48 protein-coding genes and 1 tRNA gene (1 of these 49 running past the window's edge) are annotated in these 57671 nt (G+C 62.1%); 20 read left to right on the top strand and 29 right to left on the bottom strand.

Annotation, left to right across the window (positions count from 1 at the left end):
* Window positions 1-310: the 5' portion of an ATP-dependent zinc metalloprotease FtsH gene (ftsH, locus tag G533_RS0113935; protein WP_027950485.1), read on the bottom strand. It extends 1616 nt beyond the left edge of the window; 310 of the gene's 1926 nt are visible here — the first part of the coding sequence; its start codon is at window positions 308-310; the stop codon falls past the left edge of the window.
* Window positions 311-477: 167 nt separating this feature from the next.
* Window positions 478-1110: a 23S rRNA (uridine(2552)-2'-O)-methyltransferase RlmE gene (gene rlmE, locus G533_RS0113930; RefSeq protein WP_027950484.1), complete on the bottom strand. Its 633-nt coding sequence runs from the start codon at window positions 1108-1110 to the stop codon at window positions 478-480.
* Window positions 1111-1261: 151 nt separating this feature from the next.
* Between rlmE and G533_RS0113925 the strand changes: the two genes are divergently transcribed.
* Window positions 1262-1579, top strand: a complete 318-nt coding sequence (locus G533_RS0113925) for a YhbY family RNA-binding protein (protein ID WP_027950483.1) — start codon at window positions 1262-1264, stop codon at window positions 1577-1579.
* A 59-nt stretch (window positions 1580-1638) separates the two neighbouring features.
* Here G533_RS0113925 and greA read toward each other — a convergent pair whose 3' ends face one another.
* The 4 genes from greA to G533_RS0113905 form a co-directional block, all read right to left on the bottom strand.
* Window positions 1639-2115, bottom strand: a complete 477-nt coding sequence (gene greA / locus G533_RS0113920) for a transcription elongation factor GreA (RefSeq protein ID WP_027950482.1) — start codon at window positions 2113-2115, stop codon at window positions 1639-1641.
* Window positions 2112-5333, bottom strand: a complete 3222-nt coding sequence (carB, locus tag G533_RS0113915) for a carbamoyl-phosphate synthase large subunit (RefSeq protein WP_027950481.1) — start codon at window positions 5331-5333, stop codon at window positions 2112-2114. Before carB ends, greA begins: the two co-directional genes overlap by 4 nt.
* A gap of 6 nt (window positions 5334-5339) precedes the next feature.
* Window positions 5340-6482 carry a glutamine-hydrolyzing carbamoyl-phosphate synthase small subunit gene (gene carA / locus G533_RS0113910; protein ID WP_027950480.1) on the bottom strand — a complete coding sequence of 381 codons (1143 nt, stop codon included), beginning with the start codon at window positions 6480-6482 and terminating at the stop codon, window positions 5340-5342.
* A gap of 237 nt (window positions 6483-6719) precedes the next feature.
* Window positions 6720-7904 (bottom strand): Bcr/CflA family efflux MFS transporter, encoded by a 1185-nt coding sequence (locus G533_RS0113905; protein WP_027950479.1) that lies wholly within the window; start codon window positions 7902-7904, stop codon window positions 6720-6722.
* A 180-nt stretch (window positions 7905-8084) separates the two neighbouring features.
* Between G533_RS0113905 and G533_RS0113900 the strand changes: the two genes are divergently transcribed.
* Window positions 8085-8906, top strand: coding sequence for an SDR family NAD(P)-dependent oxidoreductase (locus G533_RS0113900; protein WP_027950478.1), 822 nt, complete (start codon window positions 8085-8087; stop codon window positions 8904-8906).
* 25 nt (window positions 8907-8931) lie between these two features.
* Window positions 8932-10125, top strand: a complete 1194-nt coding sequence (locus G533_RS0113895; protein ID WP_051230371.1) for an MFS transporter — start codon at window positions 8932-8934, stop codon at window positions 10123-10125.
* Between the two features lie 8 nt (window positions 10126-10133).
* Here the strand turns inward: G533_RS0113895 and G533_RS0113890 are convergent, their stop codons facing one another.
* From G533_RS0113890 to G533_RS22090, 3 genes are read right to left on the bottom strand one after another with little or no spacing between them, the layout of a single operon-like run.
* Entirely contained in the window at window positions 10134-10973 is an 840-nt protein-coding gene (locus G533_RS0113890; protein ID WP_027950476.1) for an SDR family NAD(P)-dependent oxidoreductase, read from the bottom strand.
* A 39-nt stretch (window positions 10974-11012) separates the two neighbouring features.
* Window positions 11013-12395 carry a hypothetical protein gene (locus G533_RS0113885; RefSeq protein WP_035528264.1) on the bottom strand — a complete coding sequence of 461 codons (1383 nt, stop codon included), beginning with the start codon at window positions 12393-12395 and terminating at the stop codon, window positions 11013-11015.
* A 43-nt stretch (window positions 12396-12438) separates the two neighbouring features.
* On the bottom strand, window positions 12439-13620 hold the full coding sequence (locus G533_RS22090) for a sulfotransferase family protein (RefSeq protein ID WP_051230369.1): 1182 nt from the start codon (window positions 13618-13620) through the stop codon (window positions 12439-12441).
* Window positions 13621-13793: 173 nt separating this feature from the next.
* Between G533_RS22090 and G533_RS23605 the strand changes: the two genes are divergently transcribed.
* Window positions 13794-14438: a TetR/AcrR family transcriptional regulator gene (locus tag G533_RS23605; protein WP_051230367.1), complete on the top strand. Its 645-nt coding sequence runs from the start codon at window positions 13794-13796 to the stop codon at window positions 14436-14438.
* A gap of 6 nt (window positions 14439-14444) precedes the next feature.
* Here the strand turns inward: G533_RS23605 and G533_RS0113870 are convergent, their stop codons facing one another.
* The 12 genes from G533_RS0113870 to G533_RS0113815 form a co-directional block, all read right to left on the bottom strand.
* Complete coding sequence (locus G533_RS0113870) at window positions 14445-14876, bottom strand: acyl-CoA thioesterase (protein WP_027950474.1); 432 nt, start codon at window positions 14874-14876, stop codon at window positions 14445-14447.
* Complete coding sequence (locus G533_RS0113865) at window positions 14873-16036, bottom strand: iron-containing alcohol dehydrogenase (protein WP_027950473.1); 1164 nt, start codon at window positions 16034-16036, stop codon at window positions 14873-14875. Before G533_RS0113865 ends, G533_RS0113870 begins: the two co-directional genes overlap by 4 nt.
* Window positions 16037-16045: 9 nt before the next feature.
* A complete protein-coding gene (locus G533_RS0113860) occupies window positions 16046-17023 on the bottom strand; it encodes an NADPH:quinone oxidoreductase family protein (protein ID WP_027950472.1) in 978 nt (325 codons plus the stop codon).
* Between the two features lies 1 nt (window position 17024).
* Entirely contained in the window at window positions 17025-18203 is a 1179-nt protein-coding gene (locus G533_RS0113855) for an acetyl-CoA C-acyltransferase (protein WP_027950471.1), read from the bottom strand.
* A 40-nt stretch (window positions 18204-18243) separates the two neighbouring features.
* On the bottom strand, window positions 18244-19164 hold the full coding sequence (locus G533_RS0113850) for an SDR family NAD(P)-dependent oxidoreductase (protein ID WP_027950470.1): 921 nt from the start codon (window positions 19162-19164) through the stop codon (window positions 18244-18246).
* 52 nt (window positions 19165-19216) lie between these two features.
* Window positions 19217-19681 carry a MaoC family dehydratase gene (locus G533_RS0113845; protein ID WP_027950469.1) on the bottom strand — a complete coding sequence of 155 codons (465 nt, stop codon included), beginning with the start codon at window positions 19679-19681 and terminating at the stop codon, window positions 19217-19219.
* A gap of 54 nt (window positions 19682-19735) precedes the next feature.
* On the bottom strand, window positions 19736-20986 hold the full coding sequence (locus tag G533_RS0113840) for an acyl-CoA dehydrogenase family protein (protein WP_027950468.1): 1251 nt from the start codon (window positions 20984-20986) through the stop codon (window positions 19736-19738).
* Window positions 20987-21028: 42 nt separating this feature from the next.
* Window positions 21029-22738, bottom strand: a complete 1710-nt coding sequence (locus G533_RS0113835; protein WP_027950467.1) for a class I adenylate-forming enzyme family protein — start codon at window positions 22736-22738, stop codon at window positions 21029-21031.
* 32 nt (window positions 22739-22770) lie between these two features.
* Window positions 22771-23910, bottom strand: a complete 1140-nt coding sequence (locus G533_RS0113830; RefSeq protein WP_027950466.1) for an acyl-CoA dehydrogenase family protein — start codon at window positions 23908-23910, stop codon at window positions 22771-22773.
* Window positions 23911-23928: 18 nt separating this feature from the next.
* A complete protein-coding gene (locus tag G533_RS0113825) occupies window positions 23929-25107 on the bottom strand; it encodes an acyl-CoA dehydrogenase family protein (RefSeq protein WP_027950465.1) in 1179 nt (392 codons plus the stop codon).
* A 363-nt stretch (window positions 25108-25470) separates the two neighbouring features.
* Window positions 25471-26265 carry an SDR family oxidoreductase gene (locus tag G533_RS0113820; protein WP_027950464.1) on the bottom strand — a complete coding sequence of 265 codons (795 nt, stop codon included), beginning with the start codon at window positions 26263-26265 and terminating at the stop codon, window positions 25471-25473.
* Between the two features lie 22 nt (window positions 26266-26287).
* The gene (locus G533_RS0113815) at window positions 26288-27532 is read right to left on the bottom strand and encodes an NADH:flavin oxidoreductase (RefSeq protein WP_027950463.1); all 1245 of its coding nucleotides are present in this window, start codon (window positions 27530-27532) and stop codon (window positions 26288-26290) included.
* 136 nt (window positions 27533-27668) lie between these two features.
* Between G533_RS0113815 and G533_RS22080 the strand changes: the two genes are divergently transcribed.
* The 3 genes from G533_RS22080 (at window position 27669) to G533_RS0113800 (ending at window position 29603) form a co-directional block, all read left to right on the top strand.
* Complete coding sequence (locus G533_RS22080) at window positions 27669-28496, top strand: DUF429 domain-containing protein (RefSeq protein WP_035528260.1); 828 nt, start codon at window positions 27669-27671, stop codon at window positions 28494-28496.
* Between the two features lie 68 nt (window positions 28497-28564).
* Window positions 28565-29479: a cation diffusion facilitator family transporter gene (locus tag G533_RS0113805; protein WP_144079886.1), complete on the top strand. Its 915-nt coding sequence runs from the start codon at window positions 28565-28567 to the stop codon at window positions 29477-29479.
* A 50-nt stretch (window positions 29480-29529) separates the two neighbouring features.
* A tRNA-Gly gene (locus G533_RS0113800) sits at window positions 29530-29603 on the top strand.
* A gap of 37 nt (window positions 29604-29640) precedes the next feature.
* On the opposite strand, the gene G533_RS0113795 is transcribed toward G533_RS0113800, so the two are convergent.
* The gene (locus G533_RS0113795; protein ID WP_027950461.1) at window positions 29641-30936 is read right to left on the bottom strand and encodes an NADH:flavin oxidoreductase/NADH oxidase family protein; all 1296 of its coding nucleotides are present in this window, start codon (window positions 30934-30936) and stop codon (window positions 29641-29643) included.
* A gap of 141 nt (window positions 30937-31077) precedes the next feature.
* On the opposite strand from G533_RS0113795, the gene G533_RS22075 reads away from it, so the two are divergent.
* The 9 genes from G533_RS22075 to G533_RS0113750 all read left to right on the top strand — a co-directional run bounded on the left by G533_RS22075 (window position 31078) and on the right by G533_RS0113750 (window position 42479).
* Complete coding sequence (locus G533_RS22075) at window positions 31078-32175, top strand: AI-2E family transporter (protein WP_051230365.1); 1098 nt, start codon at window positions 31078-31080, stop codon at window positions 32173-32175.
* 9 nt (window positions 32176-32184) lie between these two features.
* Window positions 32185-33705 carry an efflux transporter outer membrane subunit gene (locus tag G533_RS0113785; RefSeq protein WP_027950460.1) on the top strand — a complete coding sequence of 507 codons (1521 nt, stop codon included), beginning with the start codon at window positions 32185-32187 and terminating at the stop codon, window positions 33703-33705.
* On the top strand, window positions 33702-34847 hold the full coding sequence (locus tag G533_RS0113780; protein WP_027950459.1) for an HlyD family secretion protein: 1146 nt from the start codon (window positions 33702-33704) through the stop codon (window positions 34845-34847). The genes G533_RS0113785 and G533_RS0113780 overlap by 4 nt, the downstream gene beginning before the upstream one ends.
* Window positions 34847-35905 (top strand): DUF2955 domain-containing protein, encoded by a 1059-nt coding sequence (locus G533_RS0113775; RefSeq protein WP_084639006.1) that lies wholly within the window; start codon window positions 34847-34849, stop codon window positions 35903-35905. Before G533_RS0113780 ends, G533_RS0113775 begins: the two co-directional genes overlap by 1 nt.
* On the top strand, window positions 35905-36336 hold the full coding sequence (locus G533_RS0113770; RefSeq protein ID WP_027950457.1) for a potassium channel family protein: 432 nt from the start codon (window positions 35905-35907) through the stop codon (window positions 36334-36336). Before G533_RS0113775 ends, G533_RS0113770 begins: the two co-directional genes overlap by 1 nt.
* A 112-nt stretch (window positions 36337-36448) precedes the next feature.
* Window positions 36449-37999 carry an arylsulfatase gene (locus G533_RS0113765; RefSeq protein WP_035528254.1) on the top strand — a complete coding sequence of 517 codons (1551 nt, stop codon included), beginning with the start codon at window positions 36449-36451 and terminating at the stop codon, window positions 37997-37999.
* 18 nt (window positions 38000-38017) lie between these two features.
* Window positions 38018-38677: an EthD domain-containing protein gene (locus tag G533_RS0113760; protein WP_027950455.1), complete on the top strand. Its 660-nt coding sequence runs from the start codon at window positions 38018-38020 to the stop codon at window positions 38675-38677.
* Window positions 38678-38802: 125 nt separating this feature from the next.
* Window positions 38803-41109, top strand: coding sequence for an arylsulfatase (locus G533_RS22070; RefSeq protein ID WP_084639005.1), 2307 nt, complete (start codon window positions 38803-38805; stop codon window positions 41107-41109).
* 158 nt (window positions 41110-41267) lie between these two features.
* Complete coding sequence (locus G533_RS0113750) at window positions 41268-42479, top strand: EAL and HDOD domain-containing protein (RefSeq protein ID WP_027950454.1); 1212 nt, start codon at window positions 41268-41270, stop codon at window positions 42477-42479.
* Window positions 42480-42481: 2 nt separating this feature from the next.
* On the opposite strand, the gene G533_RS0113745 is transcribed toward G533_RS0113750, so the two are convergent.
* Window positions 42482-42817 (bottom strand): YegP family protein, encoded by a 336-nt coding sequence (locus G533_RS0113745; protein ID WP_027950453.1) that lies wholly within the window; start codon window positions 42815-42817, stop codon window positions 42482-42484.
* A 156-nt stretch (window positions 42818-42973) separates the two neighbouring features.
* Between G533_RS0113745 and G533_RS0113740 the strand changes: the two genes are divergently transcribed.
* A complete protein-coding gene (locus G533_RS0113740) occupies window positions 42974-43390 on the top strand; it encodes a YidB family protein (RefSeq protein WP_027950452.1) in 417 nt (138 codons plus the stop codon).
* On the opposite strand, the gene G533_RS0113735 is transcribed toward G533_RS0113740, so the two are convergent.
* Window positions 43387-44262, bottom strand: a complete 876-nt coding sequence (locus G533_RS0113735; RefSeq protein WP_205622626.1) for an oxidoreductase — start codon at window positions 44260-44262, stop codon at window positions 43387-43389. The two genes, G533_RS0113740 and G533_RS0113735, sit on opposite strands and share 4 nt — an antisense overlap.
* A gap of 172 nt (window positions 44263-44434) precedes the next feature.
* Here G533_RS0113735 and G533_RS0113730 point away from each other — a divergent pair, with 172 nt between their 5' ends.
* Entirely contained in the window at window positions 44435-46588 is a 2154-nt protein-coding gene (locus G533_RS0113730) for a TonB-dependent receptor (RefSeq protein ID WP_205622625.1), read from the top strand.
* Here G533_RS0113730 and G533_RS0113725 read toward each other — a convergent pair.
* From G533_RS0113725 to G533_RS0113715, 3 genes are all read right to left on the bottom strand, one after another.
* On the bottom strand, window positions 46582-47601 hold the full coding sequence (locus G533_RS0113725) for a hypothetical protein (protein ID WP_027950449.1): 1020 nt from the start codon (window positions 47599-47601) through the stop codon (window positions 46582-46584). The two genes, G533_RS0113730 and G533_RS0113725, sit on opposite strands and share 7 nt — an antisense overlap.
* Before the next feature lie 272 nt (window positions 47602-47873).
* The gene (locus G533_RS0113720; protein ID WP_035528286.1) at window positions 47874-48398 is read right to left on the bottom strand and encodes a fasciclin domain-containing protein; all 525 of its coding nucleotides are present in this window, start codon (window positions 48396-48398) and stop codon (window positions 47874-47876) included.
* 552 nt (window positions 48399-48950) lie between these two features.
* On the bottom strand, window positions 48951-49733 hold the full coding sequence (locus tag G533_RS0113715) for an SDR family NAD(P)-dependent oxidoreductase (protein WP_027950447.1): 783 nt from the start codon (window positions 49731-49733) through the stop codon (window positions 48951-48953).
* A 194-nt stretch (window positions 49734-49927) separates the two neighbouring features.
* Here G533_RS0113715 and G533_RS0113710 point away from each other — a divergent pair, with 194 nt between their 5' ends.
* The gene (locus G533_RS0113710; RefSeq protein ID WP_205622624.1) at window positions 49928-52285 is read left to right on the top strand and encodes a membrane-bound PQQ-dependent dehydrogenase, glucose/quinate/shikimate family; all 2358 of its coding nucleotides are present in this window, start codon (window positions 49928-49930) and stop codon (window positions 52283-52285) included.
* A gap of 509 nt (window positions 52286-52794) precedes the next feature.
* On the opposite strand, the gene G533_RS0113705 is transcribed toward G533_RS0113710, so the two are convergent.
* Window positions 52795-54681 carry a winged helix-turn-helix domain-containing protein gene (locus G533_RS0113705; RefSeq protein WP_027950445.1) on the bottom strand — a complete coding sequence of 629 codons (1887 nt, stop codon included), beginning with the start codon at window positions 54679-54681 and terminating at the stop codon, window positions 52795-52797.
* A 153-nt stretch (window positions 54682-54834) separates the two neighbouring features.
* Between G533_RS0113705 and G533_RS0113700 the strand changes: the two genes are divergently transcribed.
* A complete protein-coding gene (locus G533_RS0113700) occupies window positions 54835-55572 on the top strand; it encodes a hypothetical protein (RefSeq protein ID WP_027950444.1) in 738 nt (245 codons plus the stop codon).
* A 143-nt stretch (window positions 55573-55715) separates the two neighbouring features.
* Here the strand turns inward: G533_RS0113700 and G533_RS0113695 are convergent, their stop codons facing one another.
* The gene (locus G533_RS0113695; RefSeq protein ID WP_027950443.1) at window positions 55716-57287 is read right to left on the bottom strand and encodes a hypothetical protein; all 1572 of its coding nucleotides are present in this window, start codon (window positions 57285-57287) and stop codon (window positions 55716-55718) included.
* Between the last annotated feature and the right edge of the window lie 384 nt (window positions 57288-57671).

Genomic DNA, 57671 nt, shown 5'->3' with positions numbered 1-57671 from the left:
CCAGCAGTTGCGTCCATACGCTCTGCTGCTCGGGCTTGCGACCGATCACCTCAACATTGTGCTGCAGGAGGTCGTCAATCAGCTTGGGATCCTCCACCATGGGGCGGATGGTTTCGAAACGGCTGCCATCGAAGCGTTCGCCGTTGATGGTCAGGCCATCAACGACCACCTTCTTGATGCGCTCGTTCTGGATCTCCTCAATGAACTCGGAGTAACCCACCTGTTGCGTCGGGCTCTCCATATTGAAGTTGTTGAACACCGACAGCAGCACCGCGGCAATCACCAGCCATAAAAGTAAATTTTTCGCCATATCGTTCAACGCTGTTTCCTCATGAATGACCCATCCGGCACGGATGGACGAGACAGCCAGATTCTCCCTGATTATAGCCGGTTATACGCCACTACCCCGAAAAGGGCTCAATGCCAGCGCAAAGACAGACACCCAATGTACAGGACATGGGGCCACGGCTCCATGTTTCAACCCTCAGCGGCGCGAAACTGGGTGGCCACAAGATACACCTCGCGCGAGCGCGGCCGCGATGCCTTGGGCTTGCGCGTCACCACCTTGCCGAAGGCACCGCGAATATCGCGGTAAAGTTCGTCAAAGCCTTCACCCTGGAACACTTTGGCCACAAAAGACCCACCCGGAGCCAGCACCTGCTGCGCCATGTCCAGCGCGAGCTCTACCAGATACATGGACCGCGGCTGGTCGACAGCGTTCACTCCGCTCATGTTCGGCGCCATATCGGAGATCACCACATCGGCCGGCGAGTCACCCAGCGCCGCGAGAATCTGCTCGAACACGCTGTCTGCCGTGAAGTCTCCCTCGATGAATTCGACCCCGGCCAGGCTGTCCATCGGCAAAATGTCCGACGCCAGTACGCGCCCCTTGTGCCCCACCAGCTGCGCCGCCACCTGGGACCAGCCGCCGGGTGCGCTGCCCAAATCCAGCACCGTCATGCCGGGCTTGATCAGGCGATCCCGTTCCTGGATTTCCAGCAGCTTGTAACAGGCGCGGGACCGGTAACCCTCGCGCTGCGCCTGTTGCACATAGGGGTCGTCCCGGTGCTCCTTGAGCCACGCCTTGCTTGATGATTTTTTCTTGGCCATGCCTTTTCCTACCGCAACATCCGCGGCCATACTCCACTGAATTGGCCCCACTGAATTGGCCCGACGAACTGGCCCCACCAAACTAGGCGCGGCGCCGGCGCTTGTGTAGACTGAGCGCCCTCTTTACCCGGCATTGTAGCGCGGAAACCTCATGAGCAAGAAAGCGACCCTGGATCACAAACAACTGCGCGCCATCGGCCACAAACTGAAACCGGTGGTCACGGTGGCGGGTAACGGCCTCAGCGACAACGTACTGCAGGAAATCGAGCGCGCCCTGGGCGACCACGAGCTGATCAAAATCAAGGTTTCCGTGGGAGACCGCGACGCGCGCGACAGGCTGATAGAGGACATGTGCAGCAAAACCGGGGCCACGCTTGTACAGAGCATTGGCAATACGGCCCTGCTACTGAAACGCTGCGCGAAGCCTGACCCCAAGCTTTCGAACCTGATTCGAACGCTGGCCCAGTAGCGACTGCGCGTCAGCACTCACCCGCGACGGGACGGGCGCCGGTGCGCCCCGAGCCAGAATCAGATATGCCGCACTTGATCAATCTCGTACTCGATATCGCCCGCGGGAGCACGCACAACCACAATATCCCCCTCTTCCTTGCCGATCAGGGCACGCGCAATCGGTGAGCTGACCGAAATGAGGTTGTTCTTCACGTCGGCTTCATCATCACCCACGATGCGATAGGTGACCGTTGCATCGGTATCGACATTCACCAGGTCAACCGTCACCCCGAAAATCACCTTGCCCGATTTGGCGATGGTCGTGACATCAATGACCTGCGCGTTGGAGAGCTTGCTCTCGATATCCTGAATACGCCCTTCCGCGAAGCTCTGTTGCTCGCGCGCCGCATGATATTCCGCGTTCTCTTTCAGGTCACCGTGCTCGCGGGCCTCGGCTATCGCCGCCACGATGCGCGGACGCTCAACCCGCTTGAGCCGGTCAAGCTCCTCCCGCAACAGGCGTTCGCCGCTGACTGTCATGGGTACTTTGCTCATTGCCCGATGCTCCTGTGCAGGTCCTGCAACCTGCGTACCGTCTTGTCCGTTTCCAGCTTGAGCGACATGGTCATGGCTTCCGCCGCGGCCAGCGTGGTGGTGTAAAACACCCGATGCTGCTCGGCGCTGGCGCGAATGGGGGCCGAATCCGTGGTTGCCCGGCGCCCTTCCGTCGTATTGATGATCAGGTCGGCTTCGTCGTTCTTGATCATATCGACAATATGCGGCCGACCTTCCAGCACCTTGTTCACGCGGCGCACCTCCAGGCCAGCTTCTTCCAGCGCCTTGGCCGTACCGCTGGTGGCCGCCAGGCTGAAGCCCAGTGCTACCAGTTCGCGCGCCACGCGCACCGCGCCCGGCTTGTCGACATCGCGTACGCTCATCAGCGCCATGCCGCTGCGCGGCGGCGGCTCGCCAGCACCCAGCTGGGCCTTGGCGAAAGCCCCGGCAAAGGTATCGCCGGTGCCCATCACTTCGCCCGTGGAGCGCATTTCCGGCCCGAGGATCGGGTCTACACCCGGGAATTTGTTGAACGGCAGAACCGCCTCTTTCACCGAGAAGAAGGGCGGCACGATTTCGCGGGTAAAATTCTGTGCGGCCAGGCTCTGGCCGGCCATGCAGCGTGCCGCCACCTTGGCCAGGGACACGCCGATGCACTTGGACACAAAAGGCACCGTGCGGGAGGCGCGCGGGTTTACCTCAATCACGTAGATCTCGTCGTCCTGCCAGGCCAGCTGCACATTCATCAGGCCTTTTACACCCAGCTCCAGCGCCATCTGCCGCACCTGCTCGCGCATGGCGTCCTGCACCTCGGGCGCGAGGTTATAGGGCGGGAGCGAGCACGCAGAGTCACCGGAGTGCACACCCGCCTGCTCGATGTGTTGCATGATGGCTCCGATAACCACCTGCTCGCCGTCGCTCACGGCATCGATATCGACTTCGATGGCCGCACTCAGGAACGAATCCAGCAGCACCGGCGCGTCGTTGGATACCTGTACCGCATCGCGCATGTAACGCAGCAGGTCTTCCTCGCGGTAGACAATCTCCATGGCCCGGCCACCCAGCACATAGGAGGGGCGCACCACCAGCGGATAGCCGATGCGCGAAGCCGCCTCCAGCGCCTCTTCCACGCTGCGTACGGTGGTGTTGGCGGGCTGGCGCAAGCCCAACTTCTGGATCATCTTCTGGAACCGCTCGCGGTCCTCGGCGCGGTCGATGGCGTCCGGGGTGGTGCCAATGATCGGCACGCCGTGCGCTTCGAGGTCGCGCGCCAGTTTCAGCGGAGTCTGACCGCCGAACTGCACGATCACGCCTTTGGGCTGCTCAAGATCGATAATCTCCAGCACATCCTCCAGCGTCACTGGCTCGAAATACAGGCGGTCGGAGGTATCGTAGTCGGTGGAAACCGTCTCCGGGTTACAGTTCACCATGATGGCTTCATAGCCATCCTCACGCATGGCGAGTGCCGCGTGCACGCAGCAGTAGTCGAATTCGATACCCTGACCAATACGGTTCGGGCCGCCCCCGAGCACCAGGATCTTGTCGCGCCCGGTGGGTGCCGCCTCGCACTCCTCCTCGTAGGTGGAATACATGTAGGCCGTGGCTGAGGTGAACTCGGCGGCACAGGTATCCACTCGCTTGTACACCGGGCGAATACCCAGCGCGTGACGGTGCTTGCGCAGCTCCCGCTCGCTCACGCCCAACAGCACAGCGAGGCGCGCATCGGAAAAGCCCTTGCGCTTGAGGCGAAACATGCGGTCGCGGTCGATATCCAGCAAGGCCACCGGCTTCAGGGCATCCTCGGTGGCAATGATGTCTTCGATCTGCACCAGGAACCAGGGGTCCACGCCGGTGTACTGGTACACCTGGTCCACCGTCATGCCGGCGCGGAAGGCGTCGCCGATATACCAGATACGGTCAGCACCCGGGTTGGTCAACTCCGACACCAGCTCTTCGCGCAGGTCCGGGTTATCCACGTCGATCTTGTGTTCAAAACCGGCCGAGCCCACTTCCAGCCCGCGCAGGGCTTTCTGCAGCGATTCCTGGAAGGTGCGGCCAATCGCCATGACCTCGCCCACAGACTTCATCTGGGTGGTCAGGCGCGGGTCTGCGGCACCGAATTTCTCGAAGGCAAAGCGCGGGATTTTAGTCACCACGTAATCGATGGCGGGCTCAAACGAGGCCGGCGTAACGCCCCCGGTAATATCGTTCTGCAACTCGTCCAGCGTGTAGCCGATCGCCAGCTTGGCCGCCACTTTGGCGATCGGGAAACCGGTCGCCTTGGAGGCCAGCGCGGAGGAGCGCGACACCCGCGGGTTCATCTCGATAATGACCATGCGCCCGGTTTTGGGGTCGATACCGAACTGCACGTTGGAGCCGCCTGTCTCCACGCCGATCTCACGCAGCACCGCCAGCGAGGCGTTGCGCATGATCTGGTATTCCTTGTCGGTGAGGGTTTGTGCCGGAGCAACCGTGATGGAGTCGCCCGTATGCACGCCCATGGCGTCGAAGTTCTCGATGGAACAGACGATGATGCAGTTGTCGTTTTTGTCGCGCACCACCTCCATCTCGTACTCTTTCCAGCCGATCAGGGACTCATCGATCAACAGCTCCTTGGTCGGCGACAGATCAAGGCCGCGCGTACAGATCTGCTCGAACTCGTCGCGGTTATAGGCAATGCCGCCGCCGGAACCGCCCATGGTAAAAGAGGGACGAATAATGCAGGGAAAGCCGATCTGGTCCAGCACCTGGAAGGCCTCTTCCATGCTGTGGGCCAGGGCCGCGCGCGGCGTTTCCAGACCGATGCGCTTCATCGCCATACCAAACAGCTGGCGGTCCTCGGCCTTGTCGATGGCTTCCTTGGTGGCGCCGATCATTTCCACGCCGAATTTCTCCAGCACGCCCTCACGCGCCAGGTCCAGCGCACAGTTCAGCGCCGTCTGCCCACCCATGGTCGGCAGCACGGCATCCGGGCGCTCCTCCTCGATTATCCGCGCCACCGTCTGCCAGACGATGGGCTCGATGTAGGTCGCGTCGGCCATCGAGGGGTCAGTCATGATGGTGGCCGGGTTGGAGTTCACCAGGATCACCCGGTAGCCCTCCTCACGCAGCGCCTTGCAGGCCTGGGCGCCGGAGTAATCGAACTCGCAGGCCTGGCCGATGACAATAGGGCCTGCGCCGAGGATCAAAATGCTCTTAATGTCGGTTCTCTTGGGCATGGCGGTTTAGCGGCTCCCTGCTCTGGCGATCATCAATTCGATGAAATGGTCAAACAGTGGGGCGGCATCATGTGGGCCCGGGCTGGCCTCCGGGTGCCCCTGGAAACTGAATGCCGCCTTGTCGGTGCGGTGGATACCCTGCAGGGTACCGTCGAACAGCGACTTGTGCGTCACCCGCAGAGTGTCCGGCAGGCCCGCTTCATCCACTGCAAAGCCGTGGTTCTGGCTGGTGATCAGCACCGTGCGGTCATCGAGATTCTGCACCGGGTGGTTGGCACCGTGGTGCCCGTGGCCCATTTTCAGGGTGCGGGCGCCGCTCGCCAGTGCCAGCAACTGATGCCCGAGACAAATGCCGAACACGGGAATATCGGTGTCGAGAATGGTGCGTATGGCGCTGATAGCGTAGTCGCAGGGCTCAGGATCTCCCGGGCCGTTGGAGAGGAACACACCGTCCGGCTGCAGGGCGAGCACCTCGCTGGCCGGGGTTTGCGCGGGCACCACGGTAAGGCGGCAGCCGCGATCCACCAGCATACGCAGGATGTTGCGCTTCACGCCGTAATCGTAGGCCACGACATGCCAGGGCAAATCCGCATCCGGCCGCTCGCTGTAACCTGTGCCCAGCACCCAACTGCCTTCGCGCCATGCGTAGGACGCGTCCACGCTAACTTCCTTCGCCAGGTCCATACCCTTGAGGCCGGCAAAATCGCGCGCCTGGGCCAGCGCCGCAGCCTCATCAACCCGCTCACCAGCGACAATACAGCCGTTTTGGGCTCCTTTGTCGCGCAGTATGCGCGTCAGGCGACGGGTGTCGATATCCGCTATGGCGACGATGTTGCGCCGGCGCAGGTAGCTCTGCAGGTCTTCCTGGTTGCGGTAGTTGCTGGCCAGCAGCGGCAGATCGCGAATGACCAGGCCGGCTGCCCAGATGTTCGCCGACTCCTCGTCCTCGGTATTGGTGCCGGTGTTGCCGATGTGGGGATAGGTCAGGGTGACAATCTGGCGCGCGTAGGAGGGATCAGTGAGAATTTCCTGATACCCGGTCATGGCCGTATTGAAGACCACTTCACCGACGGAGGCACCGTCTGCTCCTATCGCCACACCTCTGAAAACGGTGCCATCTTCAAGGGCCAAAAGGGCTGGGCTGGACAAGAACACCTCCAAGATTCAGCGGCGGACCTTTGCTGCGCGCGCTGAAAAAAAGCGAGATGGGGGCCACCGCATCTCGCTTTTTCTCATAGAATCAGCTCTGGTTACTCGCAGGTACAAACGACGTCCGGGGCGCAATCCGGACATATGAAATCTGGGACAGAATTGTAGGGGATACCCCCGGCCCTGTCCAGCGAGCAGCGCGCAGAAGCGCGGCACAAATACCGCTCGCGGGGAAACCTAGAGGCTGGCGCTGCGGCGCGACCACCGCATGCAGGCCAGGCTGGCGAAGGCGCAGGCCGCGATACAGGCGACGACACTGAGCAGCGCCTCAGGCAGCAGATTGCTGAACGCACTCGCCGCTCCCCCCAGCCCGAACTGGACCGCACCCATCACGGCGGCCGCCGAGGCGGCGCTGCTGGGGAACGATTCGAGATAGCACGCCTGTATATTGGGGCTGATGGCACCCAGCATGCCCGCGTAGAGCATCATGGCCGGCAGGAAAGCCTGCACCGGTCCGTCGAACAACACCACCAGCAACAGCGTGAGGCCACTGACTGCCTGCAGCCAGGTGGCGGCAAACATGATCTGGCGTGGTTCGAAACGATTCAAGAGAACCCGGTTGAGCAGGTTGCAGGCGAAAATCGCGACGATATTGCAGGCAAACAGTCCCGTGAACGCGGCCCGGGACTGGGCAAAATGCTCCATGTATATATACGAGGCGTAGGTGACAAATATGATAAGGCCGCCGAACGCTGCCGCCTGCCAGAAAATGTAGGGTCGCGCACTGCGGGTCTTCAGTACACCCAGGTAGCGTGCCAGGAAACTCAGGCCGTCGGCACCCCCGGGTGGCTTGCGCGGCCCGCGGAACACCGTCGCCTGGAGGAGCGGGAAAAGGCACAGGGCATAGCCTCCCAGGCACACAAACACCAGGCGCCAGCCACCCACTTCCAGCAGCAGGGCGCCAATCGCGGGGGCGATGGCAGGCGCCACGATAGCTACCATCCCGATCATTGAAAACAGCTTTGCGGCCTGCACGCCCTGCACCCGGTCGCGCACCAGCGCGGGCACCGATACGCCGATCCAGCCACCACCGACAGATTGCAACAAGCGGCCCCACAGCAGCGCCTCCAGCGACTGCACCTGTGCCAGGCCGAAGCTGGCCAGCGCGAACACGGCCAGCCCGGTCGCCAGCACGCGCCGGCGCCCATAGCGGTCCGACAGCGCGCCGCCGGTGAGTTGGCCCAGCGCAAACCCCATCATGTACACGGAGATACTCAGGGACACATCGTGCAGGGTGACACCCAGTGCCGCGGCAATCAGCGGGAAGGCAGGCAGGTAGGTGTCGATGGCGAAAGGCCCCAACATCATGGTGAAGCCGAGGGCGAATATCACTGAAGGAGAAATGCCTGATGCGTGATTCATGACGGATCGCCGGAAGGGTCAGGGTGTTTGATGCTGCGCGGGGCACCCAGTGTAACGCACCCGGGGCGCCAACGTGCAGCAAAGCGGTGTTCGGCGCCCGGCACTGGAGAAAACAGTTGCGCTACACCCCCGGTTTTCTATGATGGGCCGATAACCGTAAACAACAGGGTATCTCCAGACATGACCTACAGTTCAGGTAAAACAGCGGTAATCACCGGCGCCGGCTCAGGCATTGGCCGCGCGCTTGCGAGGCAACTCAACCGCGAGGGCTGCGCACTGTTCCTGAGCGACGTGGATGCCACCGGTTTGGATGAAACCGTAGCAGGCCTGGAGCGCGCTGATGTCGCTACCCGGCAGCAGTGCGTGGACGTGGCAGACAAGGCCGCCATGGACGCCTGGGCCGAGGCCATCGCCGCACAGCAGTCGTCAGTCGACATCGTGATCAATAATGCCGGCGTGGGCTACAGCGACCGTGTCGATGCCTGTGACTACGCCAACGTGCAGTGGCTGATGGGCATCAACTTCTGGGGCGTAGTCCACGGTACCATGGCCTTCCTGCCCCTGCTGCGACGTGCCCCGCAGGGGCACCTGGTCAATATATCGTCGATTTTCGGCATGATTGGCGTGCCCACGCAATCCGCTTACAACGCCTCCAAGTTTGCCGTGCGCGGCTACACCGAAGCATTGCGGATGGAAATGCAGGGCAGCAATGTCCACGTGTGTTGCGTGCACCCCGGTGGTGTTGGCACCAATATCGCGCGCCGCAGCCGAGGCGGCGGTGTCGCCATCAGTGAAGACGAGAAGGCCGCACTGTTCGAGCAGCACGTGCGCACCACGGCGGAATCGGCCGCGGCACAGATCATCCGCGCCGTGGAAAAAAAGCAGCAGCGCCTGTTGGTCGGCAACGATGCCAAGCTCATCAACCTGCTGGCGCGCCTGTTTCCGGTCAGCTACCCCCGCTTCATGCCGGGACTGGGCCAGATCGGCAAGGCCGACGCGTGATCACTCCCCCCCGGCGCAGGCATCCGTGACCACGACCAGGCTTTCTGCCGGGCAGCTGACCGTACTGATCCTCGCCCTCATGGCAACGGGCATGGGGCAATCGCTGGTGTTTGCGATCCTCGCGCCGCTGGGCCGCGAAGTGGCGCTGGGAGAGCTGCAGATCACGTCGATCATCGCCATCTCCGCCCTGGTGTTCGCCCTCGCCTCGCCTCACTGGGGTCGACTCAGCGACCGTGTCGGGCGCAAGCCTATTATCATAACCGGCCTGCTCGGCTATACCGTGGGCACCCTGGTGTTCACCAGCGTGTTTTCCATCGGGCTGGCCGGTGTCCTCAGCGGCACCCTGCTCTACGCTGCGGCACTGCTGGCGCGCTGCGGTCAGTCGGTCGTGATGTCCGCCACCAACCCCTCCACCACCGCCTATGCCGCAGACAACAGCGCCGCCGAACACCGCACCCGCACCATGGCGCGCCTGGGCACGGCCAACAGCATGGGCACCATACTCGGCCCCGCGGTGAGTGGCGCCCTGGCGACCTTCGGCCTGCTGGCGCCCCTGTACTTTGCGGCAACCCTGGCAGCTTCGGCGGCGCTGCTGGTGTGGCGCCAGCTGCCTAAAACACCTCGCCGCGAGCGGGTACCCCGCCACCTGCGCATACGGCTGCGTTTCACCGACCGCCGAGTGCGCCACCTGCTCGCCACCGCCGTGGGATTGTTCGTCGGCTTCTCCGGCATCCAGCAAACTCTGGGCTTCACCCTGCAGGACAAACTTGAGTTGAACGGCATCCAGACCGCCCAGATGACCGGGGCGGCGCTGATGGTGTCGGCCCTGTTCACGTTCCTGGTACAGATTACCGTAATGCAGCGGCTCAAGCTGGAGCCCGGGCAGTTCATTCGCCTGGGCCTGCTGGCGATGCTGTTTGGCGCAACGATCCTGGCCAGCGCTGATCACTTCCCGCTGCTGGCGGTGGGCATGGGGTTCCTGGGCACAGGCCTGGGTCTGACCATGCCGTCGATTTCCGCCGGCGCGTCGCTTGCGGTATCAGCAGACGAACAGGGTTCGGTCGCCGGCCTGGTCGCCGCCTGCCCCGCCATCGGGTTCGTCGCCGGCCCGCTGTGCGCCGGCGCCCTGTACCAGGTCCATCCGTCGCTGGCGCCCCTGTTCAGCGCCAGTGTGTTCTTCCTGGTGCTCGTGCTGCTGGTGCTGCGCGAGCGACGCTAGCCCAGCGACTACACGGCGGCCGGCAGAAACGCATCCCCCAGCACCGTCTTGCCGTCCAGGCTGCGCACCGCGCGGCCCTGCGCGTGGAGCCACTGGCGACTGTAGGCCACCCGCGCCACGTGCGTTCCGCTACAGAGTGACAGCGCGGCTTCGGCCATCATCTCCACCGGTTCCGCCCAGTCCGGGAACCGCTGGGCGATTTCGCGCACGTATTCGGCGCCCGGGGTCAGCACAATGCTCTCCGGTGCCAGCGTGTTGACGTATATCTGCTCTGGCGCCAGCTCGTGTGCCAGGCCCTCGCTGTAGCGGTTGAGTGCCGCCTTGGAGGCGCCGTAGGCGGCAATCACCAGTGCTGCCTCACGGGTGTGGCGATACGGCGCCACCGGCTGCAGGGCTGTCGCACTGCTTATGTTCAGAATCCACCCGGCACCGCGTTGTCGCATACCCGGCAAGGCCTGCGCGGCCAACTCCATGGGCACATTCACATTAAGGTCAAACATCTGGTTGCGATGATCGGTACTCACCCGGCTCGGCATGTCTGCACGCTGCATGGCGGCGTTGTTGACCAGAATGTCGATAGGCCCGAAATGCACCGCGGCGCGTTCGACCAGATCGGCGCGCGCCGCGACATCGAGCAGGCTGCACACTTCAGCAGCGGCACGCCCGCCCGCGGCGTTGATCTCTGCCACGGCGTCCTCGAGGGTCCCCGGCAGATTACCGTGCGCACCCAGGCGTGATGCCACCAGCACCACCGCCGCACCCTCCGCCGCGAAACGCGTTGCAATGGCGCGACCGATGCCGCGGCTGCCGCCGGTGATCAGTGCTGTTTTGCCTTGTAGTTGTCCCATGTACCGCTCCGTTTTGTTGTTATCTGAGAATTCGTGACATCAGTATTGCCGGTAGCGCCGCTGTACATGCCGGTGGCGCAACAGGCGCTCCGCGGCGCGCTCCTCCGGCGAAACCCGCCGGGCATGTGGCATGTGCTCCGCAATGGCATCAAAGGCCACGCGGGTTACCGTCAGCTCGGGCCACTGCCCCTCGGGCGGCGGCTCGGGGTAGGTCCAGCGCATACTGGTATAACCGTGGCGCACCCCGGTGGTACTCACCCAGTTGGCGATGCCTGGATCACGGTGACACACCACCCAGCGCCGTACACCATCGGGGTCCGCCTCGACAAAGTGTGCGTTGGTGTTACTGGGATAGCTTTCGAAATCGAGCGACTCACCCCACAGATTGGCCAGGTGAAAGCCGAGAGAATGCGGCTCCACTGGCGTGCGGGTTGCGATGACCAGCGCCTCGTCGTCCTCGAGCAGATAGGTACCGCCCGCATAGATATTACTGCTCTGGCCGCCGCCCGTGGCCAGGCCCAGCGCGTTGGGCGGGTTCATGTCGTTCACCGGCATGAAGGGCTTGTCCAGTCCCATGCGCTCACTGATGCCGCCTGGCACCTGGCCGTAGGTCTCCAGCGTTATGGTGTTGAAGGCATTCCAGAAATGCACCTGGTTGCGCGCCACGCGGCCCACGTCACGCAACATCTGCATCGCACCCTCGGGGTCGATGGGCGGGCGCGGTTCGTTTTCACAGCCGATGCGCAGGATTTCCAGGTCCAGCAGGTCCTGGTTTTCCCAGTCGTGGAACAGCTCGCGGCAGGTGAGAAACTTGCCCACGTGCTCCACATCGCGGCTGGTGCGCTTGCTGGCGATGAAGTTGCCGCTGTAGCCGGCGGGCTTTTCCGGTGCAATCAGGATCTCGAAGCTGCCATCGTCGGCAACCTGCAAGGTGGCACTGTCCAGTGTTCCTGTGTTGATGCGTGTACCGGGTTTCATTTCCGACAGCTTACCGCTGTCCCCCGCGTGGCCGCTGGCGAGCTCGAAGATCACATACTGCGGGGCGGTCTTGCCTTCTGCTGCCGGCTCACCGCGCCAGTGACGGCTATCCGCCGCCCGGCCCCGGACGCGGTAGCTGTAATTACCGTCGATCTCCACCCCCAGATAGACCGCGTCCGAATTATCGATGGTAGCGCGATTCATCGGCTGGATCGCGCGTCGGAAGCGCGGATACAGCGGGTCACCCAGAGCGCGCTCGATACCGGCCAGCATAAAGCCCAGCACGTAGCGATAGCCCTCGGCGAGGTGGCGATCCGTGGGCGGTGGCGGATACAGCGCCGGATCATCAATGGCATCCCGCGCCTCCTGGAAGCAGGCGATCATGTCATCGAAGGCCTCACGCAGTGCGTCACGTGTCGCCTGGCTGCTTTCTTGCTCTGGCATAGTGTTATCCTCTGGAATATCAGTGATCTGGGGCGCCCGGAACTCAGGCCGGCGCTCGTGCCGTCTCAGTGCCCGCTCCCGGACCGGGGTCGGCGCCACTGTGGCCGGGCCATCCATAGCGCAGGTAAAAGTCCGCGAGGCGCTGCTCGAGTAATTCGTGTGACAAGGCGTAATCGCCAAGGCTGTACTCGAATTTGGAATGATGGCTCTTTTCGCGCTCGGCATTGGCGCGCAGGAAATCATCAAACTGTGGGCTTACCGTCATGCCCAGCGCCGCGTACACGGCATGCACCGTTTCCTGCGGTTGCCTGGTCAGTTCGCGATAGTCGACGATGGCGCGTGGTGTGTTCGACCGCGCGGCGAGTTGCTGCGCCGGGTTCTCGAAACTCTCGAAGGAAGTCTCCAGCAATAGCGCCAGCGAATGTGCGTAGTCCTCTTGGCGCCAGCCCTTGCTCTTCCACGAAATCTCCACCAGCTTGAGCAGGCTGGGCACACATTCAGCGGGGTCACGCAGCATGACCACGATACGCGCGTCGGGGAAGGTCTCGACAATCGATCCCACCCAGCCGCTCATCACCGGGTTCTTACTCAGGTGAGTGCGCTCCCCGCCGTTGAGCAGCAACTGTCGCTTCACCAGCTCCTTGTAATGATGCATCCAGCGCTTGCGTTTGACGGGCATCTGGTCGAGATGGAACAGGTCCAGCACATCCATCACGGGCAGGTCAGTGGACCACTGCTGCGTGACGAAGGCCGCGCGCATCGCGAACTGATCCTCTTCGGAGGTCCACAGACTCATGTTGTGAATGTGCCGAAACGGGCCGAAGGTTTTGTCATCCCAGGCCTTGATGCGGCGGAACAGAGCGCCATTCAGGAGCCGGGTGTCCACGGTGCCCAGCCAGCGGATGACCCGCTTTTGCAGCAGCGACGGAAACAGCGTTTCCCAGTAGAGAAAGTAACTGAAGCGCTCACCGTCGGCGGACAGAAGCCGATGCATGAGTGTTGTGCCGCTGCGCGCATGGCCGACAATGAACACGGGCGCGACGACACGCTGCGTCCACAGCCGAGGGAAAAACACGTAGTCCAGCAGGAAGCAGAGGGTATGAAACAGCGTGGCCAGCGGTGTTACGAACAACAGCCGCAGCAGCAGGCGCCGACGCCCCGGCCACTCTTTGAGCCCCCAGACATGGCGCAACAGGCGCAGGTAATAATCAACGTCGAAATACATAATGTGCCTTGCCCAGGTTCAGGAATCCAGTACTCTAGCCTCTTTGAAACTGCTGGCAACTGCGGTTTCGAAGAAATACGGGCAGCTGTAACCTGCTGTTATAAAAGGCTTTTAAGGTCACCCCGCGATGCAGAGACAACAGACCTTACATTTTCTGTCAACGGAGCAACGCTGTGTCTGGCAATGAGTTGCCCGCACCGCGCAAGCGGCCTCGTCAGCATCGCTCCCGAGCGCTGGTGGAGGCCATCCGCGAAGCCTGCCTGAAAATCCTGGAACAAGAGGGCCCGGACCAGCTCACCACCGCGCGCATTGCCGACGTGGCGGGCGTGAACATTGCCTCGCTGTATCAGTACTTTCCCAACAAGGAAGCGGTGCTGGCGGAAGTGTACGAAGAGCGCATGGCCGGCCTGCTGGCCCAGACCGAGAGTGAGTTCGGACGTATTCACGCCCTCACTGACCAGGGCGTGGAAGCGACCCTGGCGGCCATCATTGACCTCGAGACCACACTGCTCCTGCAGCTATACCGCATGTATCCCGATTTCTACCTGCAGCACCAACAGAGCCTGGATATACGCGCCCGCGTCAACCAGCTCACCCAATCCCTCGCCAACCCCTCCTGGGAAGAATGGTTTCCGGGCTTTCTGCGACGCCACCGGCAGCAACTGCGCGCCGGCCCGATCGACACCATGGCGTTCATCGCTCGCCGCAGCCTGGATGCCAGCCTGCAGGCGGCGCTGGCTGAACGGCCCGAGGCGCTGGAGGACCCGACCTTTCGCCGGGAAGTGTTGAGCCTGTTGTTGCGCTACCTGCTGAAGTAGCGAGGGTCAGCCGGCGGTCAGCTTTTTCAGCGCGACCCGCAAGCTGTCCGGTATCGGCACCGACCGGTTGGCTGCCCGGTCAACAAACACATGCACAAAGTGCCCGTGCGCCAAAGCTTCATCTTCGCCCTCGCGGAAGATGGCGATGCCGTACTGGACCGAGCTATTGCCGAGGCGGTCCACCCGCAGGCCGCCCTCGATCGCTTCCGGGTAACTGGCCGGGGCGTGGTAGTCGCAGCCCGAGCTCACCACGTAACCGACGATGGTGCCATCCGCGATATCCAGCCCGCCTTCCTCGATAAGATAGCGGTTGGCGACCGAATCGAAGTAGGAATAGTAAATGACGTTGTTGATGTGCCCGTAGGTGTCGTTGTCGGACCAGCGTGTGCTGATGGGGTAGAACACCTTGTAGTCGGCACGCACTGGGCGCTTGCTCATGCGCTCACTCCATGCGCTGCGCGGTAGATCGCCAGCGCATCGGCCTCGCTCACCTCACGCGGGTTGTTTACCAACAGGCGCTGCTGCTGCATGGCATCCGCGGCGAGCATGGGCAGGTCTGCTGCGGGCACGCCGGCCTCCGCCAGTGTCGCCGGCAGGCCCACATCGGCAATCAACTGCTGTAGCGCCTCTACCAGTGCCGCTGCACGGGTGGAAACACTGCCAGTGGTGTTGGGCACAACAATCTCTGCCAGCTCCGCATACAGCGCTTCGGCGGCTGGCATGTTGTAGGCCAGCACCGCAGGCAGTACCAGCGAGTTACTGAGCCCATGAGGAACGTGGTAACGGCCACCCAACGGGTAAGCCAGCGCGTGCACTGCGGCGACCGGGGCATTGGCAAACGCCTGCCCGGCGAAGCAGGCTCCCAGCAACATGGCGGCGCGCGCTTCGCGATTGCCGCCGTCGCTGACAGCGGTGCGAATGTGGGTGGCCAGCAGCCGCAATGCCTCGCGTGCCAGATTGTCGGAAACCGGGTTCTTTTTCAGTTTCGAGGTGTAGGCCTCGATGGCGTGCACCATGGCATCAACGCCGGTCATGGCCGTTACCCGGGGTGGCAGGCCCAGGGTCAAGTCGGCATCGAGCAGGGCAACATCGGGCAGCAGTACAGCGGAAGAGACACCGGCCTTGGTGGTCTCCCCGGTGGTGATGACCGCAACCGGGGTCACCTCGGAGCCGGTACCGGCGGTGGTGGGCACCAGTATCAGGGGCAGGCGTCCGCCGCTGATCTGGTCGACTCCGTACAGGGCCTGCAGCGGCTGAGAGCCCGCCAGCAGCGCCGCCACCACCTTTGCCACATCCATGGAGCTGCCACCGCCCAGCGCAATCACGCCATCCACGGCCGCAGCGCGTCCCAGCGCCGCTGCCGCCTCAACCGTGGCCTCCGGGGGGTCTTCCCGCACCTGATCGTAGAGCACCACGGGCACGCCGGCCGCTTCCAGCGCGGCCTGCACCGGCTGCACCAGCCCGATCGCCATCAAGCCGGGGTCGGTTACCAGCAGCGGCTGACGAATCCCCAGGCGCTGGCAACTCTCTGCCAGGTCCAGAGCGCTGCCCGGTCGGCAAATGAGCTGCGGCACCGTGTTGAAAACGAAAGGCTGCATGGCGTGCTCCTACAGCGTGAGAATCACTTTGCCGCGTGCCCGCCGCTCCATCATGCAGGCATAGGCGGCTTCATAATCCTCCAGGGCAAAGAGGTCGGTGACCACCGGCTTTAATTTGCCCTCGGCAAACAATGCCCATAAATCGTGGATATTCTGCAGGTTCACCGCGGGCTCTTCTGCCATGAAGCGACCCCAGAACACACCCACGATCGAGCAGCCCTTGAGCAACGTAAGATTGAGGGGAATACTGGGGATGGGGCCACTGGCGAAACCGATCACCAGGTAGCGCCCGTTCCAGGCCATGCTGCGCAGGGCCGGTTCGGAATAGTCACCACCCACCGGATCGTACACCACGTCCACGCCTTTGCCGCCGGTGAGTTCCTTCAGGGCATCCTTGAGTGACGCCTCGCTATAGTTGATAAGCTCATCAGCACCGAGTTGCTTGCACAGGGCCAACTTCTCGTCCGTGCTGGCAGCGGCGATCACCCGCGCGCCCATCAGCTTACCCAACTCCACCGCCGTGGTGCCTACGCCGCCCGCCGCACCCAGCACCAGCAGGGTTTCCCCGGGCTGCAAGTTGGCGCGCTGCTTGAGCGCATGGTAGGAGGTGAAATACGTGATGGCGACACCCGCTGCCTGCTCGAACGTGAGCCCGTCCGGCATGGGGAACACAGCGTGCTGGTTGGCCGCAATGCGCGAACAGAACGCACCGTGCGCGCCCATGGAGATCACTTTCTCCCCCGGCTGCAGGCGCTTCACGTTCTTGCCTACCGCCACTACCACGCCCGAGCACTCGCCACCGGGAATGAACGGCAGATCCGGTTTGGTCTGGTACTTGTTCTGGATGATGAGTACATCCGGGAAGTTCAGCCCCGCCGCCTTGACGTCAATCAACACGTCATCGTCACCCATCTCCGGGTCCGGCCATGCGGCCTCGAATGACAGCTTGTCGGGCAGCCCGTGTTCCTTGCATACCACCGCTTTCATATCACAACACCTCGAACAGGCCGGCGGCACCCATGCCACCACCTACGCACATGGTAATCACAACGTATTTCACACCGCGCCGCTTGCCTTCCAGCAAAGCGTGACCAATCATGCGCGAGCCACTCATGCCGTAGGGGTGGCCAATGGAAATCGCCCCGCCGCTGACGTTCAGTTTGTCGTTATCGATGCCCAGCCGGTCGCGGCAGTACACCACCTGCACGGCAAAGGCCTCGTTGAGTTCCCACAGGCCAATGTCATCGACCGACAGGCCGTGCTGCTTGAGCAGTTTCGGCACGGCAAACACCGGGCCGATACCCATTTCGTCTGGCTCGCAGCCCGCCACCGCAATACCGCGATACAAACCCAGCGGCTGCAGGCCTTCCTGCTCTGCCACCTTGGCATCCATCAACAGCTGCGCGGAGGAGCCGTCGGAAAGCTGTGAGGCGTTGCCCGCCGTGATGGTGCCGCCTTCAATTACCGTTTTCAGGCCCGCGAGGCCCTCGGCGGTTGTGGCACGCAGGCCTTCATCGGCGCTGACCGTGGCCTCCGCCTCGGACTGTTCGCCGGTTTCCTTGTTCCACACGATGCGTTTGCAGGTGACCGGCACCAGCTCATCCGCATAGCGCCCGGCTTCATACGCCTCGGCCGTGCGCTGCTGCGACTGCAGGCCGTACTCATCCATGGCCTCGCGCGATATACCGTAGCGCTTGGCCACCACCTCTGCCGTTTGCAGCATGGGCATGTGGATATTGGGGTGCATCGCCATCAGCTCTTCATCCACCATCCTGTGCAGGTTCATATGCTCATTCTGCACCAGCGAGATGGACTCGAGCCCGCCACCCACAACGCAGGTCATGCCATCGTACATGATCTGTTTGGCCGCGGTGGCGACCGCCATGAGGCCAGAGGAACACTGGCGGTCAAGTGTCATGCCGGACACCGTGACCGGCAGCCCTGCGCGCAGGGCAATCTGCCGTGCCACGTTGGAGCCGGTAGCGCCCTGCTGCAGGGCGCTGCCCATGATGACGTCATCCACCCGGGCCGGGTCGATACCCGCCCGGCGTACGGCTTCGGCCACGGAGGCGGCCCCGAGGCTCGCGCCACCGAGGTTGTTGAACCCGCCGCGATAGGCTTTCGCTATCGGCGTACGAGCGGTGGCTACAATCACTGCTTCTTTCATGTCTGTATCTCCCGGCGCGCGAACTCGTGCACCTGTTGAATCAATCGAGTTTGATACCGAGGCCTTCTGCAGCCTTGCCTACCATCTTGACGCTCTGCTCAAAGCCTGCGGTCAGCTCACGCTCACCTTCGCGGCTGCTGATCTGCTCCCAATGCGCCGCAATGCCTTCCGGTGTCTGCTCGTCGACCGGTAGCCAGGTACCTTCTGTTTCCACAATACGCGATACGGCAAACGCGCCTGCGCCCGCGGCCAGAATGGTACGGTTGGGTGAGTCTTCGCTCACCAGATAGAGCACTGCAGGCGTCACGGTCTCGGGAGTGAGCAGCTCGAAGGCTTGTTCCGGCAACAACCCTTCGGTCATGCGGGTACCCGCCGTGGGGGCCAGCGCATTGACGCGAATGTTGTACTTGGCACCTTCCTGTACCAGCGTATTCATGAATCCGACCACGCCCATCTTCGCCGCGCCATAGTTGCTTTGACCGAAGTTGCCATAGAGGCCGCTGGACGAAGTGGTGACCACAATGCGCCCGTAGGACTGGTCGCGCATGATGTCCCATACTGCTTTGGTGCAGTTGACGGTGCCCATCAGGTGTACGTCCAGCACCAGCTGAAAGTCATCCAAGCCGCCCTTGGTGAAACTCTTGTCGCGCAGGATGCCGGCGTTGTTGACCAGAATGTCGACGCGGCCCCACTTCTCCATGGTCTGCTGTACCATGCCTTCCACTTCAGCGAAGTGCGACACGTTGGCGCCATTGGCAATCGCCTCACCGCCGGCCGCTTCGATCTCAGCCACTACGGCACGCGCCGCATCACTGGAGGCGCCTGTGCCGTCCTTCGCGCCGCCCAGGTCATTCACCACCACTTTTGCGCCACGGGCTGCCAGCTCTATGGCGTGACAACGTCCCAACCCCTGACCCGCGCCGGTGACAATGGCGACCTTGCCGTCATAACGAATACTCATGCCTGTTCTCCCTTGATTCGATGTTGCGCACCCGCTGTGCGGGCGCGCCAGATCAGCCTGCTACCACCATGGAAAGCCAGTCGGCTACCAGAGCGGGGTTGTCTTCACCCTCAATCTCGACCGTAATGGCCTGCTTGATGAGGAAGCGGTTGCCCTCCTTGGGCTGCACATCCACGATCTCGACGTGCGCACGCACACGCTTGCCGGCACGCACCGGAGTGAGGAAACGTACCTTGTCGAAGCCGTAGTTGATACCCATCACCACCTTCTCCGGCATGATGCCCACACCCTCACACATCTTCACCAGCATGGAGAGCGTGAGGAAGCCGTGGGCGATGGTGCCACCGAAGGGGGTTTGCGCGGCCTTTTCCTCATCAATGTGAATGAACTGGTGATCCTCCGTGACATCCGCAAAGGCGTTGATACGATCCTGATCCAGGGTTATCCAGGGGCCCGGTTCCAGCTTCAGGCCTTTCTGGTTCACCATTTCGCTGTTGGGAACGACTTTCATGGTCATGTGTGTGTCCTTGAGTTTACGGGTACAGATTGTGTAAACGGCCGGGGATGGCTCTCAACCGTCGCGGAAGGTCGCATTGACCTCCTGTTGTTGCATATAGCCTTTCAGCTCATTGCGGCCCACCACCATGCGGTGAACCTCGTCCGGGCCATCCGCCAGGCGCAGGGTGCGTTGAGCCATGTACATGGCCGCCAGCGGCGTATCCTGGGAAACACCCAGCGCACCGTACATCTGGATGGCCTGGTCGACAATGCGGATAGAGATATTCGGCACCGCGGTCTTGATCATGGAAATCCACACGCGGGCCTCCTTCGGGGGCACGTTGTCCATCATCCAGGCCGTTTTCAGCGTCAGCAGACGCGCCATTTCAATATCCATGCGCGCATTGGCGATGATGTCCACATTGCCGCCAAGACGCGCCAGTGGCTTGCCGAAGGCAGTGCGGGACACCGCGCGTTCACACAGCAGCTTGAGTGCTTTTTCCGCCGCGCCGATGGCGCGCATGCAGTGGTGGATGCGGCCCGGGCCCAGTCGGCCCTGGGAAATCTCGAAGCCGCGGCCGGGGCCGAGGATCATGTTCTCTTTCGGCACCCGCACATTGGTGTAGCGCTGGTGCATGTGTCCGTGCGGGGCATCGTCCATGGAAAACACGTTCATGGCGCGCAGGTTCTCCACACCGGGTGTATTCATGGGCACCAGTATTTGCGATTGCTGCAGGTGCTTGGGGGCCTCGGGGTCAGTCTTGACCATGACGATCATGATCTTGCAACGCGGGTCGCCAGCACCGGAGATATAGTGCTTCTCGCCATTGATCACCCACTCATCGCCCTCCAGCACGGCCGACGTGCAGATATTGGTCGCGTCCGACGAGGCCACACCGGGCTCCGTCATGGCGTAGGCCGAGCGGATCTCCCCGTTCAGCAACGGTTCCAACCACTCGCGTTTCTGGTCTTCGCTGCCGTACTTGTGCAGCACCTCCATATTGCCGGTATCGGGTGCAGCGCAGTTGAATACCTCGGCGGCGATATGCGATTTGCCCATTTCCTCCGCCAGGTAGGCGTACTCTACCGTGGTGAGCCCGGAACCGTGCTCACCGTCGGTCAGGAAGAAATTCCACAAGCCGGCCGCCTTCGCCTTGCCTTTCAGCGCTTCCATGATCTCGGTTTGACGGGGAGTGAACTGCCAGCGGTCACCGACGCCGATCTCCGCAATGTACTCCTCCTCCAGCGGCGCAATTTCTTCTGTTACAAAGGCCCTGACCTGCGCCAACAGGGGCTTAAGTTTGTCACTGACTCCAAGATCCATTGTGTACTCGCTTTTTGCCGTGTGATGAATAATAGCCCGCCCTTACTGGCTGGCCGCCTGTGTCAGTTCGGCACTGTAGTGAGCCTTGAGCTGACGCTTGAAAATCTTGCCTGAGGCAATGCGCGGCAGCGCCTCGGTCTGCAGCCACACCCGCAGCGGCACTTTGAACGCCGCCAGGTGCTCACCCAGGAAACGCTGCAACGCTTCCACGCCAAGTTCATCGCCTTCGCGCAGCACCACCACGGCGGCCACGCTCTCGCCGAGACGCTCGTCCGGCAGGCCGAACACGGCCGCTTCGCGCACGGCGGGATGGCGGTGAATGGCGGCTTCCACCTCGATACAACTGATGTTTTCACCACCGCGGATAATGATGTCCTTGATACGATCGACGATGTAGAGAAAACCTTCAGCGTCCAGGCGGGCGACATCGCCGGTGTGGAACCAGCCGTCGATAAACGCTTCCCGTGTGGCTTCCGGCTTGTTCCAGTACCCGCGCGCATTGGCAGTGGACTTGATACACAACTCGCCACGCTCGCCGGCGGGCAGGACGCGCCCGGCACTGTCGATAATTTTGAATTCGGTCACGGCGGGTACCACCCGGCCGGTGCTCTCCGGCCGCGCCACATAAGCCGCACCGGCGTTCACTGCGCCCAGGGCGTTGGTCTCGGTGAGCCCGTAGCCTATGCCCGGCGCCGAGCGCTGAAAGGTACCGGCGATCTTGCCCACCTGGTCGGGTGGGCGGGCGGCGCCGCCAGAGAAAATCTCGACCAGAGATGACACATCGCGGGAGCTCGTCAAGGCCGCTGCCTGCAATTCAGACGACATGGTCGGCACACCGTTGAACCAGGTAATACGTTCAGCCTCGATCAACCGCAGGGCCTCCTGCACATCCCATTTGTGCATGATGACCAGCTTGCGCCCAATCAGCAGCGAAAGCAGGAACGCCGAGTGGCTGGCCGTGCAGTGAAACAGGGGGATCGTCAGCAACCCGGCGGGGCCGTGGGCCGGCTTCACCGTCTCCCCCGCCAGTTGTTTGTTCACCGTGCCCTGCAGCAGCCAGCTCCACAGCGCGGCCAAGACCGCGCGGTGCGTGGACACCGCACCCTTCGGGTGCCCGGTAGACCCGGAGGTATACATGATGGTGGCGTCGTCGTCAGGCGCCACCGCCACGCCGGGCATCTCACTACCCGCAAAGTCCCGCTGCAGATCGTCGAAACCCACCGTCTCCAGTGCCGTATCGCTGCAATCCCCCACCGCAATCACCGCCAGCGCGTGGCGCGTCGCAATAGGTGCCAGACGGCTGACGCGCTCAGGGTCGGCGATTACCACGCGGCTGCCGCTGTCTTCGATGCCGTAATCCAGCTCCTCGGTTGTCCACCAGGCATTCATCGGCACAGCCACCGCGCCAATCGAGACAATGGCAATGAAGGCCATCATCCATTCCGGGTTGTTGCGGCTGGCAATGGCCACCCGGTCCCCTGGTGCCACCTCAAAACGCTGCTGCAATGCAGCGGCCAATGCCGCGCTGCGCGCCCAGGCTTCAGCAAAGGAGTAGCGCTGATCGCGGTACACGGCGAAACAGCGATCGCCGTGCTGACGCATCAACGCGCAGTATTGGCCCAGGTTGGCGGGCATGCCGCTGTAGGAGCGAAAATCCACGCCGGCCAGCGTCACGGTCTCCAGTGCGAAGGGTTGTCCGGAGGCGGTCAGCGCGGCCACACAGTCAGCGAATGGATCCGCGGATGCTTGCATATCACTTACCTTCCAGGTGGCCAGAGGGTGCTTCAGAATCCACTGAGCTGGGCAAAGCGGTCGAGGTGATAGTTATAGTCGCCGAAGGTGTGTTGTGCGACACGCGCACGCTTGATAAAGAAGCCGATGTCGTACTCGTCGGTCATGCCGATACCCCCGTGCATCTGGATACCTTCATTGGTGGCCCGTTGCGCCACCTCGCAGAGCTTGGCCTTCGCCGCGCTTGCCAGGAGGGGCAGTTGCGGGTCATCTGCATCAATCGCCTGCAAGGCTTTCAATACGATGGAGCGCGCCAGCTCCAGCTCGGCGAAGAGCTCCGCGGCCCGGTGTTGCAAGCCTTGGAAACTACCGATGACCTTGCCAAACTGCTTGCGCTCCTTGAGGTACTCCACGGTGCGTTCGAAGGCTTCTGTGGCTACACCCAGCAATTCTGCGGCGAGCCCGATGTTGGCGATATCGAGACTGCGGCTGAGTCCGTTCCAGGCGGCGTCAACCTCGCCGAGCACGGCGCTGGCAGCAACGTCTACCCCGTTCAGCTCTAAGGCACCCACGCCACGCGCATCCACCAGGCTGCGCTGCTCCACCGTCAGGCACGCCGCGTCTGCCGCCACCAGAAACGCCGTCAGGCCCGCACTGTCACCGGGAACGCCGGAGGTTCGTGCAATCACCACGAACTGCTGCGCCGCGAGCGCATCAAGCACCAGGCACTTTTCACCCTGCAGACGGTATCCTGCGCCGGCAATCTCGGCCTTCAGCGCCGTGTCTTCGGGAGCATGCTGCGGCCCTTCCTGCAGCGCCAGGCTGACATGCAGCTCGCCCGCCGCCACGGCAGGCAACAGCGACTGCTTCTGCGCTTCGCTGCCAAGCGCGTTGATCAGGGTGCCCCCCAGCAGTACCGTCGACTGCAAGGGCACCGGGCTCAGGTGGCGGCCCACCTGCTCCAGCACCAGGCCGAGCCCGGTGTAACCGTAGCCGAGGCCACCGTAGGCTTCGGGAATGGCAATACCCGGCCAACCCATGGTGGCGATATCCTGCCAGACCTCGGGCGTAAACCCACGCGCATCCCCCGCGTCGCGCAGCGCCCGCAGCTGCGCCACCCCGGCTTTCTGTGCCAGCAGCCCCGCGGCGGACTCCTTGAGCATTATCTGTTCTTCTGTCAGTACCAGTGCCATGTCAATGTCCTCTCGCGTTCAATCCGGCAAGCCCAGTACGCGCTTGGCAATAATATTCAGTTGCACCTCGGAGGTGCCGCCTTCGATGGAATTACCCTTGGAGCGTAGCCAGTCGCGGCTGGTGGCGCCGCCGCCGTACACATCGCCATCCCAGCCCAGCGCCGGCTCGCCGCCGATCGCCAGGTTCAGTTCGTTGCGGCGCTTGTTCAGCTCGGTGCCGTAATATTTGAAGATGGATGACGCCGCGCCAAGGCCCTGCCCCGCCTTGGCTTCGTCTCCCACGCGGCTCATGGTCGCGCCGAAAGCCAGTGCATCCAGCTGGTACTGCGCGATAGTGTGGCGCAGGATGCCGTTACGCAGCCGCCCGCTGGCGTCAGATCCCAGGTTTTCCACTGCCACTGCGCCGAGGGATTTCGCCGGTGCAGCACCAAACGCGGAAATCATTTCCCGCTCGTGCGTGAGAAGGTACTTGGCAATTGCCCAGCCCTTGCCCTCTTCGCCGACCAGGTTGCGCTTGTCGGCGCGGACATTGTCGAAAAATGTCTCGCAGAAAGGAGAGGAACCGCTGATCAGCTTGATCGGGCGCGTCGTCACGCCCTCGCTGGCCATGTCAAACAACACGAAGCTGATGCCTTCGTGCTTGCTGCCAGTGTTGTCCGTGCGCACCAGACAGAAAATCCAGTCCGCCTTGTCGGCATAGGAGGTCCAGACCTTCTGGCCGTTGATGATGTAATGGTCACCGCGGTCTTCTGCCCGGGTTTGCAGGCTGGCCAGATCGGACCCCGCGTTGGGCTCGGAGTAGCCCTGGCACCAGCGAATTTCGCCACGGCAGATGGGCGGCAGGTGCTCCTGCTTCTGCGCTTCGCTACCGAACTTGAGCAGGGCCGGACCAAGCATCGAGATACCGAAGCTCTCCAGCGGCCGACGCGCACCAAGTCGCGCCATCTCCTGCTGCAGGATTTTCGCCTCCTCCTTGTTCAGGCCACCGCCACCGTATTCGCGCGGCCACTGTGGCACGGTCCAGCCGCGCTGCGCCATGCGCTCGCACCACAGCTGCTGGTCGGGATGGTCGACTTCGGGGTTGCGTCCGCCCATGTACAGGTCATCAAAGCCGCGGACGGGTTCACGCATGGCGGCGGGACAATTTTCCTCCAGCCAGGCACGGGTATCAGCACGAAAGTGTTCCAGGTCGCTCACAAGGGCACCTCTTAAGGTCGGTACAGCCAATCAAGAAAGCGGGGCAACCAATGCGCCAGCCGCGCATTTGAACATACAGTATGTTTTGCTAACGTTCAAGAATGCCCGGTTTTGTCGACGTACATATCGGCAGCGGCAACAGGCACCAGGGCATCGGCACTTTCCCGCTGGGCCGGACAGGGGCGATTGGGCAAGCCCGTGGCTATGTCCTCGATGGCCAGCTGCAGGCTACTGAAGTGCGCGCGGAAGTAGCAGGCCGAAGCGCCAACGCCAGGGAGACAGGTGCCCGCGAAAGGAAATGCGGCAAAAAAGTCCGCTGTATTGGCCAGCGCCGCCGGCCCGGTCCCGCCATGGTGCGCGAGACTAGAACTGCGCCCGGGGCATCTCCACCTGGGAATAGGTCAGCCCGCCATTGACGCCGCAGATCTCACCGGTGACATAGGCCGCCGCAGGCGACGCCAGGTACAGCGCACAGGCGGCAATATCCTCCGCCTCGCCCAGACGCGCCAACGGTGTGCGCGCGGACATGGTCTGTTCCATTTCAGGTGTCATGAAGTTTTCCAGCGCGGTAGTTACGGTGGCGCCCACGCCGATGCCGTTGACGCGCACCTTGGGCGCGAAGTCCTGCGCCAGCGCCCGTGTCAGCCAGGACAACGCGGCCTTGCCGGTGCCGTAGGCGGCAAAACCCGCCTGTGGCAGGCTGCCCGCGACAGAGGAGATGTTGACAATGGCCCCCTTGCCGGCGGTTGCCACCATATGGGGCACACTGAGCCGCGACAGGGAAAATGCCGAGGTCACATTGAAATGGAAGCAGGCATCAAAGTCATCGTCGGTCGTGTCCAGCGCTGGCTTGGGGCCCCAACCACCCGCGTTATTGACCAGGATATCCAGGCGCCCGAATTCCGCCAGGGTGGCCTCCACCAGAGCCGCGCGCTGCTCAGCACTCGTCACATCGCAGGTCACGACAAGCGCGCGACGACCGCGAGCGCGCACCTTTTCCGCAACGCTTTCCAGTTCGCTCAGGGTGCGCGCGGAAATGGCTACATCGGCGCCCGCATCAGCGTAAGCGAGCGCGGTGGCCGCGCCGATACCGCGCCCTGCCCCGGTAATCAGGGCCACCTGGCCATCCAGACGAAAGCGATCAAGAATACTGCTCATGGGGCACTCCTCACTGGGGTTTTCACTGGACCGCTGCGGCGGGAATGGTATTCAACACCGGGTCGTTGGGCGGGTTATGCACACACCAGGTGCCGGCGGGGTGGTAGATGTAGGCGACGCAGCCATTGCAGTTGTCACAGCCGGATTCAGTCAGCTCGCCACTGCGCAGCTTGTTCACCAGCCCCGGGTCGTGAATCAGTGGCCGCGCCATCACCACGCAGTCGAAGCCTTCCGCCAGCGACTGCTCGGCATGGGCCAGCGAGCGGGCGCCACCGAGATACGCCAGCGGCATGTCGACCGCGGCGCGAATCTTGCGCGAATATTCCAGGAAGTACATGGGCTTGAAATCGATCTTGGGCTCGCTGGAAGACGCCGCTTTCATCATCAGCGACGTGATCCACTCACCCTGCTGTTTGAGCACACGAGCGATGACCTCGCGGTTCATATTGCTGCCGAACATGAACCAGGTGGACTCCACATTACGACCGCCGGACAGCACCAGCATGTCTGCGCCCGCCGCCTGCAGCGCCTGGGCGGTGACCATACCGTCTTCCGCCGTGGCGCCACGCCGGGTGCCATCGGCCACATTGATCTTGGCCAGTACCGCCATGTCGCTACCCACGGCGCGTTTCACCGCCGCCAACACGCGCGCCGGGAAGCGCACACGGTTTTCCGCGCTGCCGCCGTACTCGTCGGTGCGCCGATTGCTAAGGGGAGAAATGAACTGGTTGAGCAGGTAGCCGTGGCCCATGTGCAACTCGACGGCATCAAAGCCGCCTTCTTTCGCCAATTCCGCCGCGCGGACAAATTCACCCTCCACGCGCGCCATGTCATCCTCGTTCATGGCGCGTTGCAGGATATTGCCTTTCATGAGGCCGGCGGGGTTGAAGCCGGAGGAGGAGCTGATCGTGCGGCCGGCAACCTTCATGCCGGTTACAAAAGAGCCCCCATGCGTGATTTGCGCAGAAATGGCCGCGCCCTCGTCATGCACCGCTTGCGTCAGTACACGCAGGTCGGGGATCACCTCGGGGCGCATCCAGATCTGGTTGGGTAAGGTGCGCCCAACCTTGGCCACCGCCATGTAGGCCACCGTGGTCATGCCCACGCCGCCCGCCGCCAGGTCGCGGTGATGCTTCACCAGTGCCTTGGTCGGTTTACCGTCCAGGCACATCGCTTCATTGGCGCCCGACTTGATGAACCGGTTGCGCAGGGTGAGCGGGCCGATAGTAACCGGATCGAAAGGGGTGGGTACAGTGCTTGACGCCATGCTGGGCTGCCCTCGTATTTGTGCCATGTGCCCGCATAGTACTCCCGGCAGGCGGCCACCGCGATGTCTGGCTGCGCGTACAGGTTGATCGGTTTAATATGACAGGCGCAGCTACCGTACGGAGACGCCACGCGCAATGCAGATCCTGGGCATCGATTTCACCAGCCGCCCGCGCCGGGCCAAGCCCATTACCGCCCTGCAGTGCACACTGCAGGGTGATCACCTCGAAGCTGGCACGCTCCACCGCCTGGAGAGTTTCGAGGCGTTTGAAGCGCTCCTCGACCGGCCCGGGCCCTGGGTTGCGGGGCTGGACTTCCCCTTTGGGCAAGCACGCCGCTTCATCCGCAACATCGGTTGGCCCGAGCAATGGGCAGACTACGTGGGCCTGGCGCAAGGGCTCGGGCGGGCCGGCTTTCGCAGCGCGCTGGATGACTATCGCAGCGGCCGACCGGCGGGGGACCGCGAGCACCGGCGCCAGAGCGATGCGCTGGCGGGCGCCATCAGCCCGCAAAAGCTCTACGGCGTACCGGTGGGCTTGATGTTCTTCGAGGGCGCGCCGCGGCTGCTGGCATCCGGGGTGACGGTGGCGGGTCTGCAGCGCGGCGATCCGGGCCGCATTGCGGTAGAAGCTTACCCCGGCCTGCTGGCAAGGCACTGCATTGGCCGGCGCAGCTATAAGCAGGATACCCGCAGCAAACAGACAGCGGCGCAGGCACAGGCCCGCCGTGACCTGCTGCACGCCGTGCGCGGCGCAGCCGTGCAGGACCGCTATGGGCTGCGCGTGAGCGCCCCGGATACTCTGGCGGACGACCCCGGCGCCGATACGCTGGATGCCCTGCTGTGCGCCATTCAAGCGGCCTGGGCCTGGCGTCAGGGCCCACCACAGTTTGGCCTGCCTGCCGGCACTGACGCCCTCGAGGGCTGGATCGCAGACCCTGGCCTGGCACAGCCCGGGCAGGGCTGATTCTTTGCCAATGCCGCGCCGCTGCTCTATCCTGCTGCCAGGCCACCCCGCAGCGGACATCCACACTCATGAACGCCCCGACATCACCCGAGCAGGCCGCGCGCCTGATGAAGATGGCGACGTATGCCTCGGTCACCGTCGCCGCGGTGCTGATACTGGCCAAGAGCGTCGCCTACTGGCAGACCTCTTCAGTGAGCATACTGGCGTCGTTGGTGGATTCACTGATGGATTCCGGGGCCTCTCTACTCAACCTGTTTGCCGTACGCTATGCCCTGGAGCCCGCCGATCGTCAGCACCGCTTCGGGCACGGCAAGGCCGAGTCGATTGCGGCACTGGCGCAGAGCGCATTTATTATCGTTTCCGGCCTGCTGCTGCTGGTGGAGGCCTGCAGGCGCCTGCTGCAACCAGAACCCATCGGCGCATTTGGCGTGGGCCTGGCCGTGATGCTGATCACCATCGCGGCCACCGCCGTGCTGCTCGTTTTCCAGGGCTACGTGATACGCCGCACCAACTCGGCGGCCATCCGCGCGGATGCCTTGCACTACCGCACTGACCTGCTGACCAATTCCGGCGTGGTGGTAGCCCTGCTGCTGGCCCAGTTTGGCTGGCCCGGCACCGACCCGCTGTTCGCCATTGCCGCTGCGCTGTACATCCTCTGGTCGGCGCGCAGTATCATGCGCTCCGCCTTCAACGAACTGGTCGACAGAGAACTGCCAGACACCCAGCGTGCGCAGATTATCGCCATTGCAGAAACCCATCCCGAGGTCCGCGGGGTGCATGACCTGCGCACCCGCAGCGCCGGGCGCATCGACTTTGTGGAGATGCACCTGGAGCTGGACGGCAGCATGCCCCTGGTCAAGGCGCATCGCATCTCGGACGAAGTGGAAGCCGCGGTCATCGCGGCGATGCCGGGTGCCGATGTGGTCATCCACCAGGATCCAGCAGGCATTGTGGAAGTGCAACAGGACGAGCAATTACAGTAACGTGCGGCTTTGACGCCACTCCCGCTTCAGGCTAACATCGCCCGGGCCAAGCGGGTGTAGTTCAATGGCAGAACTTCAGCTTCCCAAGCTGATAGCGTGGGTTCGATTCCCATCACCCGCTCCAACTTTCAGCACGGCTGAAAAGCCGGTAAAGCGCGACTTCAACCTACCCGCGTTCGCCCGCGCAGCAAACGCTGCTGCTCAATCGCCACCCGCAGCGCCCCGCGCAACACCGAAAGTTCTGGCTCCACCGCACCGCGTTTGCCCAGGGCGTCCAGTTGCGCATAGAACCAATATTGCGCCGCAAAGGTGTCCAGCGTCTTCATGATTTGAAAGCGTTTCAAGGCGTGCATCCAACCTGGCAGCAGGCCCCGCCCCTCTTCATAGCGAGGAACCGCAGCGGCGCCCGCCAGCAAGCGCGCGGGCGCATCCGGCTGCAGGCACATCGGTCGACCCAGGCCGATCACGTCGACGCCGCCAGATGCCAGCGCCTCCTGCATCGCAGCACGCGTGCGAAAACCGCCTGTCACCATCAGTGGCACACTCACCTCCCGCCGCATGGCCAGCGCAAAGTCGACAAAATAGGCCTCTCGCTCCAGGGTGGAGGCCGCCACTCCCTGCGGATCGGGTGCCTCCAGCCCCTCTACCCCGAGCAGGCGGGGCTGTTCATAGGTACCACCGGAAATCTCGATCAGGTCAACACCCGCCGCTTCCAGCCACCCGGCGACCCGCAAGCTGTCATCGAAATTAAAACCCCCGCGCTGGAAATCCGCACTGTTCAGCTTGACGGCCACGGCGGCGCGGGGGCCAACAGCGTCGCGCACCGCCGCCACCACCTGCAGCAGGAGGCGGGCGCGATTTTCCAGGCTGCCGCCATACTCGTCGCGCCGTTGGTTGCTGCGCGGACTGAGAAACTGCGAGAGCAGGTAGCCGTGCGCTGCGTGCACCTGAACGCCGCTGAAACCCGCCTCACAAACTGCGCGCGCGGCAATGGCAAAACGCTGCACCAGACCGGCAATCTCTTCGGTGGCAAGTGCCACTGGTGTGCCAAACTGGCCGCCGGGCAAACCCAGCTGGACTGCCGATGGCGCTTGCGGGTGTTTGTTGACCGACTTCATGGTCTGTCGACCCGCGTGGCTCAGCTGCACCCAGGCGAGATTGCCGCCCGCGGTGCTCGCCTGCGCCCAGCCAGCCAGCGCTGCGCGCATGGCAGCGTCCGGCTCGCAATCAACCACCACATTGCCGGGACGCTCCAGGTGGTTGCGATCGACAATCACATTGCCGGTCAGCAGCAAGCCGGCACCACCGGCGGCCCAACGCTGATAGAGCTGGTTCAACGCCGGTGTCGGCACACCATCGGGCGTTGCCAGGCCTTCCGTCATGGCGGCCTTGGCGATACGGTTTGGCAGCTGCAGGCCACAGGGCAGCTCAAGTGCGCTGGCAAGCGAGTCGGTCATGGCGGCGAGTTTCCGGTGCGGGTCATGTGTTTGTCATGGTATCCAGCGTCATTTTTCGCTATGTTGCAAGGCTAAAGTTGCATTACCCGCGGCAATGCCCACAACAACAGTAACAGCACCCGCTGCCAGGACGAGCCCCTGATGACCACACTACCCACTCCCCCGCCACAAACCCCTGTGGTCGACCTTGTTATCCGTCTGGGGCTGGCGGCGCTGCTGGCCTGGCTGGCCATGCGCGTGTTCGCCCCCTTCGCCGCGCTGATGACCTGGGCCGTGGTACTTGCGATTGCGCTCTACCCCATTACCCGCTGGATCGCCACCAGGCTGGGCATCAGCGGTGGCTGGTCTGCAACGCTACTGGTGCTGGCCATTCTCGCCTTGCTGGGCACGCCCACCGTCATGCTCGGCATGTCGTTCATCGACGACATGCTGCGTGCCTACGGCGCGGTGATGGACGGGACGTTTCACCTGCCACCACCCGGCGACAACGTCGCCGAATGGCCGTTGGTGGGCCCACAAATTCACGCCACCTGGCAATCGGCGTCAGCGAACCTTGCCGAGTTTATCGGTGAACACCAGCAGCAGTTGCGTGATACTACTCGTCGCGCAGCCTCAGCCTTGCTGGGGGGTGTAGGTACCTTGTTGTCCCTGTTGGCCTCTTTTATCATCGCGGGTGTGATGATGGCCTATGCCCAGCCGGGCGCATCCACAACCCAGCGTATCTTTCGCCGTATCTGCGGTGAACAGGTTGGCGATGATTTGCATACGCTGTCTGTGGCCACCGTGCGCTCGGTCGCCATGGGTGTTGTGGGCGTATCTTTCATCCAGGCCTTATTACTGGGCGTAGGCTTTCTGCTGGCGGGTATCCCGATACCCGGTATTCTCGCGGTAGCCGCGCTGCTTCTCGGCATTGTGCAGGTGCCAGCCGCTTTGTTCACCATACCGGCCATCATTTGGGTTTGGGCCGCCGGCGATGGCTCAACAATGGTCAACACCCTGCTCACAATCTACCTTGTGATCGCCGGGCTCGCCGATAACGTGTTGAAACCCATGTTCCTCGCCCGCGGCGTTGCCGTGCCCATGCCCATCGTGTTGCTGGGTGCACTGGGCGGCATGCTGAGCAGTGGCCTCATCGGCCTCTTCGCCGGTGCCGTCATTCTTGCCATGGCCTACCAGGTATTCATGGCCTGGGTAAATGAAACGCGCCCCGCCGACCCGCCCGCCGAACCAAACGGGTAAGGTCCATCGGTGTTGAACTCGCTGCGCCATGTCACCGCCGTGCTCGGGCTGCTCAGCATTGCCGCCTGTGCCCCGTTGGGGCCTGATTTCCAGGAACCAGAACAGGCCTGGCTGCAGGACTGGCAACCACAGTTGTATGGTGAATCGCCCGCCAGCAGCGCCACCGGGCCGGTCACACTTGATGCCTGGTGGGCACAGTTCAGCGATCCCACACTCAGTGAGCTCATGCGTGTCGCTCGCAGCGAGAACCCCTCACTGCGCATCACCGGCCTGCGCATTCTGGAGAGCCGCGCGCTCGCGGGCATCGCGACCGGCCTGAGCTACCCGCAAGTGCAAACAGTCAGTGGCAATGCGGCGTGGGTCAACCAGCATCGGGCTGGCGGGGACACACGGGACCTGAGCAGCGGCGAACTCGCCTTCAATCTGGGCTGGGAGCTGGATTTCTGGGGGCGTTTCCGGCGTGGCATCGAGTCGGCGGACGCCGCCTACTTCGCCTCCATCGCCGCGCAACGTGATGCGCAGGTACTGCTCACTGCGCAGCTCGCCACACTGTACTTCAACTACAAGACAACCTTGCAGCGCATCGAAATCGCTGAACGTAACGTGGCCCTGCAGGAACGCAGCTACCAAATTACCGAGCGGCGATTTGAACGGGGGCAGGATTCCGAGCTCGACCTGCAACAGGCAAAGTCGCAGTATCTTTCTACCCTGGCAACCATTCCCGGCCTGCAGCTCGCCCTCACCCAGACCCGCAACGCACTGGGCGCGTTGCTGGGTCGCGCGCCCGGCAATGTGCCTGAGCTCTCTGCGGTGAACAGCCAACTGCCCGTGCTGGAGCCAAGCGCCCTGACCGCCATCCCGGCGCAACTTCTGCTGCGCCGGCCGGATGTTCGCGCCGCCGCATGGCAAGCCGCGGCCCAATCCGCTCAAGTGGGCATTGCGCAGGCTGATCTGTACCCCGCCATATCGCTGTTCGGAGTACTCAGCTGGAGCGACAACAGCCTCAACATCCTGGGCGAAACAACACAGCTGGCAATGGGGCCACGTGTGAGCTGGAACCTGTTCAATTACGGACGTATCGAAAATAGCGTGCGCGTACAGGATGCGCGCCTGCAACAGGCGCTGGAGCGTTTCCGAGGCACAGCACTCAATGCCGCTCGCGAAATGGATGATGCCGCCAGCCGCATAGCCCGCACCCGTGATACGCAGGATATTCTCGACCAGTCGCTGGTCGCAGCCGAGCGCTCCCTGACCATTGCAACCCGCCGTTATCAGGAAGGATACTCCAGCTTCCAGCGCGTACTGGATGCACAGGCGGTGACCTTCGCTCAGTCGGACCGTGCAGTCATCAACCGCGGGCAGCATGTCGCGGCTGTTATCGACCTCTATCGCGCGCTGGGCGGCGGTTGGACCGCGGCCGACAACGCGACCTTTTTGCCCGCCGCGCTACGCGAGACGATGCGCGAGCGCACCGACTGGGGCGAACTGCTTGACGCCCCGTTGCCCCAGGAACCGGATAACACGCCATGAACGAAACACAGCACAGCGATGAGGCACTCGAGGAAGCCCCCGACACCGCAGAGAGCGAGCAACCTGGGCGCAGCGTTGCCCGCGGTAGCCTTGGGGTGCTTGTCCTGCTGCTGGCGAGCCTGGGTTGGTACTTGCTTGCCGACCGTTTCACCCCGTATACCTCACAGGCTCGCGTTGAAGGGTATGTGGTTGGCGTAGCGCCCAAGGTCGCCGGCATCATCACCGAGGTTGCCGTGGAGAACAACGCGCGCGTTGGCGCCGGGCAAGTACTGTTCAGCATCGATCAGGACCAGTACGGCCTGGCCCTGCAACGCGCGCAATCCGAGCTCGCAAACGCGGTAAAACAGGTGGAGGCGGGCAACGCCTCGGTGGAGGCCGCGCGCGCCAAATTGCGCGCCGCCCTCGCCGGTGAGCTGCAGGCAAAACAGGACTACACGCGGCTCAAGCGTCTGCGCGAGGAAGACCCGGGCACCATCTCCGAGCGCCGTCTGGAGGTATCGGCCGCCGGCCTGGAACAGGCCAGCGCCCAGGTCGCCGCGGCCGCCGCGGACATTCAACGCGCCATAGAACAGAAAGGGGGTGACTCGGAAGCGGACAACGCGCTCCTGCAGTCAGCCAGAACCGGCGTCGCACGGGCACAGCTGGATGTCGACAACACCACGGTGGTTGCCGAGTCGGCGGGGGTGATCACCGACCTGCGTGCTGAAGTCGGCCAGTTCGCCGGCACCGGCACCCCGGTCATGACCCTGATCGCCGTTGACGATGTATGGATCAACGCTGCCTTTACAGAAAACAACCTTGGCAACCTGCGCCCCGGGGCGCGCGTCGAGATTCTGCTCGACGCCCTGCCCGGACGCATTCTGCGCGGCTCCATTCGCAACATTGGCGTCGGAGTGAGCGCCGGCGGCAACACACCCCCAGGCGCACTGCCCAGTGTGCAGAACAGCCGCGACTGGCTGCGCCAGGCACAGCGCTTCCCGGTGCAGGTCGCTTTTGACACGCCGTTGGAGCCGAGCGTGATGCGTCAGCTGCGCATTGGTGGCCAGGCCTCGGTCATCGCCTATACCGAGGGCCATGGCGTACTCGGCGCACTGGGCAAGCTGTACATCCGACTGCTCAGCCTGCTCTCTTACGCCTACTGATGACGCAGGTGCGCCGGCTGCCCATCGCTGCCCGTCGCAGCTTCCGCCTTGCCGCCGGCGTGGGCATTGCGCTCGCGCTCGGCTACGGTTTGGGTATGCCGCTGCCCTACATTGCCCCTTTGTTCGCGGTACTGCTGGGCGCCAAACCAGCCCCACCACCCGGTCCGCGGCAACTGCTGATGCTGATCACCCTGGTGGTGGTCACGCTTGGCCTGGGCGTGCTACTCGGGCCACTACTGCAACACGCGCCGTTCTCTGCGCTGCTGCTGATCACAGTGGGGCTGTTCGCCAGCAGCCAGATGGCACTGGAGCGCGGGCAGGAAACGCCCGCCACATTGCTGGCACTCGGGTTGACTGTAATACCGGCGACCAGCGCGCTCAGCCAGGCACTCGCCAGTGCGGTCATTACGGCACTGGCCGCAGGCATTGCCATCGCCGTGGTGGCGCACTGGATTGCCTACCCGCTGTTCCCGGAAGACCACGGAACCCCCGCTGCCGCACCGGAACCCAGCTCTGCGCCGCAAGCCCGATGGCTGTCGCTGCGTGCCACCCTCATTGTAATGCCGGCGTTTCTGCTCACACTGACCAACCCGGCACTGTATCTGCCCGTGACCGTGAAGAGCATTCTACTGGGCCGCGAGGCGACCAACACGGCCCTGCGCACAGCCGGGCGCGAGTTGATCGGTTCCACGGCTCTGGGAGGAGTCTGCGCGGTACTGGTCTGGTGCTGTCTGCAGCTGGCGCCAAACCTCTGGTTCTTCACCGGCTGGATGGTGCTTGTGAGCCTCGCGCTGGCGGCCGGGATCTACGGCGTACTGCCCTCGCGCCTGCCACCGACGTTCTGGGTCAATACGCTGACCACGCTGATCATTCTGCTGGGGGCCGCGGTTCAGGACAGCGCACAGGGCAACGACGTATTCCGGGCGTTTGCCGTGCGCATGGCACTGTTTCTCGCCGTTACCGTCTATGCCGTACTGGCCATGTCGTCTCTGGAAAAGGCGCGCCGCGCAATCGCCCAGCGCCGGCCACATTCACCGCTACGCAAGGGAGTGAGCTAATGCTGCAAAACCTGTTGCTCGGCCTCACCATGATGAGCTTCTGCCTGTTACTGCAGGGTGTGCTGGTGGTTGCCGCTTTGCGCTACTACATTCACCAGCGCCGCCACCGTGCGCAATCCGGTTTTCTCTCGGCCATGCGCGTCACCAGCGGGCTGATGCTGATCCTTATCGCCGGTAATACACTGCAGTTCACCGCCTGGGCCCTGCTGTTCTACGCACTGGGGGAATTCGCCACGCTGGGCGACGCGGTCTATCACTCCGCCGTCAACTTCGCGACTTTGGGTTACGGCGATATCGTGATGTCACCCGAGCGGCGCTTGCTCGGGCCGCTGGAGGCCATTAACGGCGCACTGATGATTGGCGTTTCCACCGCCGCCCTGTCGCGCGCGTTCAACGAAGCGCTGCACCAGTGGATCGCCGTGCCCGAGTAGCTCACGACAGCCATTCGTTGACAGCTCTACGGTGAGCCCATAACCTTCAGTCAGTTTGATGCGGCGCTGACCTCGCGCAGCCGCCGTGTTAATCACACAGAGGAGAATAATAATGCGTCCACGACCCTCGCGCCGCAGCGGCATTCTGCGCGCTCTCTGCGCCACCTTGCTGATGGGCCTGGCTGCCAATGCTTCCGCCGCCGAACGGCCCAATATTCTGGTCATCATGGGCGACGACATCGGTATCACCAACATCAGTAAATATAGCCTCGGCATGATGGGTTACCAGACGCCCAACATCGACCGCATCGCCAACGAGGGCATGATCTTCACCGACTACTACGGTGAACAGAGCTGTACGGCGGGACGCTCCGCCTTCATCACCGGGCAGCATCCACTGCGCACGGGGCTCACCAAAGTGGGTGTCCCTGGAGCCGATGTCGGTATTCAGCCGGAGGACCCGACGCTTGCCGAGCTACTCAAGCCACTGGGTTATACCTCCGGGCAGTTCGGCAAGAACCACCTCGGTGACCGGGATGAATTCCTGCCCACCAACCACGGATTCGATGAGTTCTTCGGCAACCTCTACCACCTCAATGCCGAGGAGGCCCCGGAAGACCCTGCCTGGCCGACCGACCCCAACATGACCCGGCTGATCACCCCGCGCGGTGTCATTCGCTCGACTGCCGATGGCAAGATAGAAGACCTCGGCCCGCTGAACCGCAAGCGCATGGAAACGGTGGATGAAGAGTTCCTGGCCGCCTCACTGAACTTCATGGATCGCGCGCACGCCAGTGACAAACCTTTCTTTGTCTGGTTCAACTCCACGCGCATGCATTACTACACGCACCTGAAGAGTGAAAGCAGTGGCCTTTCCGGCCAGGGCTTTTACAACGACGGCATGGTCGAGCACGACAACCACGTGGGAACCCTGCTCGCCAAACTCGATGAGCTCGGCGTTGCCGACAACACCATCGTGATCTACACCACGGACAACGGCGTGCACTACAACCAGTGGCCGGATGCCGGTATCACACCCTTCCGCGGCGAAAAGAACACCAACTGGGAAGGCGGCTTCCGCGTCCCCGCCATTGTGCGCTGGCCGGGCGAAGTGGCCGCCAACAGTATCTCCAACGAGATCATGTCGCATCTCGACTGGGTGCCCACCCTCATGGCGGCGGCGGGAGATCCCGATATCAAAGCCGACTTGCTGGATGGTCACAGGGCGGGCGGCAAGACCTACAAGGTGCACCTCGATGGCTACAATTTCCTGCCCTACCTGACGGGTGAAGTGCAAGAGGGCCCGCGCAAGCTGTTCTTCTATGCGAGCGACGATGGCGACTTGCTGGCGGTACGCGATGGCGACTGGAAGCTGGTATTTGCCGAGCAGCGTGCGAACCGCTTCGATGTGTGGCGCGACCCGTTCGTACAGTTGCGCATACCGAAGATATTCAACCTCCGCCAGGACCCCTTTGAGCGGGCGGACACAGACTCCAATATGTACAACCGCTGGTGGGACAAGAAGATCGCCGCGCGCGGTATTCCCGGTGCGATTCTCGTGCGCCAGTTCCTGGCCTCGTTCCAGGAGTTCCCACCCCGTCAACGTCCGGCTTCATTTACCATTGACCAGGAAATGGAGCGGTTTAGAGAGGGAGCGCGCTAGCGTGCCCGGAGATCCAGCATGAAATCGATCTGCCTGCTCAGTCGCCTCTCCGGCACCAGCCCGGAGGCCTTTCGTGACTACTACGAGAACAACCACTCACGCCTGGGTAGCCGCTACTTCCCCTTCGCCAAGTACGTCCGTAATCATGTGATCTCCGCCTCACCCGCGGTCGACTTTGACGTCATCACCGAGTTCTTCTTTGCCCCGGATCTGGACGTAGCCGGGGTGCACAGTGGCCGCGTGAGAGAAATGCTCGACGCTGACGAGCGCCGCTTCATGGAGCAGCGTTTGATTCGTCCGGCCGGCGCGGAAGAGTCGTTGTTGGCGGGGCCACCACGAGACGTTGAGGCCCCTGGGCGGTTGCGGCAGATACTGCTGTTAAATCCCATTGCCGGAGCTGGAGGCAACTTTGTCGACAGCGTCACCGCATGGGGAAAGCAACTCGCCGACCACCAGCAGGTACTGCGCGTCACGCTGGACAGCGCATCTGCACAGCCCCCGGGGGGCGCCAATGCGTTCCCCTACGAGGCGCTGCTCAGCCTGTGGCTGGAGGACGGCAGACCAGTGCAACCTGGCGAGCCACCCGCCGGCGTCGAGTTGACCGTGAACCTGTTGACCGAGGTGTGTGAAAGTCCGCCGGAACTGCTGCGTGAACTCTACCAACCCGATGCAGGGTAAGCGTTTTATCTGCTGTTTTCTGGGGACTCAATGCAACGGGATATGCATCGAAACCGGCATCTGCGAACGTGGAGTTCGCCCGTACATCGGAATAACGAACGCCAACCCCCAGAGGATGTGACGCAATGTGTATAACACCACGCCAGGCAGGCAAACTGGTCATCACACTGGTACGCTGTTGCACCTCCTGGGTCCTGGCCACAGCGCTCTTCGCCAGCGGCACTGCGGCGGCCATCACCTTGCCGCAACCGCCGGCAAATGCACCCAATATTGTCATCGTACTGCTCGACGATGTGGGCTTTGGTGCCACCAGCACCTTCGGTGGCCCGGTGGAAACCCCCACACTGGATGCTCTGGCCCAAAGCGGGTTGCGCTTCAACCGCTTCCACACCACCGCCATCTGCTCACCCACGCGAGCTGCATTGCTTACCGGGCGCGACGCCCACGCCGCCAACGTGGGGGCCGTGCTGAACTCCGCCAGCACGCTGCCCGGGTACCAGGGTGTGCTGCGCCCCGAAACTGCCACCATCGCGGAAATCCTCCGCGAGCAGGGCTACAGCACCGGGGCATTTGGCAAATGGCACCTGACCCCAACCTGGGAATCGTCTCCGATTGGCCCCTTTGACCGCTGGCCCACCGGCGTCGGTTTTGACACGTTCTATGGCTTTCTGGGCGGAGAGACAGACCAGTACGAACCCACGCTCTACCGCGGCACGACGGCAGTGAGACGCCCGGCCGGGGACAGCTACCATGTTACCGAGGACATTGTGGACGAGGCCATCGGCTGGGTCGACCTGGTGCAGTCCTTGTCTCCCGACAAGCCCTTCTTCGTGTACCTGGCACCCGGCGCTACGCATGCGCCGCTGCAGGTGCCGGCACCCTGGATCCGCCGCTACGAGGGCCACTTCTCCGCGGGCTGGAACCAGATGCGCGAAACCATTCTGGAACGGCAAAAAGCGCTGGGCATTGTGCCCGCCGATACCGCACTGACTCCCGCACCTGAGGCCCTGCCTGCCTGGGACAGCCTGACCCCTGAACAAAAGCAGGTTGCCGAGCGGCTGATGGAAACCTACGCGGGTTTTCTGGAACATACTGATGCCCAGGTGGGGCGCCTGACCAGCGCCCTGCGTCAGCGCGGGCAGCTCGACAACACCCTGTTCATCTACATCGCAGGTGACAACGGCAGCAGCGCAGAAGGCGGGCTGGAGGGCAGCATCAACTACATGGGCGCGCTGCAGGGCATGCCCGAGACCCTCGAGCAACAACTCGCCGCGCTGGACCGCATCGGCGACGAAACCACCTACCCGCAATATCCAGCGGGCTGGGGCTGGGCGCTGACATCCCCTTTCCAGTGGGTTAAACAGGTCGCCTCGCACCTGGGCGGTACCCGGGTGGGCGCAGTGGTCAGCTGGCCCCGGGTCATGGGCGAGCAGGCCGGCGGCCTGCGCTCGCAGTTCACCCACGTCAATGACGTGGTACCAACCATTCTGGATGCGCTGGCAATTGGCGCCCCGGAGACCGTGCGAGGCGTAGCCCAGCGCCCGATGGACGGCAGCAGTTTTCTTGCCAGCCTGTCACAAGACGATGCACCAGAGCACCATCCCACCCAGCTGTTTGAAGTCAACGGCAACCGGGCCATCTATCACGAGGGCTGGATGGCTTCTGCCTTCCACCAGCGCCTGCCCTGGAGCGTCGGTTTGCCTGGGGCGCCAAGCGCCATGGAAGATGACCGCTGGGAGCTGTACAACCTCGAAGAGGACTTCAGCCAGGCCCGCAATCTCGCCGACAGCAGGCCGGAGAAACTGACCGAATTGCAGGCAGAGTTCCAGAGAGAAGCCGGGCGGCTGGGCATCCTGCCGTTGCGCAGCGCCATGGATACGATGAATAGTCACCCGCTTCCCAGCCTGCGGGGGGAGCGGCGCGAATTCAGCTACGGGCCCGAGGCGGTTGGCATTCCCGAGACACAGGGGCCGCCCCTGTTCAACCGCTCCTGGTCACTGGAGGCGACCCTGACCGGGCCGGAGCCACGTGGGGTCATCGTCACCATGGGCGGCACGGTAGCCGGTTGGAGCCTGTACCTCGACAACCAATCGCGACCTGTTTTCCGTTATCGCAGCTTTGAGCAGGGCGAGATTACCCTGCAGGGAGACGAAGCGGTGAGCGGTGACGTGCAGTTAGCGCTGAACTTTGCCTACGACGGTGGCGGCTACGCAAAAGGTGGTGAGTTCACCCTGATAGTCGACGGCAAACCCGTGGAGGCGGCCCGCATAGCGGCCACGCCACCGAGCTTTTTCTCGATTGATGAAACCTTTGACGTTGGCGTGGATACCGGTTCCCCCGCAGGCACCTACCCTGCCGACAGCCCCGTCGGCTACCCACTCGCCGGCGCCAGCCTGCGTCGTGTCAACATTCTCACAGCGCCACCGCGCTGAGTCGCGACCATGCGGCGCCTGTGCAACCAAAGGGCGCCGCGTGAGCCTTAAAAGACGTGTGAACCGCTTCGCATTCCCGGCGCTATTCCGGTGAAACCGGCCTCCATGCGCTATACTCCAACGCCACTTGCAACGACAGGAACACAGGGAGCGGTTTCTTGAAGAATCATTTCTTCCTCGCGCGCCAACCGATTCTGGATCGAAACCTCAAGCTGTACGCTTATGAACTGCTGTTCCGATCGTCCTCTGAGAACTGTGCGCCCGCGGGGCTCGACGACGACGCGGCCACCGCGCAGGTACTGACCAACGCGATGGAGATCGGTATCGATCGCCTGTCGCGCGGTCACATCACGTTCATCAACCTGCCGCGGCAATTCCTGCTGGATCCCGACCTCCTGCCCATCGAGCCCGTGCGTGTCATGCTGGAGATTCTCGAGGACGTGGTACCCGATGACGACGTGCTCGCCGGGGTGGAGTCGCTGCGCGAGACCGGCTTCAAAATCGCGCTGGATGACGTTGTCGAATCCGAGAGCTACGACCGCCTCATGCCAATGGTGGACACCGTCAAGATCGACATACGCGCCATGCCGGAAGATACCTGGGCGGCGCAAATCGGGCGCATCAAGACCTACGGCTGCAAGGTGCTGGCAGAGAAGGTAGAAACCGAGGAAGAATTCCAGACCCTGAAGGCATTGGGTGTTGACTACTTCCAGGGGTATTTTTTTGCCCGCCCACGCATCGTTAGCGGCAGACGCCTGCCCACGAACAAGATTGCACTGCTGCGACTGCTGGCCCGCATCAGCGACCCGGATACCGACCTGGAGGAGCTGCAGTCGCTGATCAGCCAGGATGTGGGCCTCAGCGTCCGGGCATTGGCCTATGTCAATTCCGCCGCTAATGCGCTGAACCGAAAGATCGACTCGATCAAGGAGGCCATTGTCTATCTCGGGCGCGGCGTGATTCGCAACTGGGTTGTGCTGTACATCATGAGTGGCGTAGACGGCAAGGCCGATGAAATCGTTACCATGGGCCTGGTACGCGGCAGGCTCTGTGAACTGCTCGCAGAGCACTGCGGGCTCGCCAACGCGGACAGTTACTTCACCGTGGGTCTTTTGTCGGTGCTTGATGCCCTGCTTGATGTGCCTCTGGAAGAGGCGCTCAAATACCTGCCACTGCCGGAAGACATGCAGGATGCCCTGATCAACCGAGAGGGTGACCGCGGCGAGGCGCTGAGCTGCGCGCTAAGCCTTGAAGCCGGTGACGCGGGCTCAGTCGAATTCCGCAACCTGGACGCCATGGAGCTCGCTGACATTTACATGTCAGCTGTGCAGTGGGCCGATGTTGCCGCCCGGCAGGCCGGGCTGGAGTAAGGTCAGACGGTGTTGTCAGCCAGTCCGGCGTCGGCACCGTTTTTCTTCACCGAGGCGATGCCATTCTCCAGCGCCGCCTTGCTCTTGTACATCTGGCTCTTGCCAATCACCTGGCTGTTGCCGGACTTGAGTACAAAGTAGCTCTCGCCACTGGTCGCCACCTTCCGTTCAAAGCGGCCCTCCTCCGATGAGTTCTTGCGCACCGACGCGATGCCTTTTTCTGCTGCCGCCTTGCTGTCATACAGCTGGCTGGTCAACACAATCTGCCCGTTGCCGGACTTCAGGTTGAACATGAATTTTCCGCTGGGGCTCTTCTTCAGGTCGAATTTACCGGCCATGGGACGCTCATCTCCTGTGGGTGGGACGTTTGCAGCTTAATACACCTTTGCGTTAGCGCCAACCACCCGCACCGCGTGACACAACATACTGCTTGGTATGACTGGCAGTCTGGGTATACTGCGGAGAAGCAATAACGACAAACAGGGAACAATCCAATGGATCTATTGAACCTCGGTGCGCAGCTGCTCTCCCAAAAGCTGGGCTTGAACGTTGATACGGAAACCGTGAAGAATGCCTTGTCGAGCTTGCTCGGTGACGGTTCGGGCACGATCGATTTCGCCGGGCTGGCCGGACGCATGGCGAGCAACGGCGAGCTGGGCACCGTGCTCAATTCCTGGCTTGGCGATGGTAGCAATGCCTCCATCAGCGCTGACAGTATTCTCGACGTGCTGGGGCGCGGCGATGTAGCCGATTTTGCAAACAAGGTAGGCACCAACACCCAGGCAGCGGCCGGTGGTCTTGCCGACGTGCTGCCACAGCTGATGGACAAGGCAAGCAGCGGCGGCAGCCTGCTGGAGTCGGTCGGTGGCCTGGGCGGGTTGATGGGGGCCGCGAAGTCCTTTTTGCGCTAGCCCCGCGAACCATCGGCGTCGTCAACCGGAAAATCGGCCGCCAGCGTAAGCCTCTCCCAGCGCGCGAGATCGGCCTGCAATGCGCTGATTTTGTCCCGGTAGGCGGCCAGCACACCCGCGCCAAGCAGTAGCTGCACCGGGGGCGCCTCCATCGCGTAAAGGTCGACAATAATCTTCGCCGCGCGTACCGGGTCGCCCGGTTGCTTGCCGTCCATCTCGGCAATCATGTTCAAACGGCTGTGCACGTGGTCCTCGTAGGCCGGCAGGCGCTTGTCGCTGCGCTGCATGGAGCGGCCCGACCAATCTGTGCGGAAGGCACCCGGCTGCACTGAGCTTACGCGTATGCCCAGCGGCGCCACCTCCTTGGCCAACGCATCCATGAAACCTTCCAGTGCGTACTTCGATGCGCTGTAGTAGCCCGTTCCCGGGTTCGCCATGACGCCAGCTTGCGAGGACATCGTGATGATATGGCCCCTGCCCCGCTCGCGCATGAGCGGAAGCACAGCGCGAGTCAGGGCCAGGGCGCCGAAAAAGTTGGTTTCGAACATGCCCCGCACCGCCGCGTCTTCGCCCTCTTCCACAGCAGCCACGTAGCCATAACCGGCGTTGTTGACCAGCACATCAATGTGACCGAACGCGCTGAGGGTATTCGCCACGGCGGAGGCAATGGAGCCGGCGTCGGTAACATCCAGCGCCAATGCCACCGCTTGTTGCGGCCACGCACTGACCAGGTCGGCGATCGCCTCAGGGCAACGCGCAGTGACCGCTACCCGGGCACCACTTTCCAGCGCAGTGCGGGCGATTTCCCGGCCAAAGCCGCTGGAGCAGCCGGAAATCAACCAGACCGAATCCTGCAATGTGGGAGTCATCATTCCTCCAACCACCAGACGTCGTTCGCGACCCACCGCACTCGCGGTATGGTTTATCGACCCCGAGCGCACACTTTTGGTGCAAAGCCCGACAAAAGCTTGCCGCCATTCTGCCTCTGGGCCTGAATGTCGGCCAGCTACCGCCACTCAACAATAAATCACTCAAGGAGTCTACATGTTACGCCTCAGGATGCCTGACCACGCCCGCCTGCCGCTCGCCTCGGCCATACTACTTGCCAGTTCCGTGGCGGTTGCACAGCCCGCGTTGGAAGAGGTGATTGTCACCGCCGAGAAGCGCTCAGAAAGCCTTCAGGACACACCTATTTCCATCGCAGCACTGGACGCAGAGGCTCTCGAGAAATTCGGTATTACCGACATGGTAGATCTGCAGGGCAAGGTACCCAACCTACAGATCACACCGCACCCGAACAGCATGAGCACACCGCGTATTTTCATCCGTGGTGTCGGCAACTTTGACGACCAGATTACCCAGGATCCCAGCGTCGCGGTATATATGGATGGCGTGTACGTCGCACGCAATCAGGGCATGGGCATTGAGGTTGCGGAACTTGAGCGTATCGAGGTCCTGCGTGGCCCACAGGGCGCACTGTACGGACGCAATGCGACGGGTGGCGCCATCAACTTCGTTACACGTGCGCCCGAACTGGACGAGTGGCGCTTCAGCCAAAGCGTGACTTCCGGCGACAGGGATCTCTTCACCAGCAGAACCATGATCAACATACCTTTGGGAGAGACCACCGCCCTGCGCTTGTCGTACCTCACCACCGAACAGGATGGCTTTATCCGCAACGCCGGTAGTGGCGAGGAATACTTTGGAAGTGAGGACCGCGAGGCCCTGCGCGCCGACTTCTTGTGGCGCCCCAACGATGAACTGGAATTCCGCTATGGCTACGACCGCTCAAAAATAGATGATTCGCCTTATTACCTGGCCTACCAAACCGCCGACACGCCGTTAGAACGTCCCGACGCCAGTAATCCAGCAGTGAATGACCTGCTGCCGCACGACATCGATATTGATGGCCACCAGGCGACCGTCACCTGGACCCCCACAGACCATGTCACCCTGAAATCGATTACCGCCTTTCGTCAGATGGACAGCTTCCTCTATCAGGACTACCTGAGCGGCCGATTCGGGCCTGTTGCATCACTGATCACCCGCGACACATTGGACCAGGAGCAGTGGAGTCAGGAATTCCAGGTTCTCGGGAACGCCCTGGATCAAAAACTGGACTACGTGGCAGGGATCTACTATTTCCGCGAAGACGGGAACTGGAGCAACCGCAACAGTCTGCCGGCCTTTGGCCAGGCAACGGGGGATGATGCCGAAGTCGAGAATCGCGCGTTCGCACTGTACGCACAGGCAACCTGGACGCCGGATCTAGTGGACAACAGGCTACACGCCACCCTCGGGGGACGCTGGTCGAGAGACCAGCGCCAAGCTGAACTGTCCAAGTTTGCACTCGTCGCCGGCGATGTTGTTCCATTGGGGACCGGCGATGGCGACAAGACTTTCACCAATTTCAGCCCCAGTTTCACCCTGGCCTACGACTTGGGTGACACCAGTAACGTCTACGCGAAAGTGGGCAGCGGCTATAAAACCGGCGGTTTCAACGTGCGCCCTTCCACCATTGAGCGCTTTGAAGAAGGCTTCGATGAGGAGACACTGCTTTCCTGGGAACTGGGTGTTAAATCTGAACTCTGGAGCAACCGGCTGCGTGTGAATGCCGCCGCGTTTTACGCCGACTACGACGACATTCAGGTCAACGCGTCATCTGACATCAACGACCCCACGCGTGCCGATATTCTGAATGCCGGCGAGGGGACCATCCAGGGCCTGGAGCTTGACGTAACCGCCGCGCTGCATCAGCGCCTTACACTGGCGCTGAGCTATGGTTACCTGGATGCGGGTTATGACGAAATCATTGATGCGCTCGGCAACGACGTCACCGACAACTACGCATTTATCAACGCACCGCAGCACAGTGTGCTGGCCGACTTGGATTGGGATATCGCCGAACTACCCATTGGCGAGTTGCGCTTCAACCTCAACTACAACTGGCAGGACGAGAAGGCCATTACCACCAGCACGGTCAATGGGTTATACACGACCGAAGCTTACGGGCTGCTGAACGCGCGGCTCACCCTGGCCGAAATTCCGGGCCTTGCCGCCGGCTCGCTGCGCATCGCAGCCTGGGGTCGCAACCTGGATGACAAAACCTATGCGTTCATCAATGCACCACTCTTCGGTGGCTTTCGAGCCTATGGCGAACCGAGAACCTGGGGCATCGACATCACCTGGGACTACTGAGCAACGCCGTCAATTGTGCCGCGTATAAACTCCTGAACGGAATCGTCCGATTCCGCTTTCAGGAGAAACCCGTTGCCCACCGCATACCACTGGGTTTCCAGAGAGCTGACCGGAACACCCGTACCGGATGTTTCCACCGACTCTTCCTGCACCCTGCAGGCTGTGTAAGTACCGCCTGGGACCGTGATCACCTCGGTGCCCAGGTATGTGGTTGTCAGCTCAAGTGTCTGGCTGGAAGAGGTTCCACTGCTGTCTTGCACCGCGGATGAATAGGTCTGCTGAAAACTCTCGCCGGCGGCCAGGTCCCAGCGATTCAGTTTGAACGGCGACAATACCACCGTCGCTGATGTGAGCGGCGGCTGCGCGGTTTCCGCCTCGCTGCCGTAGTACCGCAACTGCTGTGCGCCTGTATTGATGGAAAACCAGGTCAGGTTGGTGGCCAGCAAGTTGCCGTCGCTACGCTGTTCCAAGCGCATACGCGTGGCGGGGTTGCCACCAAAAAGCCCGCTGCCGTCAATCAACTGATCGAACTCGGCGACAACATAGCCGCCAAAGGGACTGGGTCTGCGATACTCGGAAATCATTCGGGTGCCCTGCCTGAACAGCGCTGGATTGAAACAGGCGCTGAGGGGCTCTGAGCCGTAAGAACCGGGTGAGGTCGACGCGAACACCGGGTTGAGAAAGAACACCTCGTTATTGTCGAGAAACGCGAGCAGCGCGTCATTGCCTGCAAAGCCTGATGTGAACAGGCGACACGAGGTGCGATTGCCGCCGCAGAGCCCGCGGTGCTGTTTCTGCCATTGCGCGAAGCGATACCCTTCCGCCGGCCGCGCGACAAACGTCTCGTCGAAGAACAGATCAACCACATCGACCACACAGGTACTACCCGCGCGGCAATTCAGGCTGCCTGACTCGGTCGCCACCGAACCCCCCTCAGGGACAGTAATCGATATCTTGCAGGCGCTGAGCGCCATGAGGAGAACGATGACACCAGAAAAAGCGACTCTGCGCATGAAACTTGCTCCTGTCTGTCGAATGCAACTCGCTCGCGTGAACCTCAACGTGAACCCGAAGGCCAGCACAGGCGGGCTGGACGAACGCGCAAAACCCTGCCATCAGCAGTGGTCATGACTGCAAGCATAGACCAAAAAGCGATGGTTGAGGGCGTGACAGAATGGAAAGGGCAAACAGATATGTTCGCCGCTCGCGGCCACAGCAGGCCGCAGGAAATTGAAAAGTCGATTCCGCGACGACGACCCCGCTGGGTCACCGCCGCGTACAGGGGTCAGCTGTTAGGCAGAATGACTGCATCAATCACGTGAATCACACCATTTGAGGCACTGATGTCCGTTGTCGTAACGTTCGCAACATCAACTTTGACGCCCGCATCAGACACCGAAATATCGATGGTATCGCCTTGCAGGCTGGTGGCCTCGCTCAGCTTAACCACATCTGCGGCCATCACCTTGCCGGACACCACATGATAGGTGAGGACCGCCGTCAGCGTGTCCTTGTTCTCCGGCTTCAATAAATCCTCCAGGGTTCCGGCAGGCAGGGCGGAAAACGCGGCGTTGGTTGGTGCAAACACGGTGAACGGACCTTCACCGGAGAGCGCGTCCACCAGACCTGCAGCTTGCAGCGCGGCAACCAGTGTAGAAAAATCCGGGTTGCCCACGGCAATCTCAACGACCGTTGGCTTATCCATATCCATGCCTTCCGTTTCTGCATGGTGCTCGGCGTTGGCGCTGTACGATGTCAGCAATGCGCCACTCAGGGCGGCCATTGAAAGAATTCTGGTAAACAGTTGCATGGTGGTACCTCGCAAGTGGGGGATAATCATCGGGCTGATTGCCTGATTTCCATATACGTTACGAGGGGCCCACTCTCGCAGACTTACGTTGTAGAGCTTTTGACCACTTACTCCGCGAAGGCAGGCTGCTGTGTTCAGCAGACGGTTGGGTGGCTATACGCAGACCAGCCTCGTGGCATGCGCTCAAGAACTTGCACGCCCCGGATCTCCACGTTAGCTCGCGCCCTCTGGTCACAATGCCCCGGGGCAAATTGCGCGTGAGAGTGGCGCGCAACGCGTGACGTGTGATATTTTCGTGTAAACGTTTACATATAATTAAAGGCCTGCAGATGCAAAACGGCCTTCACAGGGAAGCTCGTGCAACGTTGGGGCTACCCTGACTGGACATCAGTCTCGTAATACCAACAAGAATCGCTAAACCCTGTTATCCGCCAATCTCTCAGGCCCGGCGGCACCCCAAACGGTACCCGCGACCACAGCCCCCAGAAAGGCTCTGCGCTCCCAGACTCGTGCGCCGTGCAATGAAGCCATTGTGAGCCTCTGGTATTTCCCCTAGAAGCGGGGAGAATTCGTGCGCGCCGAAACACCACCGTCAACTGACAGCAGGCTGCCATTGATGTAAGAGGCCTGTTGAGAAACCAGGAAACAGATCGCGTTGGCGATCTCATCCGGCTCGCCAAGGCGTCCGGGCACAATCTGGGATGCCCAGGCATCAACCCCGCCTGGTGACTGCGACGCCGCCTGTAGCATAGGGGGAGTGGCAATTGGGCCCGGCAGGATGACATTGCAGCGTATACCGTACCGCGCATTTTCTACCGCCGTGGTGCGAGTCAGGTTGACCAAACCAGCCTTGGCTGCGCCATAGGCGCCAAGGCCTTCCTCGCCGGCCAGCGCAGCGCCCGAGGCAATGTTGACGATAGCCCCGGACTGCGGTCCCTGATTGCGCCGCATCGCCTTTAGCGCACTGCGTACCCCGTAGAATGCTCCGGTGAGAGTCACCTGAAAAACACTGTCCCACTCTTCGTTGCTGCACTCTGCCAACGGACCGAACAAAGAACGTGCCGCGTTATTCACCCAGATATGCAAAGCGCCGAACGTTTCGGTAGCGAGCTCGCTGAGTTGCTCCGCAGTAGCCGGGTCGCCAATATCCCCCGCATGAATAACAGCGCTATCGGGGTTTTCCAGCAGGTTGCGGGTGGCTTCGGCATCTTCACCACGCAGGTCATTCAGTACCAGTCGGCAGCCCTCGCGATTGAGCAGCAGCGCTGTAGCCCGACCAATGCCACTGCCAGCACCCGTAATCACGGCGACACGGCCTTCTAGATCGTCGTACATAAATCACTCTCGTTCATTTTATTGATGTTCGATGCTGACTCGTCCGTGAACACCGCACGTCATATATTTTGATGACATCTTTATCACGACAAAGAGTATAGCTCGATGCCCGTGCGGGTATCTCCTGCAAATGCACGAGGTGAGCACTGCTCGTAAGCCGCTAGACTCGAACGACCGCAAAAGAGGTCGGCACGATGAAGTCTCGGCGCTATCGAAAGTTCCTGCAAAAAATGATGAGCCTGCTGCTGCTGGCCATTGGCGGCTGGCTCGCAGTGGGGGGCGCGTGGCTGGTGAGTCTGGGAGGTTCGCTCTACTACCTGTTATCGGGTGTTGCGACCCTGGTGGTCGCCCGCCTGGTTTGGCAGGGCCGACTGCTGGCTTTTTGGCTTTATGTCGCAATGACAGCCGCCACGTTGGTTTGGGCTCTGGCTGAAGTCGGCCTGGATTTCTGGCAGCTGCTACCTCGCCTGGGTTTGCCGCTCGGTTTGTCGATTTTCCTGGCGCTGGCCGTCTTGCCTGGGGTTCAAGCCAAAAATACGGCGAGGAAAGCCTTTAGCGCGCTGAGCATCGGTTGCATCGCCGTGGTTTCTGCGGTGCTGGCAGTTGCATTCAACGTGAGCAGTGTACCGACGGCACGCCACGCTACAGTGCCACTCACAGCCCCTGGCACAGCGGTTGATAGCACCGATGCCAGCCAATGGCACCATTACGGCCGCAACAAGGCGGGTACCCGCTATGTGCCCGCTGCACAAATCAACCGCGATAATGTAGACCAGCTCGCGCTGGCCTGGCACTACCAAAGCGGAGACTTGCCGGAGGCTTACCCGGAATCGCACAGCGCCTATAGTTTCCAGGCAACCCCGTTGAAGGTCGATGACAGCTTGTATTTCTGCTCACCGCGCAACAAGGTGATTGCGCTGGACGCCGAAACGGGGCGGGAGCGTTGGCGCTTCGACCCTGACATCGATACTCGTGGTGTCCATATGCTTGCCTGCCGTGGCGTGTCCTACCATCACGATGTCGACACCGGCACGCGCTGCGCAAAGCGAATTCTGGTCGCGACGCTGGACGCACGTATGCTTGCGCTTGATGCCCAGACAGGGGAGTTGTGCCCTGATTTTGGCGAAAGCGGCGAAATTTCACTCCTCGAGGGGCTCGGCGAGGTAAAGCCGGGCTACTACCTGGTCTCTTCACCTCCGGCGATCGTGGGCGATGTCGCGATCGTCGGCGGTTTTGTGCTCGATAACATGTCACTCGATGAACCGCCGGGCGTGGTGAGGGCTTATGATGCGAAAACCGGACGCCAGCTCTGGGCCTGGGATGCCGGGCGACCCGATGAAGCAGGAACATGGCAACCCGATCAAGCCTACACACGCAACTCACCCAACGCCTGGAGTTTGTTCAGCGCCGACCAGAAGCTGGGGCTGGTCTATGTGCCCACCGGCAATGCAACGCCGGACTATTTTGGCGGTCATCGCGATGACGCCCAGGATCGCTACGCCAGTTCAGTGGTGGCGCTCGATGTCGCCAGCGGCACGGTGCGCTGGTCTTTTCAGACAGTGCATCACGACCTGTGGGATTACGATGTTGCCTCCCAGCCAGTACTGGTCGATCTTGCCATCAATGGCGAAACGATACCCGCGCTGATTCAGCCGACCAAACACGGCGAAATATTCTTGCTGGATCGCCGCACGGGGGAGCCCCTCGCCGCCGTCGAAGAAAAGCCAGTGCCGCGCGGCACAATTCCCGACGAGCGCTATTCCGCGACCCAGCCGGCGTCGGTCGGCATGCCCAGCCTCACGCCTCCGCCACTCACGGAAAAGGACATGTGGGGTGCCACACCTCTCGACCAGCTCTGGTGCCGCGCCACCTTTCGACAATTGCACTACGAGGGTAAGTTCACCCCGCCGGGATTGGAGCGCAGCCTGGCCTGGCCGGGTAACAATGGGGTGATGAACTGGGGAAGCGTCTCGGTGGACGAGACCCGTCAGTTGATGGCGGTGAGTTCATCTTATATGCCGCTATTGGTGCAATTGATCCCTCGAGAACAGGCGCCGTCGGGCGACCAAATCACCTTCGATCAGCGCGGCGTGCCTATCTCGCCGCAGTTGGGCACCCCGTACGCGGTGAGTACAGAGAGACCTTTCATGTCACCGCTCGGTGTGCCCTGCAATGCGCCGCCATGGGGACGGCTTTCGGTGATTGACTTGAATACGCGCACACTACTCTGGCAGCGACCGCTGGGCACTACCTCCGATGTCGCGCCATTCGGTATTGCCATGCCCGGTGCGTTTACCCAGGGGGGCTCAATCATTACCGCGGGAGGCCTGGTGTTCATAGCCGCGGCTCAGGACGACTACCTGCGCGCGTTTGATATCGACACCGGCGCTGAGTTATGGAAGGGGCGACTGCCTGCTGGTGGGCAAGCCACCCCGATGAGCTTCGTATCGGCTCTCGATGGCAAGCAGTATGTTGTGATCGCCGCCGGCGGACACGCGTACATGCAAACAACGATCGGCGATCACGTTGTCGCTTACAGTCTCCCGGACTAAACACGAAGCATTTGACGGGCGTTTTACAGCCCGCGCGATCGGCCACTGCTTTAGCTGAGACAATGACGCGGTTGCTCATGTCACCGCCCTCTACATCCGGCATCATATTGCCAAGCTCGCCGCGACGCAGACAGGGCTCTCCTATGATGGCGCCCTGGTGCCAGCCAAACTATTGGACACATGGCGAGAAAATGTCATCTCTGTGCCGCGAGTTCGGTATCTCCAGACCCACAGGTTACAAAATCTTCAGTCGATACCGGAGCTTTTCAAGGTAGTTGTCGCATGAACTCACTGCGGTCCGGTTAAAAGTTAGATAAAGGTATTTTTCCCATTTAAACCAATTACTTACGGCGAAATACGGGTCTCCCCGACTTGAACACAAATCCGGCACAATCTCCTCCTGGCAAATAACTGGTGCTGAGAGGGTCTCGCCAGACCAATCCTGATGTGGCTGAAAGTGAAGCGAGGTTTGGGCGGCCCTCCAGCCAGTCGTCGTCGATCTCTTATTCTCAGCGTACCTCCAGCAGCGCCTCCACATCAAACGCTATCTGCCGCAGCTGCTGCGGCGCGCGACCGAGCTCCGCCAGCATGTGCTGCCAGCGCGGGTCTTCGCGCAGGTTGTCGAACAGGGGGTCCGGCAGGTTCGTCAGCAGCAGCGTCTGGTTGCGCTCACGCAGGCGCGCCAGCCATCGGAAGGCCGCATCCGCGTCGCCACCGACGGCGTGCAGCTGCGCGATACGCATGGCCTCGGATTCACCGTTCTCGGCCTCGAAACGCTCGAGCAGTGAACGGAAGCACGCGATGTCGCCTTGCGCGTGACACAGCAACGCCCGGTAAAATTCCTGGAACTTTCTCGCCTTTGCCGGCACCGTCTGATCGATAATCTCCTGTGCCGCCGCGAAATCGCCCTGCATGATCCTGGTCAGGCCGAGGGTCAGGTGACCGCCGCGCGAACGTTCCATAACCTGCCGGACGGCGGCCTCGGCCTGGCGCGGCTGACCGGCGGCGATGTAGGCCTGTGCCTGGTTCATGTAGCAGGCGGTGCAGAAGGGATCGAGATCGAGCGCTCCCTGGTACAGGGCCACCGCCGCGGGAAAGCGTTCCAGCGCGTAGGCAAGGTCGCCGGCAACTCCCAGGTGTCGGGGATTCCCCGGCTCCTGCGTCAGGGCCTCGGTCACGTGCTCGGCCGCCGCCGGCAGGTCGTTCTCTACCTTGAGGGCCAGTGCGGCCAGGGCCCCGTGGGCACCAGCGCTGCCCGAGGGCACGGCGAGCATCTCCTCGGCCAGCGTGCGAACCCGTTGCGCCACGTCGGTCCCGGACAATTCGCCCCGATAGACCTGCAGCAGGTAGCTCCGGGCCAGAAGATCCCGCACCGGGATAAAACGCGGACTCCTGCGCGCGACTCCCTCCAGTGACATGATCGCGCTGCCCAGTTCGGCGAACTCACCGCTTCGCAGCACGTGCAGGGCGCGCAGGTACAGGGTGTAATCGTCCGGGGCTATCACCGTGTCAGACCCGGCCTGTTCCATCACCGTCAGCTGGAACAGGCCCGCAACAGCGCTGGCGACCTGGCTCTGTACGCGCAGGATATCGCCGTACCTGCGGTCGAGCGTCTCGGACCAGACATGGTGGCCGCTGTTCGTTTCGATCAGCTGTATCGTGATCCGCAGGAGCCCATCGTGTTCGCGAATACTGCCCTCGAGGAGGTGCGTGGCGCCCAGCTGCGCACCGATCTCCCTTGCGGTCAGCTGCTGACCCAGCTGCGGCAGGAATGACGAGGTGCGGGAGATGACCCGCAGGCCATGCACCCGGGTCAGGCTGTTGATGATTTCTTCCGGCAGGCCGAGGGCCAGATAGTCCCTGTCGCCCGCCGGCGTGAAGTCGGCGAAGGGCAGCACCGCAATGACCGGGGAAGACGCCGCGGATGTCTCTACTGCATCGGGCCCGGGCCTCAGGAACAGCCACCACGCCAGTAGCAATGTACCCAATCCCAGTATCGCCGCCGTGAACCAGGCTCCACGGGTCGTGCCGGACAAGGCTGCGGACGCCGGCGGCTGTGCGGCGGCCGGCGTATCCACGGCCCGGGCACTGAACAGGTACCCTCGACGAGGCTGCGTCCTGACCGCGTGCCGGCCCTCATCGCCAAGGGCCCGGCGGATGTCCACGAGGCACTGCGCCAGGCTATCGTCGGTGACCACCGCCTCACCCCAGATCCTGTCGAAGAGCTCTTCCTTGCTAATCAGGCGGTCGGGGTTGGCCACCAGGTACTGCAGAACGCGAAACGACTGCGGGCGCAGCGTGATCGTCTCGCCGTCCCGCAGGACCGCGCCCCGACTTGCGTCGATCGCAAAATGCTCAAATTGCCTGAGTGCTCCTGAAGCCACTGCAGAAGTCATTCACATACCGCCCATAATGCCGTTTTCCGCGAATTTCGCGCTGATTTCGTGGACTTTCGTCCAGTTTTCGTCACTCCACTTGTCTCAGGTCCTACCCTGAGGGTGCAAATTGCGAATTCCATCCTGACAGCGAATCCGAGGGAGCACCCCATAATGAAGCAGTCGATTCTCATAGTCATCACCTTGTCCACCCTTCTGCTGGGTGGCTGCAAGATCCGCATTGAGGTACCGGAAGGTGGCCGTGTCACCACCAACTCCGGTACCTACGACTGCGAGACCGGCGCGGTCTGCGAAATCGATGTGGTGGACCTGTTTTTTGATGAAACCTTCCGCGGCGAACCGGCGACCGGCTACCGCTTCGACAGCTGGCTGAAGCGCCAGCGCGGCCTGTGTGGCGGCTCCGGCGGGTCCTGCCGGCTCTTCACGTCGGGCTTCGAGGGCAATGACATCCTGATGGGCTTCCTCGAGCGGCAGGAGGAAGTATTTTTCCTCGTGCCCCAGTTCGTGCAGATTCCCACGGATGCATTTGACCCGGCGCTCATCCAGTCGACGGCGTTCCTGGTGCGCGAGGAAGGCTTCTCGGTGACCTATCGCTTTTCTGAGAACGGCAGCTACAGCAAGCGCGCCGGGCCGATCGTGGCTTCCGGAAAGTACACCTTCGAACTCAACGACAGGGTGATCAACTACACGCAACTCGCGGACACGGACAGGAACGACCTGACGGGCTACGCCGTCTTCGAGAGCTTCGACGCCGCGAACGGCATGTACAGGGTCTGCTACACGGACGATCAGGACGTGCGGTCCGCGAGCACGGCCGTGGACATCTGCGCGAACGGTGGGCGCGGTAACCTGTCAGAGCCCACACGGCTGCGTTTCTTTATCCAGGAGTAGTGACTGCCACCGGGCACTCAACAGCGGCTCTCGCGCGGTGGTAAAAACCCTGCAATGGTGCGCTCAGCACACTGCTCGAGCGACGGGCACCGGGGATCGGGAACCAACGGCGACCACTCACCGGTCGCCCTCCGCAGCACCTGTTATTCCCAGCGCGCGGAGCTGCAGTTCAACTCCAGGCCGCTGAGAAAATCCCGGGGTGAGAGCGGGTCACCATCCCTGAAATGAAGAGTCACTCCCACCGCAAACGTATTCGCCGGACACTCGACCATAGATTTCCAGCTCACGCAATTCTGCATCTCCTGGAATGTCACGGTTTCATAGCTGGCGTCCCAGTTACCGTCGGGGAAGCGCGCCTTTCTCACCTGCGCCCGAATGCCCTTGACCCGATTATTGATCCCGTTATTGCACACCTGGATCGCGGTGAGCGGCTTGAAGGTACCCGCCTCGGGCTTAAAAAGAACCCGCGCGAGGGTTGTCAGGGGATTGATTCGGGGCAGCCCCTCGCTGCAGACATCGTACTCCGTCGCCTGAGACCCCGGCGGACTGCTGTCTCCCTGCCAGGCCGTGCCCGGGGCTGAATGAATGTACACGGTGCAAGGTTTGTCGTAGTTTTCCCGCGTCTCAATCCAGTAGGGGAATCGCTGCGAATCCGTGAAAACCACGCGCTGCGTGTAGTCACCTTCACCTCCGCTTGTTCCCGAGTAGATCAGCACCTCTGCTGTGTACCCCAAGACTGGCACTGGCACCGCCGCCTCTTCCGGGGCTCCCGTGGTGGAACCTGAGTCGGGTTCTTCAGCAATACCGGGATTCTCTGCAATCGCCGTGGACAGGATGTCTTCAGACAGGTCTGGCTCCGGCTCTTCGAGCGTTCTCAAGTCCGGGCCCGACGATCGGGTAGATCCGCCTGCGCCGCTCCCCCCAAGGTCCTGCCCTGCGGCGACGGACCCCGCGATACTGCCGCCCGAGGGCAGCACCGATTCTTCAGGCAAGCGATACACTTCGGGACCTGATGGCGGAACGTCGCCGGCCACCGCCGGTAACGAGCCACCTGCGGCCCCCGAGGAGTCGCCATTGAATATCCGGAAATTCGCAAAGCCGATCTGGGCCGGGAATCTGGAGTCATTTATTCTTCCGCCCACGGAAACCATGGTGGGCTGCATCTTGAAGCGCGGAAGAAAGAACACGAGCTGATCATCCATGGTGAACCGCAATGAGCCGTTACTCAGCTCAACCACCACATGACGCCATACAGGCTCGAGTGTTTGCAGCGGCGGCAGATGATTCTTGGCTACACCCGGCGCGGGGTGATTCCAGCTGGTTTCCAGACCATCCCGGTGGATCACAAACGGCTTGTAGCGGATATCGCCCTCTGCAAATCCGGAACCTCCCGGCCATAGACGCAGGTAAAAACGCTGCCCATACAGCGATGAGGTTTCGTCAAAGAACACGTCAAACTCAATCGAGAAATTCTCCGCCAGGTAATTGGCGTCCTCACCATTGACCAGAGGGAAGATAGTGCCGCCACTGGGGGGAAACGCAATAATTCTGCCTTCCGCCGTATCCGCGACCGTTGCCAGCCCTCCGATCAGGTCCCATTGACTGGGAAAGCCGCCGGATATCTCTCCCTCGCCGGAATCGTGGAAAATCTGCGCTGCTACGGACACGTGGCAGAGGGTCACCAACAGGCAGGTAACAATTATTCTGATCTTCATGGCATCCCCGTGCTGTTACAGAGGGCGACCCGTGCGCCGGGCCCGCGCAAACCGTCTGGAGGCTTCCGATACCTTACCTTGAGCACGACATCAGGGCAAAGGCTGGAGAGGGTGAGTCGTTGGAGGTGGCTTCAAGGCTACTACGGCATACCTCCACTCAGGTCACTCAGAAGCACTACGGGAGGGCTATCGAAACGATCTAAGCCAAGGCTGTTAGGCAAATGTGAAGCTATTAGACAACAGCAAAAAAGCCCCCGACTTGGAGACTTCTAACTTGCTGATTTTATTCTGTAGTACCTGAGACATAACTTACAGCATATACCGGAAACATGGTTTACACCTTTAGGTATTTGGGAGACGCCCAAATGCCCTGGAAAGAGTGTA

This window comes from Haliea salexigens DSM 19537, assembly GCF_000423125.1.
In the GTDB taxonomy this organism is placed as follows: Bacteria; Pseudomonadota; Gammaproteobacteria; order Pseudomonadales; family Halieaceae; genus Haliea; species Haliea salexigens.
The sequence above is the reverse complement of the archived record's forward strand: the minus strand, read 5'-3'. Positions and strand labels throughout refer to the sequence as shown.

Excerpts from the sequence above, each read along its gene's own strand:
- G533_RS0113715 (WP_027950447.1), bottom strand. The coding sequence starts at position 49,733 with ATGTACGACGATCTAGAAGGCCGTGTCGCCGTGATTACGGGTGCTGGC.
- carB (WP_027950481.1), bottom strand. The coding sequence starts at position 5,333 with ATGCCCAAGAGAACCGACATTAAGAGCATTTTGATCCTCGGCGCAGGC.
- G533_RS0113870 (WP_027950474.1), bottom strand. The coding sequence starts at position 14,876 with ATGAGCAAGCGCCCAGTGCGTGCCGACTACAAGGTGTTCTACCCCATC.
- G533_RS0113710 (WP_205622624.1), top strand. The coding sequence starts at position 49,928 with ATGAAGTCTCGGCGCTATCGAAAGTTCCTGCAAAAAATGATGAGCCTG.
- G533_RS0113855 (WP_027950471.1), bottom strand. The coding sequence starts at position 18,203 with ATGAAAGAAGCAGTGATTGTAGCCACCGCTCGTACGCCGATAGCGAAA.
- greA (WP_027950482.1), bottom strand. The coding sequence starts at position 2,115 with ATGAGCAAAGTACCCATGACAGTCAGCGGCGAACGCCTGTTGCGGGAG.
- G533_RS0113795 (WP_027950461.1), bottom strand. The coding sequence starts at position 30,936 with ATGACCGACTCGCTTGCCAGCGCACTTGAGCTGCCCTGTGGCCTGCAG.
- G533_RS0113850 (WP_027950470.1), bottom strand. The coding sequence starts at position 19,164 with ATGAGTATTCGTTATGACGGCAAGGTCGCCATTGTCACCGGCGCGGGT.
- G533_RS0113805 (WP_144079886.1), top strand. The coding sequence starts at position 28,565 with ATGAACGCCCCGACATCACCCGAGCAGGCCGCGCGCCTGATGAAGATG.
- G533_RS0113730 (WP_205622625.1), top strand. The coding sequence starts at position 44,435 with ATGTTACGCCTCAGGATGCCTGACCACGCCCGCCTGCCGCTCGCCTCG.
- G533_RS0113815 (WP_027950463.1), bottom strand. The coding sequence starts at position 27,532 with ATGGCGTCAAGCACTGTACCCACCCCTTTCGATCCGGTTACTATCGGC.
- rlmE (WP_027950484.1), bottom strand. The coding sequence starts at position 1,110 with ATGGCCAAGAAAAAATCATCAAGCAAGGCGTGGCTCAAGGAGCACCGG.
- G533_RS0113775 (WP_084639006.1), top strand. The coding sequence starts at position 34,847 with ATGACGCAGGTGCGCCGGCTGCCCATCGCTGCCCGTCGCAGCTTCCGC.
- G533_RS0113865 (WP_027950473.1), bottom strand. The coding sequence starts at position 16,036 with ATGCAGCCTTTCGTTTTCAACACGGTGCCGCAGCTCATTTGCCGACCG.
- G533_RS0113760 (WP_027950455.1), top strand. The coding sequence starts at position 38,018 with ATGAAATCGATCTGCCTGCTCAGTCGCCTCTCCGGCACCAGCCCGGAG.
- G533_RS0113860 (WP_027950472.1), bottom strand. The coding sequence starts at position 17,023 with ATGAAAGCGGTGGTATGCAAGGAACACGGGCTGCCCGACAAGCTGTCA.
- G533_RS0113720 (WP_035528286.1), bottom strand. The coding sequence starts at position 48,398 with ATGCAACTGTTTACCAGAATTCTTTCAATGGCCGCCCTGAGTGGCGCA.
- G533_RS22070 (WP_084639005.1), top strand. The coding sequence starts at position 38,803 with ATGTGTATAACACCACGCCAGGCAGGCAAACTGGTCATCACACTGGTA.
- G533_RS0113845 (WP_027950469.1), bottom strand. The coding sequence starts at position 19,681 with ATGACCATGAAAGTCGTTCCCAACAGCGAAATGGTGAACCAGAAAGGC.
- G533_RS0113780 (WP_027950459.1), top strand. The coding sequence starts at position 33,702 with ATGAACGAAACACAGCACAGCGATGAGGCACTCGAGGAAGCCCCCGAC.
- G533_RS0113765 (WP_035528254.1), top strand. The coding sequence starts at position 36,449 with ATGCGTCCACGACCCTCGCGCCGCAGCGGCATTCTGCGCGCTCTCTGC.
- G533_RS0113830 (WP_027950466.1), bottom strand. The coding sequence starts at position 23,910 with ATGGCACTGGTACTGACAGAAGAACAGATAATGCTCAAGGAGTCCGCC.
- G533_RS0113885 (WP_035528264.1), bottom strand. The coding sequence starts at position 12,395 with ATGCCAGAGCAAGAAAGCAGCCAGGCGACACGTGACGCACTGCGTGAG.
- G533_RS0113840 (WP_027950468.1), bottom strand. The coding sequence starts at position 20,986 with ATGGATCTTGGAGTCAGTGACAAACTTAAGCCCCTGTTGGCGCAGGTC.
- G533_RS0113835 (WP_027950467.1), bottom strand. The coding sequence starts at position 22,738 with ATGCAAGCATCCGCGGATCCATTCGCTGACTGTGTGGCCGCGCTGACC.
- G533_RS0113900 (WP_027950478.1), top strand. The coding sequence starts at position 8,085 with ATGACCTACAGTTCAGGTAAAACAGCGGTAATCACCGGCGCCGGCTCA.
- G533_RS0113700 (WP_027950444.1), top strand. The coding sequence starts at position 54,835 with ATGAAGCAGTCGATTCTCATAGTCATCACCTTGTCCACCCTTCTGCTG.
- G533_RS0113925 (WP_027950483.1), top strand. The coding sequence starts at position 1,262 with ATGAGCAAGAAAGCGACCCTGGATCACAAACAACTGCGCGCCATCGGC.
- G533_RS0113745 (WP_027950453.1), bottom strand. The coding sequence starts at position 42,817 with ATGGCCGGTAAATTCGACCTGAAGAAGAGCCCCAGCGGAAAATTCATG.
- G533_RS0113820 (WP_027950464.1), bottom strand. The coding sequence starts at position 26,265 with ATGAGCAGTATTCTTGATCGCTTTCGTCTGGATGGCCAGGTGGCCCTG.
- G533_RS22080 (WP_035528260.1), top strand. The coding sequence starts at position 27,669 with ATGCAGATCCTGGGCATCGATTTCACCAGCCGCCCGCGCCGGGCCAAG.
- G533_RS0113740 (WP_027950452.1), top strand. The coding sequence starts at position 42,974 with ATGGATCTATTGAACCTCGGTGCGCAGCTGCTCTCCCAAAAGCTGGGC.
- G533_RS0113735 (WP_205622626.1), bottom strand. The coding sequence starts at position 44,262 with ATGATGACTCCCACATTGCAGGATTCGGTCTGGTTGATTTCCGGCTGC.
- G533_RS0113905 (WP_027950479.1), bottom strand. The coding sequence starts at position 7,904 with ATGAATCACGCATCAGGCATTTCTCCTTCAGTGATATTCGCCCTCGGC.
- G533_RS0113890 (WP_027950476.1), bottom strand. The coding sequence starts at position 10,973 with ATGGGACAACTACAAGGCAAAACAGCACTGATCACCGGCGGCAGCCGC.
- G533_RS22090 (WP_051230369.1), bottom strand. The coding sequence starts at position 13,620 with ATGTATTTCGACGTTGATTATTACCTGCGCCTGTTGCGCCATGTCTGG.
- G533_RS0113770 (WP_027950457.1), top strand. The coding sequence starts at position 35,905 with ATGCTGCAAAACCTGTTGCTCGGCCTCACCATGATGAGCTTCTGCCTG.
- G533_RS0113705 (WP_027950445.1), bottom strand. The coding sequence starts at position 54,681 with ATGACTTCTGCAGTGGCTTCAGGAGCACTCAGGCAATTTGAGCATTTT.
- G533_RS0113695 (WP_027950443.1), bottom strand. The coding sequence starts at position 57,287 with ATGAAGATCAGAATAATTGTTACCTGCCTGTTGGTGACCCTCTGCCAC.
- G533_RS0113725 (WP_027950449.1), bottom strand. The coding sequence starts at position 47,601 with ATGCGCAGAGTCGCTTTTTCTGGTGTCATCGTTCTCCTCATGGCGCTC.
- G533_RS22075 (WP_051230365.1), top strand. The coding sequence starts at position 31,078 with ATGACCACACTACCCACTCCCCCGCCACAAACCCCTGTGGTCGACCTT.